The following is a 57,671-nucleotide window of genomic DNA, read 5'->3' on the forward strand; positions in this document are numbered from 1 at the left end:
CAACACTGTCCTGTTGCAGAGAGATGCAGCCGCTTTTGAAAACTGTGAAACCTTCACGGTCATCGCGCAGGAAAAATCCGTCCTGTTACTGACGGATGTTCCTGCGATCTGACCGTCAGACCCCTTTCAGGATCTTCGCGTGGTGGTTCATGTGATCTTCGATAAAGGTCTGAATGAACCAGTAGGAATGATCATATCCGGCATGACGGCGCAGCGTCAGCTTCTGCCCTGCGCCCTTTGCCGCTTCTTCCAGATGCCAGGGCTGTAGTTCGCGCTCAAGGAACTGATCTCCGTCGCCCTGATCCACAAGGATCGTCGTCGGGTGCGTGTGACCGGCCTTGATGAGCAGAGTGGCGTCATGTTTCGCCCATACCGCCCTGTCCGGTCCGAGATAGGCGGTGAAAGCCTTCTCACCCCACGGCACAGCGGCAGGATGCACGATCGGCGCGAACGCCGAAACGGACTTCCATTTCTCCGGCGCACGGAGCGCATGGACCAGCGCGCCATGACCACCCATCGAGTGACCGCAGATGCTCTGTCGTGTCGCATCAACCGGGAACTGGCTCGCAACCAGCTTCGGCAGTTCCTCGCTGATGAACGTGCCCATGCGATAATGCGCGCGCCAGGGTGTCTGCGTGGCGTCCAGATAGAAACCGGCCCCTACACCCAGATCCCAGCTGTCCGTCTCACCCGGCACATTCGCGCCACGCGGAGACGTATCGCACGCCACCAGCGCGATACCGTGCTTTGCCGCGAAGCGAACGATGTTCGACTTGATCAGGAATGTATCCTGCGTGCAGGTCAGTCCCGCCAGCAGGTAAAGCACGGGAACCGGCTTTTCCTTGTTCGCGCCTTCAGGAATGAAGACGCCGAAGGTGGTCGGAAGCCCGAGGGCCTCCGACTGGACCGTGTAGAAGCCGAGTGCGCCCCCGCAGCAGACGTGTTTGGATGCTGTTGTCAGGGTCATGTCCTGCTCCTCAGTATTCGACGACAGTGCGGATGCTCTCGCCACGCGTCATCATGTCGAAGCCTTCGTTGATTTTCTCAAGCGGCAGCTTGTGCGTGATGAGATCATCGATATTGATGCGGTTTTCCATGTACCAGTCAACAATTTTCGGCACATCGGTCCGACCGCGCGCGCCACCGAACGCCGAACCGATCCAGCGACGACCCGTGACAAGCTGGAACGGACGGGTGCTGATCTCCTGCCCGGCACCGGCGACGCCGATGACCGTGGACACACCCCAGCCACGATGGGCGCACTCAAGAGCCTGACGCATGAGGGTCGTGTTGCCGACACACTCGAAGGTGTAATCAGCGCCGCCGCCCGTCAGCTCGATGATACGGCCAACGACGTCACCATCCGGCAGATCCTTCGGATTGACGAAGTGCGTCATGCCGAACTTGCGGGCCATTTCCTCACGGGCCGGGTTGATGTCCACGCCGATGATCTTCTCGGCGCCCACCAGCTTCGCGCCCTGAATCACGTTCAGGCCGATGCCACCGAGGCCGAACACGGCGACCGTGGAGTTAGGCTCAACCTTGGCGGTGAAGATGACCGCGCCAATACCCGTCGTCACGCCACAGCCGATGTAGCAGATCGTATCGAACGGCGCGTCTTCACGCACCTTCGCCAGTGCGATTTCCGGCAGAACCGTAAAGTTCGCGAAGGTCGAGCAGCCCATGTAATGATGGATCGGCTGGCCCTTGAAGGAGAAGCGCGAGGTGCCGTCCGGCATCAGGCCCTTGCCCTGCGTCGCGCGGATTGAGGTGCAGAGGTTGGTCTTCTGCGACAGGCAGGATTTACATTCACGACATTCCGGCGTGTAGAGCGGAATGACATGATCGCCCGGCTTCAGGTGCTTCACGCCTGCGCCGACTTCACGAACGATGCCAGCGCCTTCATGGCCGAGAATGGCGGGGAACAGGCCCTCCGGGTCAGCGCCGGAAAGGGTGAACTTGTCCGTGTGGCACAGGCCGGTCGCCTTGATCTCGACCAGCACTTCACCCTCGCGCGGGCCTTCGAGCTGGACCGTCTCGATCTCCAGTGGCTTGCCGGCTTCAAACGCTACCGCAGCTCTTACGTCCATTGCGCTATTCTCTTTCTTTCTCTGTTACTTCAATGATCAGGCTTCGGGGGCCTGACCGGCATTGGGCAGAACACCCAGAGCACGCAGATGCGCGACAATCGCACGCGCAGCCTCGTGCGGATCGGGATCGACCATAAGCTGGCCGCCTCCGCTGTCCTTCGATGCGCCCGAAATCAGTTTCGGCCGCCTGCGATAGGGACGAAGCGTGCCTGCCTCTTCCTCAGCAGAAACAGGGTGAACCGTAACGACCTCTTCGTCCACCCACGTTTCCCGCTGACGGGCAAACACAAAAGCGGGAACGCACCGAGCTGTCTCCGGAACGGTGACGACACAGGGAAGCGTCACCGAAACAGGTTTGACCGCTCCTCTGGCACGGAACTGCGCGAGGGCAAGCTGCCCCGGAGAAGTCTGTTCCATGGGCGCGCCAATATCCGTGGCGATGGGCCAGCCAAGAGCCTGCGCGAGTTGATACGGCAAAAGGCCCGTGTCACTGCCACCACGACCGCGTGCAGCGGCCAGCACGAGATCCGGCTCACCATCAGCAAACAGGGCATGGGTTTTCACCACCCCGGCCAGAGCCTGCACGGGATCGGCCCCTCCCCCTTTCAGGCAGAGGATATGGGTCAGGCCATAACCACCATATTCGGTCAGAACCGGGCTGGCCGGTCCGGCATGCAGGCCGATCATCTGTGTGACGCCAAGTTCGTGCGCAAGCCCGATGGCGCGGATTTCCCCCGGCACAGGCGCAGGACGCCCCGACACGGGATCAATCCCGGCGGACAGAAGAATAACCGCTTTCATGCGCCCTTCTCCCCATATTCGGCGGCGAGAACCTCACACAGCGCGAGCATGACGGTCTGCGCATCGGCAATGATGGCGAGACCGGCACGGGCCACCATCGCTGCGTGAAGGTCGGTGTTGACCGCCACGACGTGCTCCACACGCCCGAGCCCCTGAAGATGCTGCGGCGCTCCGGCAATGCCCAGCGCGACATAGCACTGCGCGTCGAGGATCGTGCCGGACGCCCCCACCTGCGTGGAGCGCGGCATGTCGCCATTGTCGCACACTACGCGGCTCGCGCCGGGTGTTGCGTGCAGGGCGCGTACGGTCGCGCGGAAACTGGCGAAATCCGTCACACCCCGTCCCGCCGACACCACAAACGGCGCATCCCCGAGATTCATGGTGGCCGGATCGGCTGAAATGACTGCGCCCACCGTCATGTTTGCAGACGCAGGGATCGGCTCTTCAACCGTTTCCTCCAGCGGCAGGATTTCGTGCGCGTCGCCTTCCCATGCTGGCACACGATCGGGCGCAAGCGTCATCAGAGCGGCGAGGCCACCGACCCACTCCTGACGCCCTGCGCCACAGGGGCGAATGACCTGTTTCGGCCCCAGCACCTCGATGCCCGGCAGCAGGCCAAGGCCGGTGCGGGCCGCAAGACGCCGCGCCATGTCCGCGCCTTCCTCACTTTCCGGCAGGAGGACGTGACGTGGCGACAGCGCATCCATCACGGCGACAAGTTCCGCCACCCGCGTATCAGGATCGGAACCACCGGAAAGCGGCACAAAACGATCCGACCCTGCCACACCAAGCGATGCCTCATCGACAGTCTCACCGACGACCACGACCGCACCACCTCCGGCATCCGCCAGCTTGCGGGCCGCGCCCAGCACCTGACGATCCGACCGGTCGAGCCGACCATCAGGCAGATCAGGCACAACGATGATAAAAAACTCTGGCTGCTCGACACGGACTTTCTTCGCGACAGGCGTAGTTGAAGCGACACTTCCCGCCATCTGACCGACAAGCCCGGACCGCACCAGACGCGCCCGACCATCCCGCCCCGTCGTCAGAAGCCGCTGCCGTTCCGCGCGTGGATCACGCCGCAGACGACCGGACGGCGACGTCATCGGCCCATCCGGCGTGGCGCTCATGTCGTAACGCAGCCGTCCGTTTCCCGGCACAAGACGGGCCGCCCGTTCGGCGCGAGGGTCCCGACGGAGACGGAGCGCGCTCATGCGGGCACCACCGCTTCCAGCACGAGTTCGGCGATGTCCTTCACTTCGGGGCGCGGCTCCGGCACGCCTTCCAGCATGGCGGTGCAGCCGGGGCATCCGACCGCGACAATCGCAGCACCGACTTCGGAAGCCTGCCCCATGCGGATGTCGGGAATACGCAGCTCGGCATCGACATCGCTGACCGGATTGCCACCACCACCGCCACAGCACATGGACTGCTTGCCGTGGCGCTCCATCTCGACGGTCGTCTTGCAGGCCGCCGCCAGCAGGCGACGGGGCGCATCGAATTCGCCGTTGTAGCGGCCCAGATAGCAGGGGTCATGATAGGCGACGGACGGCAGATCACGCGCATCGAGTTTCAGACGCCCGGCACTTACCAGTTCGTCGAGGAACGTCGTGTGATGCACCACCTCCCACTTACCGCCGAGTGCGGGATATTCATTTTTCAGCACGTTCAGCGCATGCGGATCGGCGGTGACAATCCGCTGGAAACGGCGGCTGTTCAGTGTGCCGATCACTTCCGTGGCCAGCCCCTGAAAGGTCGCCTCATCACCCAGACGACGCGCCAGATCGCCGCAATCCGGTTCGGCTTCGCCCAGAATGGCGAACTTCACACCCGCCAGACGCAGCAGTTTCACGAGCGCGCGCAGCGTGCGGGCGTAACGCAGTTCGTACGCGCCATCACCCAGCCACAGCAGCACGTCCGTCTCATCCTCTTCGGTGAGGACCGGAACATTCTCGCCCGCCAGCCCATCCGCACGAGCGGACAGCGGACGCCCTCCGGACTCACCTGTGTCACGCAGGCGGCGCAGCGCATCGGCGGCGCCGGGGCGCACTTCACCCAGCATCAGCGTCTGACCACGCCGGAGATCGACGATGGCGTCCACATGTTCGATCATCATCGGGCATTGCTCGACGCATGAACGACAGGTGGTGCAGGCCCACAGCGTATCGGGATGGATCATCGCGTCCGCACCGATGATCGCGCTGGTCATGCTCCCCTTGCCCGCCGTCGGCGGTGCGTGCGGCGCGGGCGAGCCGGTATAGGCGCTGACGTCCTCACTACGGGCGGACAGGGCCAGCCCTTGAATGAGCGCCTTCGGGTTCAGTCTCTGCCCGGCGGCGAAGGCGGGGCAATGCTGTTCACACCGCCCGCACTCAATGCACGCATCAAAAGATGCAAGGATATTCCACGCGAAATCACCGGGAACAAGCGTGCCGAGCGTGGGAGCCGCGAGATCAAGCGGGCGCAGATCGGTGCTGCGACCGCCGCCGAACCGTTCCGGTCGGGAATGGGCCGCCAGCCATGTCACACCGGAGAACGCATGCCGCATCGGGCCGCGCGCCACCTGCACGACCAGTCCCGCGCCACCGCCCACCATCATGGCGAGCGGCACCCACGCAACGCCCGATTTTTCCGGGATGGCGACATGCACCAGCGCCACAAGAGCGCCACCGAGATTCCACGCCAGCAGAGCGTCAGGCAGCCACAGGAACCGACCACCAGAGAGCCAGGACGGCTTCCTCGGATTGCGGCGTTTCCAGACAAGATACGTGCCGCCAATAGCCGTGACGAAGAACACGCCGACACCGCCCCAGTAAAGGCGGCTTTCACGCAGCGCGGGAATTACACCGGCCGCGAGAGCCACCGACCCGGCCAGCGTTCCGCCCGCAACCAGCGCATGCATCGGGGCTGCGCCCTTGCGACGCTCCACCGCATGGTGGACATCCACCAGATAGCGCTGCGGAACCGTAGCCAGACCCCTGATCATGTCCTTCGGGCTGGCTTTTCCTTTACGCCAGCGCCGGACCATCGGCACAGCGGAGGCCGCAAGCGCGCCAGCCATACCCCAGACCAGTCCGGATGCGAGGAGACCTGTCCTCCCGCCCACGCTCAGAAATCCTTGCAGAGACGGAGCGCGTCGTAGAGCGCCGCATGAATGTTGCGTCCGGCCACGGCGTCCCCAATGCGGAACAGCGCGTATTCCCCGCTTTTCAGTCCTTCGACAGCGGGCTGCGTCCGCCCCTGCAGAAGCGTCGGAAGATCGGTCTGCCCGTGATTGGTGGAGCCTTCCTTCAGTTCCATGTAGAGCGCGTCACGCGGAAGAGTGCCGCATTCGACAATGACATGATCGACAAGGCGCTCTTCTTCCGTGTCCGTCATGGTGTTGCGCAGCACGGCGACCAGACGGTTGCCTTCCCGTGAGACCTCGCGCAACTCCATGTTGGGCGACATGACCACGCCCAGTTTGTACATCTCCCGCAGATGGATCGGCTGGTTGGTCGTGCCGACCTCCTGCGCGATCAGACGGTCATGTGTCGCCATCTCCACGAGGCAACCGTGCGTCGCCATGACTTCCGCAACGGACGCGGCATTGTGCTGACCCATTTCGTCAAACAGCAGAACACTGCCTGAAGGATTAACGGTACCGGACAGCACATCCGCCGTGGTGTGAATAAGATCAGCGCCTTCAAATTCACCGCGCCATGCGCTGCCGCCGGTGGCGACAATGACGATATCCGGCTTTTCCAGACGCACCATTTCGGCGGTCGCCTCCGTGCCTGTGCGCACATCGACGCCCAGCTTGCGCACCTGCCCGTCCAGCCAGCGCACGATCCCGGTCAGCGCCTCGCGCCATGTCGCCTTCGCGGCAAGATTGACCTGTCCGCCGGTCTCATTCTCGCGCTCGAACAGCACGACACTATGGCCACGCAACGCGCAGACGCGGGCGGCTTCCAGTCCGGCCACGCCCCCACCGATGATGGCGACCCTGTGCTTCGCGCCCGTCGTCGGCTGAACGTCGTGCGGCATGGTCGCTTCACGACCAGTCGCGGCGTTTTGCAGACAGAGCGCATCGCCGCCGACATAGATCCGGTCGATGCAGTATCCCGCTCCGACGCACTGGCGAATATCGTCGGCACGTCCTGCTGCCAGCTTGTTCACGATATGCGGGTCCGCAATATGGGCGCGGGTCATGGCGACCATATCGATATGACCTTCCGCAATGGCGCGCGCGGCGGTCGCCACGTCCATGATGCGCTGGGCATGAAACACCGGCACATCGGCTTCACGCTTGATGGCGCTGGCGAGATGCAGGAATGGCGCAACAGGAAAGGACATGTTCGGCAGGCTGACGGCGTGCGACATCTCGTCACGCGCCTGACCACCGATGACGTTGACGAAATCCACCAGCCCACGCGCTGCGTAATCGGTGGCGATCGTCAGGCAATCCTGCTGGGACAGGCCATTCTGCAACATCTCGTTGCCCGACATCCGCATGCCGACGACAAAGTCCTCGCCCACCGCCTCGCGGATGGCTGTCAGGACCTCGATGCCGAACCGCATGCGGTTTTCAAGCGAGCCGCCATACTCGTCGACGCGGTCATTCGCGGAAGGGCTCCAGAACTGGTCGAGCAGATGACCATGAGCGCCGGAGATCTCCAGCCCGTCCAGACCGCCTTTCCTGCAACGCAATGCGGCGTCGGCAAAAGCCCTGACCACACGACGGATATCCTCGATTTCCATTTCTTTCGGCATGGAGCGGGAGGCCGGTTCACGGCGCGGGGATGGTCCGATGACCGGCAGCCACGCATCGGTATCCCAGCGTGTGCGCCGCCCCATATGGGTGATCTGGATCATCAGTTTCGCGCCGTGCCCGTGCACACGGTCCGAGAACTGCTGAAAGAACGGAATCACGCTGTCATCAACAACGGAAACCTGATTCCACGGCGTCGCCGGGCTGTCATGATCGACCGAGGAAGAGCCGCCGAACATGGTCAGGCCGATGCCGCCCTTCGCCTTCTCGGCGTGATAGAGCTGATACCGTTCCTGCGGCTTGCCGTCCTTGCCATAGCCCGGCGCATGGCTCGTGCTCATGACCCGGTTGCGGATCACCATGTTTCTGATCCGCAGAGGCTTGAACAGGGCTTCGATATTGGAGCTCATGCGGACATATCCATGGTTGAAGTCTGTCTGGGGGAGCCTTCTTTCCGCCGTCGTTCATCACGTGGCGGGCAACCGAAGCGGCTGCGATAGGCTGAACTGAAATGCGAACTGGACACAAAGCCGCAGGCTGTTCCGATATCGGTGACCGACATCGTCGTCTGACGGAGCAGACGACGGGCGCGCTCCAGACGCACTCCGACGAGATAGGCCGCTGGCGTGACGCCTGCGTGACGGCGAAAGATCCGCTCCAGCTGCCGCACGGAAAGATGCGCGGCCCCGGCGATCTCTTCGATCCGCAGCGGCCGGTCACTCTCCCGCTCGATCAGGCTCAGCGCCCGGGCCATCGCTTCCGGTGTTCCCGGAGGAACGGGCACAGGCTGGCGCTCATCGCCCGACCGGTCGCGTTCCAGAAGAAACTGCGTGGAGATTTCATTGACCCGCGACATCCCGTAACGGGAGGCGATGATCTTCAGCATCATGTCGAGCGGCGCGAGACCGCCCGTGCAGGTCAGTCGATTGCGATCAATGACGAAGAAGTCGTCCGTGATGTCGATTTCGGGAAATTCCTCGCGGATCGAAGGGAGATTTTCCCAATGTATGGCGCAGCGATAACCCCGAAGCAGACCCGCTTCCGCAAGCGCGAAGGTGCCAGTGCACAACGCCCCGAGCACGATACCCTGACGGGCCTGCTGCCGCAGCCATGTCAGCAATGCGGCCCCTGTCGCTGCACGGATATCAACGCCACCACAGACAAAGACAACGTCAAAGCGAGGCGATGTTTTGACGGAATGCGTCGGCGCAAGCGATAGACCGTTGCTGGACAAAACGGGTTCCCCATCCAGCGACAGCACGGACCAGGCATAGACTTCCTCGCCTGCCAGCCTGTTGGCCATCCGCAGCGCCTCGATGGCGTTACTCACGGCGATCATCGAATAGCCTGACAGAGTCAGAAAACCGAAACGCTGGAAGCTGCTGAGATCAGGCGAAACAGACATCGTCAGCGTTCGATCACCACGTCGCTGGTGGGCTTGGAACAGCAGATCAGGATCATGCCCATATCGACTTCGCGCTGGCGGATGCCTCCTTCGTGCTTCATCTCAACCGTGCCGGACACAAGTTTGCACTTGCAGGTTCCACACAGGCCTTTTCCGCAGGACGCAGGAACACGCATGCCCTCGGCGCGGGCGGCGGAGAGAATGTTCGTATCCGCGCCACATTCGATCTCACGACGACTTTTGGTGAAGTTGACCTTATATGTCGTCTCACCGGGTTCCGGCGCGGCGAAAGCCTCTTCAAGTTCGCCCTGCATGAGCGTGGCGAAATCGAAACTTTCCTCATGATGACGGGTCATGTCGAAACCACTGTCGGCAAGCAGCGTGCGGACTGCGGCCATATAAGGCTCCGGACCGCAGACATAGACCTCGCGTTCCAGAAAATCAGGAGCGACCAGCGGCAACATTGAGGCAACGAGGCGTCCACGCAGTCCCGACCAGCGACCGGAGGGCGTATCGCTCTCACAGATCGTGGAAGCGCGGAATCCGGGCCAGCGCTGCTCCATCAGCGCCAGTTCCCGCGCGAAAATCAGATCATCCGGGCTGCGGGCGCTGTGAAGAAAGACCACATCCGCCTCTCCACCGAGATCCATCAGCGTGCGGGACATGGACATCATCGGTGTGATTCCGCTTCCTCCCGATAGAAACAGAAACTTTTTCGATAGACTGTCAGCGCAGGTAAACTCTCCTGCCGGACCGGTAACCTTCACTTCCATCCCCGGCCGTAGCGTGTCGTGCAGCCAGTTCGAGACCGGCCCTTTCGTCACACGCTTCACGGTGATCGACACGCGATCCGGTCGGGTCGGCGCGGAGGACAGTGTATAGCTCCGGTTTATTTCTTCTCCCGATGGGCCGCATGGAAGGGAAAACGTCATGAACTGACCGGGCTGGTAGGAAAAACGGCGCACCTGTGGAGCGGAAAACACGAATGTCTTCACATCATGCGTTTCGTCGATGACCTGACGGCAGACAAGCACCTCGTCCCGCTCCGGGTCCCACAGAGGAGCGGAAGCAAGACCGTCCAGTTCCGCAAACACGCCGTCTGTCGTCATGCCAGAGCCGCCTTCATACGACCGATGTACCAGGCAGAAAATTTCTCAACCAGACCTTCCGTGTAAGGAGAGTATGGCCCGGCCTCAAAGGCAGGATCGGTCGCCCCCTGCTGGGAAATTTCGACGAGATCCGCATCCTGCTGGTTCGTCGCCTGCCAGACTTCCGTCAGACGTTGCAGATCATAATCAACGCCTTCGACCGCATCCCTGTGCACGAGCCATTTCGTGCGCACCAGCGTCGTGCCTGCATCCAGCGGGAATACGGCGAAAGTGACAATATGGTCGCCCATGAAATGGTGCCATGAATTGGGCTGGGTCCAGAAAGACAGGCCACCGATCGCCTTGTCCTTCAGATCTCCCAGCGGGATGCGGCAGGCTGCCCTGGTGTCCATCGTCTGGCTTTCACCAGAGCGATCGATCGGCAGCCGTTCGGTCCGGAAACCCGTGACCATGTCATCAAGATGCTCGACTTCACGGGACGGCAGCCCCTCACCTTCCCAGCGCGCATGGCATGTGGTGGCCAGTTCCGCATAACGCTGTGCGTCACGCTGACTTTCTTCATCCAGCGTTCCGGGCGCATAGCCGAAACCATAGGCAAAAAGCGGAATGGTCAGTTCAGGATGGTTCGGGCCGCAGTGATAGCACTCGCGGTTGTTTTCCAGCGTGAGCTTCCAGTTTCCTTTCTCGATGAGATCGGACTCGAACGCCACCCGTGTGTTTTTCAGATCGTGCGGCGCAAGATACGGCTCCATGACACGGGCCATGTCCTCGATATCTTCCGGCGGGTTTTCAGCAAGACAGATAAAGATCAGCCCGGCAACGGAACGCACCGCCACTTTTTTCAGGCCACGACATTTGAGGTCAAAATCTTCCCCCATATGTTCGGCAAATTTCAACGCGCCATCAATTCCATAGGTCCATGAATGATAGGGACAGACGATGTTTCCGATCATCGTCTTGCCTTCAGGGATCATGCGGGCGCCCCGGTGACGACAGACGTTATGGAACGCCCGGATGGCGTCATCATCATCACGCGTGATGATGACGGATGATTTTCCGATATTGACGACCATCGCGTCACCGGGTTCGGCAACATCCGGCTCGACACCGACATAAATCCAGTGCTGACCGAAAATATGCTTCATGTCTTCATCGAAGATGCCCTCATCCGTGTAGAACGGCGCTTCAAGGGCGAAACCCGGCTTGCGTCGGGCAAGGAGGGTTTTGAGCGTTTCTTCAGTTTGACCGGACATGACGGCGTTTCCTTCCCGATCCGACTCTGGTTCGACAACACCCAGTATGCGACTTTCAGAAAACTTTAATTTCCGAATTACGACATATTTTTATACCGTAACGACTTTGATGCCCGACTGTCCAATCCAAAAAGAACCAGGAACTTTTCTTACAAAGACGTCTCCTGTTTTATTGTTCAATATCAATAGGATAATTAAAATATATCAGCACTCGGGAAAACGGACCGCCAGACCACCCAGAGAGGTCTCCTTGTAGCGGCTGCTCATGTCCTTGCCCGTCTCGTACATTGTCTTGATCACGTCATCGAGAGAGACGTGATGGGACCCATCTCCCCGCATGGCCAGTGAGGCAGCGTTGATCGCCTTGATCGCCCCAAAGGCGTTGCGTTCGATGCACGGGATCTGCACAAGACCGCCCACCGGATCGCACGTCATGCCGAGATGATGCTCCATCCCGATTTCCGCTGCGTTTTCGACCTGCTCCGCCCCTGCCCCCAATGCCGCTGACAGGCCAGCGGCCGCCATGGAACAGGCGACACCCACTTCGCCCTGACACCCCACCTCCGCTCCGGAAATGGACGCGTTCCGCTTGAACAGACCACCTATGGCGACAGCCGTCAGCAGAAAATCACGCTCTCCAGTCCGGGATGAGCCGGCGCTGTAATCACGATAATACCGGAGAACGGCAGGAACAACGCCCGCCGCGCCATTGGTCGGCGCGGTAACGATACGCCCACCTGCCGCGTTCTCTTCGTTCACCGCAATGGCGAACAGACTGACCCAGTCCATGATCTCGTGGGCCGTGCGGACATTGCGGAAGCGATCCGCCTCCAGCCGGTCACGGATGGCCGGAGCGCGTCGTTTCACGCCGAGCCGACCAGGCAGCACGCCTTCCGTTCTCATCCCGCGATCGACGCACGCCATCATCACGTCGATGATGCGATCCACATAGGCCAGCACCTCTTCCACCGGACGCAGGGCGCTCTCATTGGCCAGCACGATCTCGGGAATGCTGAGGCCACTCCTTCGGGCACAGGCAAGAAGCTGCGTACCGCTACGGAAATCGAATGGCACATTGACGTTCTGGGGAACGGCCTCCGCGTTCTTGTCTTCCGGCACGACAAAACCGCCGCCGATCGAGCAGTAACGACGGATCAGAATGGCCTTTCCGTTTCCGTCCGTGGCAAGGAACTGGAGCGTGTTCGGATGGACGGGAGGCACCGTCTCCTTCTCAAAGACAATGTCCTTGTCAGCATCAAACGTGAAAATGCACCCACGCGGTCCAAGCTCATGCGTCTCGCGCATACGCACAAGAACGGCCTCGGCCTCATCGGGATCAACCATGTCGGGATGCAGACCACCCAACCCGAGAATGACGGCGCGATCCGTGGCGTGACCCACTCCCGTCCATGCCAGAGAACCATAAAGCGTAACCCGGACATGCAGAGGATGAACCGCTTCTGCCGCGAGCGCAGCCAGTTCGGTGATAAATTCCGCAGCGGCCTTCATCGGACCGACCGTGTGAGAGGAGGAAGGACCAATGCCGATCTTGAAGATTTCAAAAACACTGATCATGGCGAACTTTCCGATATGCCTTTACGCAGCTCGCCCAGAGCTCACGTCGAAAGTGCCGTGTGGACCGTCCTTGCGAGGAACCACTTCGATAAACTGCGAAGCCGAAGCGCGTTCCCCCTTGAGGAGAAACGCGCTTCGAACCATTCATTCAGACAAAACAAATACCGTAATAATCTAATCTTTTCCGAACGATCCGGAAAAGCTCATAAGCGCAACCCATCACCAGGCCGCGTCGAGAGCCGCCGCATCCATCATGGATGACAGATAGGGCCCGAAGGAACGCCACACTTCCAGATGGAACGTGTTTTCATCCGTGCGCCAGACCATACCATCAGCCTTGCCGAACAGCGTGCGCGTGACCATCCCGACAGGAAAGGACCGCTCCCGCATGTCCAGTGGACTCAATGCCGCCAGCGTGTCACGCAGCTTTTCGCCTTCCAGTGTCCAGCCGATCTGACGCTCCGAAACCTCCACCAGACTGTTCGGCACGGTGCCGAGATAGGTGGTGACGGCTTCAGGCAGTCCAGCGTCACCCGTAATGATGAACAGTTCCTGCGGCGCGAGACGCAGCAGCGTGCAGTCACCCGCAGCCGCACTTTTCAGCATGGCTGGAGTCTCGGACAGACCGAAGGCTCTGGCTGCGCCTTCCAGTGTGTCTTTCCGTCCCTGAAGGGCGAAGCGACGCCCTCCCTTGAGCGGCGTGGCCGTGAAGCCTGCACGGGAAACAGCCAGTGAGTTGGAAACAGAGACGTCAGACATTGAGGCGGGCTCCTTCCGCGTCATAAAACACCGGACTGGTGACGGTGACCGGGATCACCTTGTCTTCCATCGGCACGTAGAGGGTCTGTCCCATCCGGGCACGCCCACCGGACACCATGGCGAGAGCGATGGACCGGCCCAGCGTGGCGCTGTGATAGGACGAGGTGACATGACCGATCTTGTTCATCGGGATGACCTCATTCGGGCTGGCGACAAGCTGCGCGCCCTCTTCCAGCACTTCCTGCGGCGCTTCCGTGTAGAGGCCGACAAGCTGGTAGCGGTCGGGGTCCTGCATCGCCGGAAGAGCCAGCGAGCGCTTGCCCACGAAGTCTTTCTTCAGCTTGCTGACCGCCCAGCCACAACCGGCGTCAGCTGGCGTCGCCGTGCCGTCGGTTTCCTGCCCGACGATGATGTAACCTTTCTCGGCGCGCAGAACGTGCATCGTCTCCGTGCCATAAGGCGTCATGTCGTAAGGCTTGCCCGCCTCCCAGATGCGCTCCCACACTTCCAGCGCACGGCTCGGCGGCACGTTCACCTCGAAGCCAAGCTCACCGGAGAAGCTGACGCGGAACAGACGCATCGGAATACCGCCGATGGTGCCTTCCACGACGCTCATGTGCGGCATGGTGGCGTGCGAGATGTCGAGACCGTCCACGAGCGGCGCGAGAACCTCGCGTGCCTTCGGCCCCTGCACCGCAATGACCGCCCACTCTTCCGAAGTGGAAGTCAGCCAGACATTGAGATCCTGCCATTCAGTCTGGAGATAGTCCTCCATCATGTTCAGAACGCCAGCCGCACCGCCCGTCGTGGTGGTGACGTGGAAGCGATCCTTGGCGATACGACCGACAACACCGTCATCATAAACAAAGCCGTTTTCACGACACATCAGACCGTAGCGGCACTTGCCGACACCGAGCTTGGTCCAGCCGTTGACATACATCCGGTTCATGAACTCGGCGGCGTCAGGTCCGACAACCTCGATCTTGCCCAGCGTGGTGGCGTCGAAGATGCCGACGCTCTTGCGGACAGCGAGGCACTCACGGGCCACGGCGGCATCCATGTCCTCGCCCGGCTGCGGGAAGTAGCGGGCGCGACGCCACAGACTGACATCCTCGAAGACCGCGCCCTTGCTGCGCGCCCAGGGGTCGATCGGCGTGCGACGATCCGGATCAAACAGGTCGCCACGCTCATGACCGCTGAAAGCGCCAAACGTCACCGGCGTGTAAGGCGCACGGAACGTGGTGAGACCGATCTGCTGTTTCGGGCGACCCAGCGCACTGGAAGCAATACCGAGCGCGTTCAGGTTCGAGGTCTTGCCCTGATCGGTCGCCATGCCGGTCGTCGTGTAGCGCTTGATATGCTCAATCGAACGGAAGCCTTCACGCACGGCAAGCTTCACGTCCTTGGCCGTCACGTCGTTCTGGTAATCGACGAACGCCATGGCCGTCAGACCCTTGCCACGACGGGGCAACGCACCGGTGAAACCACCGCGACCGATGGCGTCACTCGTCACTTCCCACAGAGGAAGATCGACCTCCCCCTCGAAACCTGCATCTTTCGCCGCTGCGACACCAGCCTTCAGGCCATCGGCCAGAACTTCGCCAAGGTCGTAGAGGCCACGGCAGGAACCGGTCGAACGCTCGGCCTGCGCGGACTCGCCCGGCAGATAGGTGTCGAGTTCGGCGTTATAGACCACCTTGCCCTTGGACTGGGAGAACAGGTGCAGGCTCGGCGTCCAGCCACCCGCCATGAGCAGCAGGTCACAACGATGGTTCTTGCCCTCGCCCACATCGCCACCCGGCAGAACCGGAGCGAGTTCGACGCTGTGAATACGCTGCGAACCATGAGCGCGCTGAACCGTGCTGTTGGTCAGCACCGTGATGCCCGCGGCCTTTGCCTTGCGGAACAGTTCAGAGTCCGGCTTGGGACGAATATCGACGATGGCAGCGATTTTCACGCCTGCTTCAAGCAGATCGAGCGCCACGCGATAGGCGCTATCGTCCGCCGTAGCGATGACAGCCCGACGCCCGCAGGCCACGCCATACCGGTTGAGGTAGGTCTGAGCCGCGCTGGCGAGCATGACGCCCGGACGGTCATTGCCTTCGAACACCAGCGGACGCTCAATCGCACCGGATGCGATAACCACCTGCTTCGCACGCACCTGCCACAGACGCTCACGCGGTGTGGCCGGGTTGGGTGCGCTCAGATGGTCAGTCAGGCGCTCATTGAGCGCGACCATGTTGTGCGGGCCGTAGTTGAACACCGTGGTGCGGGTGAACATCCGCACGTTGGGCAGTTTCTTCAGTTCGGCGACCGTGCGCTCGACCCACTCGGAAGCAGGCAGACCATCGATACGGGACGCGCGGTCAAACAGCAGGCTGCCACCAAATTCCGCCGTCTCGTCGGCAAGCATTACTTCCGCACCGGCTTTCGCAGCCGTCAGAGCCGCCGCCAGACCAGCGGGGCCACCACCGGCCACCAGCACGTCGCAGAACGTATACTGGAAGGCGTAGTGATCCGGATCAGGCGCGGTCGGAGCCACACCCAGACCGGCGGAACGACGGATGATCGGCTCATAGACCTTGGTCCAGAAATTCCGGGGCCACATAAAGGTCTTGTAGTAGAAGCCTGACGGAATCAGCGGCGAAGCGAGATTGTTCACCGCACCCATATCGAACTGCAAACAGGGGAAACGGTTCTGGCTCTGCGCCGTCAGACCGTCATAGACCTCGACCTGTGTGGCGACGAGGTTCGGCGTCTGTAACGCAGGCCCGGAACCGACGGCCACGACGGCGTTCGGCTCGTCGGAACCGGCGGAGATCGGGCCACGCGGACGGTGATATTTGAAGGACCGGCCCATCAGGTGGACGCCGTTCGCCAGCAGCGCCGAGGCGAGCGTATCGCCCTCGAACCCTTCAAAGCTGCGACCGTCAAATGTGAATCGCACAGGACGGCGCGTATTGACGCGACCGCGACCGGGAACGCGGCCAAGAGTGCGGCCAGAAGCACGGGACAAAAGACTCATCGTGCAGCCTCCGCAGCCTGTTCCGGAGTGACTTCCGGACGTGGCTGTCCGATTTCATAAGTGACAACGAAACGATCCGTCCGCGTGTCGCGGATGGCGTTGAAGAAGCGGTTGCAGCCGTGGGCATGACGCCACCGCTCGGCGATCAGCCCCTTCGGGTTGTCGCGCATGTAGAGAAACTGAGCCCATTCCTCGTCGGTCAGGCTCATGGGATCACGGGGACGGTCGATATGAGCCTCGCCCCCGTTTGAAAATTCGACTTCGGCTCGTTCCCCGCAATACGGGCAGCGGATCAGCAGCATGACGCACTCGCTCCTCGGAGCAGACCGGATGTGAAAACTCGTGCCGTTATCGGCGATGATTCCTGAAGCATAAGGTGGGACACCATCTCAGTGCGCCACCGCCGCTGCCGCCGCTTCGTCAATCATCACGCCGTCACGGAAACGCTCGATGGTGAAGGGCGCATTGATCGGATGCGGCTCGTTCTTCGCGATGGTCCATGCAAACAGGTTCGCCGCACCCGGCGTCGCCTTGAAGCCGCCCGTTCCCCAGCCGCAGTTGACGTAAAGCCCCGGCACCGAGGTCTTCGCCGTGATGGGTGAGCGGTCGGGAGTGTTATCCGTGATACCGCCCCACGAACGCATCATGCGGAGGCGACGGAACATCGGGAACAGCTCGCAGATCGCCGCCAGCGTTTCGGCCGGAATATGTAGCCCACCGCGCTGTGTGTAGGACACATAGGAGTCCGTGCCCGCGCCGATCACCATCTCGCCTTTGTCAGACTGGCTGATATAAGCGTGAATGGTGTTGGACATCACGATGGTCGGGAACGCAGGCTTCACCGGCTCGGAGACAAGCGCCTGAAGCGGATTGCTCTGCAATGGCAGACGGATGCCTGCCATTTCCAGAACGACCGAACTGTGACCCGCCGCCGAGACAGCAACCTTCTTCGCGTTAACCGTGCCCTTCGTGGTCTCGACGCCGGTGACAGCGCCATCCGGACCACGATTGATTCCGGTCACTTCGCAATTCTCGATGATGTCCACGCCCATGTCGCTGGCGGCGCGGGCAAAACCCCACGCCACGGCATCATGACGGGCCGTGCCAGCACGACGCTGAAGCGAGGCGCCCAGAACCGGGTAACGAATGTTGGACGAGATGTTCAGCGGCGGACAGAATTCCTTCGCCTCTTCCGCCGACAGCCACTCGTTGTCGATTCCGTTCAGGCGATTGGCATGAACGTGACGTTTGAACACCTGCACGTCATGCACGGTGTGCGCCACCATCAGACATCCGCGCTGACTGAACATGACGTTGTAGTTCAGTTCCTGCGAGAGATTTTCCCACAGTTTCAGCGAATGCTCGTAATAGGACGAACTTTCGTCGAACAGGTAGTTCGAGCGAATGATGGTGGTGTTACGGGCAGTGTTGCCACCCGCCAGCCAGCCGCGCTCGATCACGGCGATATTGCGCAGCCCGTGCTGTTTGGCGAGGTAATACGCCGCACCGAGACCGTGGCCGCCGCCACCGACAATGATAATATCATAAGCCTTCTTTGGCTGCTCGACGGAGCGCCATTGCGGCTTCCAGCCCAGATGGCCACCGAGAGCCTTTCTGGCCAGGGAAAGAGCAGAAAATCGTTCCATATCCGTCCCGCATCACAACAGGTTCATGAAGCGAGCATGCGCCCCGAAATCAGGGGTCGCTGGTCAGGATCAGACGGGAAACTTGAACAAAGACGACATGGTGAAAATTTTTATCGAATTCGAAATGAACAATCCTGATGGACCCGTCGTCTCAGGGACTCTGGATAGTGATCAAACGGATAAAATGATGATCCTGTTTACAGGAACACGCAGCGGGACTGGAAAAAACCTCAGATCCCGAAAGAAGCAGCGACGCTGCCCGATAACTCTGCACGGATAAGGGGCATTATCCAAAATACGGCAGAGGAGTCTCCCGCCTGCACGAAACCGGCAGGCGGGAAAGAAGCCTTATTTCGTCGTGACCAGCATGATCTCAACAAGCATCTTCGGGTCAGCCATGACAGCCTGCACGCAGGCGCGGGCCGGTGCACCGTTCTCCGGCAGCCATGCGCTCCAGACTTCGTTCAGCGCAGTGCGGTCATTGATATCCTTCAGCCAGATCTGGGCCTGCAGGATACGGGTCTTGTCCGTGCCGTGCTCTTCCAGAAGCGTATCGAGCTGCTCAAGGATGTCCTGGGTCTGGCCCTTGGCGTCTTTCGTAAGGTCACGGGCGACCATACCCTGTGTGAAAACAAAGCCGTGATACTCGACGGCCTTGGACAGAATCTGGTTCGGTTCTGTGCGAAGGATCTTGCTCATGATGCCATCTCTCTTTCTTCGTGGCAGGTTAACGGGCGCATTCTTAACAAATTTACGCGCCGTATCACAATCGGTCGCAGCACAGCGGCAACCGTCAGGGTGACCAAGGTGATCCGGAATCACTACCCAGCCTGAGTGTTCCTGCTTCCGGCCTGTCTGAAGCCCTCCCCTCTGGCAGCAACGTGACCTCCTTCACGAGTTGACAACGGAACCTGCCTGAAAGACCGCTGAACCAATGAATCGCACAGCGCTTTTCAATCTTCATGGAAGACCTATAGTGAGCGCTCTGACAGAAACATGAAATCCGCAAGAGAATGTCATTGACCCCTGATGCCCCGCCCGAACTCTCCGCCGTCTATCGTGGCGAGAAAATGCCCTGTTTCGGGCTGCTGGCGTCCGGCATCGAGAGCGGCTGGCTTCCTCAGGTAAAACCATCTCACGGCGATACTCTGCCGGAGGGCATCCCACACCGCATCGCCCAGTACTGGCATTCTCCCACCCTGCCGGAAGAGGTGCAACGCGCTGTCGAGACCATGAAGGCGCATAATCCGCGCTTCGCACATCATCTGGTCTGCGATGAGTCCGCCAGAGCCTTCATCCAGCAGCATTACGGAGAGGAAAAGGCGCGCCTGTTCGATGCCTGCTTCCACGCTACGATGCGTTCTGATTTCTGGCGTCTGTGCGACCTTTACGAATATGGCGGACTGTACGTCGATGTGGATACCACGGCGCATGCCCCTCTGGCGCGCATCGCCGCCGGAGCGGATTTCAGCTGCATGCTGACCTACGCCATCGGTCAGCCCTGGTGCATCAATAACGGCTTCATCATCGCGACACCCCGGAATCCGGTAATACACGCCATTCTGACCCTGATGTTCGACAACGTCTCACGCTTTGTCCGCACGGGCCAGTTTGAAAATGTCTGGGTCGAGACGGGACCGGGCGTCACGACAATGGCGACCATGCGCTGGCTGGCGAAGCAATCCGTCGATCATGGTGTTTCACCCGCCGCAAGCGGGCTGATATTCCGGCCCTATACTGCCGTCACTGACGCATTCAATGATGCGGATATGGCTTACAAGGCGCTCCCTGAAGGAAACTGGCGGGGCGCCACCCCCACTGGCCAGAAACAGTAACGCCTTCCAATACTCCCGCGCCTGTCAGCTGACGCTCGAAAAAAGTCAGCACCGCCTCCATGTTCACATTCTGAAACCGGTCTTATGCCAGACAAGAAAATCTCCCGATCAGAACTCTCCAGTCCGGGACGCCGCGCCGCCCTGTCTTCACTCGTCACGCTCGGTGCGACAGGCTGCCTTGCCGGGGTTGCCGCTCATGCAGCAGAGACGACCGGAACGCCCTCCACACCCACGACGCCTCTTCCTCCGCAGGCTCCGGATCACACGCATGACGCCGAGCCCAACGCTTCGCATCCCTCTCCGGCCGATCAACCAGGAAACGCGCTGATGCATCCCGCAACGGAAACCCCTGCGGACACACTGTACCGTCCCTCCGTCCATTTCAGCCCCACCACAGGCTTCATGAACGATCCGAACGGCCTGGTGTTCGATGGCACGCGCTATCATCTCTACTACCAGTATGATCCGTTCGCGCCGTATGCGGGACACGTTCACTGGGGACATGCAACCAGCACGGATCTTCTCCACTGGCAGGATCAGCCGATCGCCATTCCCGAGACCAGGGCGGGAGAAGCCTATACGGGCTGCGCTGTCGTCGATGAGAAGAACACGTCCGGTCTCTTCGCGTCCGGCGAAAGCGGGATCGTAGCGCTTTATACCCGCGCCAGTCCCACCGAGCAGGCCCAGTATCTCGCGGTCAGCAAGGATCAGGGACAGACTTTCACGGAATACGAGCACAATCCGATTCTGGATCTCGGCAGCAATTCCTTCCGTGATCCGCAGGTCATCTTCCACAAACCTACACGACAGTGGGTCATGGTGGTGGCGAAATCCCGTCTGCACCAGATTGCATTCTACGCTTCCACAGACCTGATCCACTGGGTGCATCTCAGCGATTTCGGCCCGTCGGGACTGTTCGGCGTCGATTACGAATGCCCCAATCTGCTGGAAGTGCCGGTCGAAGGCGGCGGGACGTGCTGGGTGCTGTTCGTCTCCGTCAATCCGGGCGCGCCGCTGGGAGGCAGCACCACGCAGTATTTCATCGGCAGTTTCGACGGCTCGCGCTTCACGCCGGACGATACCGTGATCGGCCTGACGGACTTCGCCAAGGACGCCTACGCGCTGCAGGTCTACAGCAACATGCCGAAGGACGAGGCTGTCTCGATCGCATGGTTCGGCAACTGGCAATACTGTCAGGAACTGCCGACACGGACATGGCGCGGGTGCATGACCCTGCCACGCACCATGACGCTGAAACGGGATTTCGCCGGCTGGCTGCGTCTGGCCCAGCAACCTCGTGGCGTGGAGACCCTGTGGGACAGGTCGCTTTCCTTTCAGCCACGCCGACTTGCTGCCGGAACCAGTGTGCAGACCGCCATTCCCATCGGCTCAGCCCTTGACCTGAGTCTGAGCGCGACTGTGGATGAACGGCCTGCGGGACTGCCTCCGGGCGACAAGGGCCGCACCGGACGCTTCGTCATCACATTCGGCAATGAACAGGGCGAAGCCCTGACGATCGGGTTCGACGCCTTTTCCGGCCAGCTCTGGCTGGATCGCGGCAATCTGCGCGGCTTCTCCCAGCCTTTCTTCACTGGGGAATTTTCGACAGTCCTCAACCCTGACGACCGGCATTTCTCCATTCGCGTCATTCTCGATGCAAGCACGCTCGAAATCTTCGCCAATGGCGGCCTTTCTGTAGGAACGGCCCTGATCTACCCATCCGCGCCTCTCAGCTTTCTGCGTCTTGAAACATCAGGAGCGGGCGCGATGGTGGACAGCATCAGCCTGCACTCCCTCCGCAGGAGCATGGAACGGGAAACATCGATCTGAGCACGTGAATGCCGGGTTGGAGCCGCTTTCAACGGGGCTCCGCTCGGCATAGGCCCCTGGCCCGATCTTCTTCAAAACCGCGTCGTCCGGCCACCTGATTCCCTTCGGGCGCAAACTGTTTTAGGATGCGCCGCATGAACAGCTTTTGCGAATGGCTCCTGAAATGAGTCGTGTTTCCATCGAACTGGTTCCCCGCGACGCGGACATTCTCGGACGCGAGGTGCAGGATCTGCGCACGTGCCTGCCATTCGTCGATACGATCAACATTCCCGATATCCAGCGGTTTTCCCTTCGGAGCTGGGACGCCGCCGCCATGGCGCAGAGCAGCTTCCGCTCGGTCATTCCGCACATCCGGGCCATCGATATCGATCCGAAAGGACCACTGCCCGGCCTGGACACACCGGGCCTGACGGAAATCCTGATCATCAAGGGCGATCCACCGGCGGACCTGAGTCACCGCGTGTTTCCGAACACATCGGACGCCATCATCCGGCGTTACGTGCGTGAAGCGCCGCATCTGAAAGTCTACGCCGCGTTTGATCCCTATCGCCGCGCTCCTTACCGTGAACTGGAAGAACTGGCCCGCAAGCGGGACGCCGGAGCCTGCGGTTTCTTCACCCAGCCTCTCTTTGACATGCGGATGCTCGATCTCTGCCGGGAATGGCTGCAGGACGAGACTGTCTTCTGGGGATTTTCTCCCGTCATCGGGCCGAAATCACGTTCCTATTGGGAGACGACAAATCATATTGTCTTCCCGCACGATTTCGCGCCCACCCTTGACGCCAATATCGCGTTTGCAAGGCAGGCCATCCGGGAAGTGCGGGCAGGCGGCGGCTCGGTGTATCTGATGCCTTTGCGAGTCAAACTCGCCAGCTATCTCTCACCCCTTGCTGACGTATTGATGCCACAATCGGCTCCCTGAGGCGCAGTCTTCTGCGCCAATCGCCTTGTTTTGTTACATTTTTAATACAATAAAACACCAAACTCCTGCCCAATTTGCTGGCCATAAGAGCCAAGGCCCGCTATTAGGAGGTTGTTAGTCAGTATCCTTTATGCAGGCCAGAGGGTCAGTTCTGTTTCGTGTGTCGCAGCACAGACTCGGGGCTGGCCCTTTTCTGATTGCGCTTCTCACCTGATACTGTCCTCAATATGACAGTTTGCATCAGGTCAGATTGAGGCGCTCGTTCCCTTACACATTCTGATTTTTCTCACGGCTACACGCCTTTGGACACGTCAGTACCGTGCTGCCTTCCTGTGCGCTGACCCGTTTTGGAGGATGGTGCATTCACGCGGAATGACCGCCGCTTTCCTCTCTCGCAAACGAAGCCGGGAGCAGCAAAGCCAGTCCGGCAATCACGCAAGCAAAAAACCTTCGCGTCAGTCATTTTCCCATCGTCAATTGCGTCAGTCTCTTCTTCGCCATCTCCATCGCCAGATGCAGCGCATCCAGCAGATGATCCTCTCCAATCAGATCAATCAGACGATGACGGACCATGTCACTCCGCATGTCATTGCTCACGCGTCCGAAAAACAGTTCAACCTTCCGCGCCTGCAAACGAACCACCAGATCGCGCATCATGGCGGCCGCAGAATAATCGATATCCGTAATGGCGCCCGCATCGACCACAATACAGAACACCGGATGCGGCGCGCTTTGGACGAGTTCCATCACATCGTCGGCGAACCGTGTGCAGTTGGCGTAGAAGAGATCGGCCGCAAACCGGTAGATGATCAGTCCCGGCTCGGTTTCCTCCCCCGCGTGGCAGCGTGTGGCCTCGAAAACACCGGCGCGGACCGGCTGGAGCACGCTGGTATGCGGCTCGTAACTGTGTCGCACATGACGCAGCAGCGATAGCACGATCGCCAGAAAGATCCCCTGCTCCACCCCGACCGCCACCACTGTCACCGCCGTGATGAGCGCAAGGTGGAACTCACCGGGACTTTCCCGCCGGATGGCGTGCAGGCCGGAGATGTTGATCATGTCCACACCAATGACGAACACGATGCTCGCCAGCACGCATTGCGGCAGATACTGCAAAGGGCCAGTCGCGCAGAACAGGATCAGGCCGGTGACCAGCGCGACGACCACCTGCGCGCGCTGACTTCTCGCCCCGAACTGCACGGCGAGCGTGGTCTGCGTCGGACTGCCATTGACCACGAACGTGCCGCTGAGCGCCGCCGCCATGTTGGCCCCCGAAAGCCCGAGAATGTCGGCGTTTTCATCAACGGTTTCACCATATTGCACGGCAAAGGCCCGTGACGTCGCCGCACTCTGGGCGATGATCACGAACATGCAGGAAAGAGCCGTCGGCACGATCACCGACAGTTCATTCAGACCGAAATGGGGCAACCCGAAGCGCGGAAGGCCTCCACTGACTGGGCCCAGCGTGGCGATCCCCATATGCGGGAAGCCAAACCACGCACTCGCCAGAATGCTTCCCACTACGGCCACCAGCGCGCCGGGAATACGCGGCGTCAGATGACGTGTCGCCACAATGCAGCCGGCCACCAGCAGCGAGAGAGCAATGGTCGGCAGGCTGGCGTCATGGACATGGGTCACATCGCCCCACAACTGAAGCAGCGAATTTTCACCTTTCTGGGAAATGCCGACCATGTCGTGCAGCATGGAAATGGCGACCTGACACCCGACACCGGTCAGAAAGCCCACAAGCACCGTGCGCGAGAGAAAGTCCGCGAGAAATCCCAGCCGGAACAGCCGGGCAATCAGCAGCAGTCCGGCGGTGAACAGCGCCACGACCGGCACCAGCGCAATATAGGCCGCACTTCCGGTCGGGGCGACGGACTTGAGGCCACCGGCCAGAATCGCCGCTGTCGCTGAATCCGCCGCCACGACGAGATGGCGTGACGAGCCGAGCGCGGCGAACACGAGCGGCGGCAGGAGAGCCGTATACAGTCCCATGACGGCTGGCACACCGGCGATCCGCGCGTAGCCCATCACCTGAGGCACGCTCAGCGCCGCCTCAGACAGCCCGGCGATGCAATCCCCCCACCATGCGGTTTTTTTCTTCGCGCTGACCATCTTACTTTGTTTTCCATCCTCCCCCCTGCTTCGAACCATCATCGACCTGCCCACGAGAAATGGGAACCCATACGAGCCCATGCCCGGCATGAATCGTCAGGAATGACCTTTCGCCATGCGCTCCAGTGTTGCGTTCCGACGCGTGAAAAGGCATCCACGCGGGATGATTTCCGGTTTCCGCTGGCGTTCGATAAACATGAGCGGGAAAAGGCCCGTCCGGAGATCGTGCATCCTTCCGGGCGTTTCGGCAGCATCAGGACGACAGAGACCTTATTACGATGACCCAGCTACTGCTCCATGACAGCCAGCGGCGAGCGACAGTTCCGTTCGAGCCGCTCGATCCGGAGCATGTGAAGGTCTATTACTGCGGTCCTACGGTCTATGACCTGCCGCATGTCGGCAACCTGCGGGCCATGCTCACGGCCGACATCCTCACCCGTCTGCTGCGCAGGCTCTATCCGCGTGTGACGTTCGTGCGCAACATCACCGACGTGGACGACAAAATCACCGCACGGGCCGCGCAGAACAACGAAGACATCGCCTCCCTGACCGCCCGCACGACCGCCGAGTTTCATACAGACCTCGCGGCGATGAACATGCTGCCGCCGGACATCGAACCGCGGGCCACGCACAATATCGAACAGATGGTGGCGATGATCGCCCGTCTGATCGAACTCGGTCACGCCTATGAAGCCGAAGGCCACGTGCTGTTCGCCGTCGCCTCCTTCCCGTCCTACGGCGCGCTGTCCGGTCGTGATCCGGAAGATCTGGTCGCAGGCGCCCGCGTCGAGGTCGCGCCCTACAAGCGCGATCCGGGAGATTTCGTGCTGTGGAAGCCTTCCACGCCGACCCAGCCAGGCTGGCCTTCGCCTTGGGGACGCGGCCGACCCGGCTGGCATATCGAATGCTCGGCCATGTCGCATCGTTATCTCGGCGACAGTTTCGATATTCACGGCGGCGGCAGCGACCTGCTCTTTCCGCACCATGAAAACGAACGCGCCCAGAGCCTGTGCTGCTTCCCCGGCAGCAAGTTCGCCGACTACTGGGTGCATAACGCCATGCTGCTGGTCGATGGCGAGAAAATGTCCAAGTCACTGGGCAACTTCCTGACCATCCGCGACGTGCTGGCGAAAGGTCCGGTCGAAGCCCTGCGTCTGCTGCTCATGAGCGCACAGTATCGCTCGGTCCTGAACTTTACATGGGCGGGACTGGACGAGGCCAAGCGCACGCTGGATCGTTTCTATCGGGCGCTTGAAGGCGCATGGCCGCTGGATGTGGAAGACCGTGACATTCCTGAGCCCTTCCTTGCCGCGCTGTGCGACGACCTGAATACGCCGAAAGCCATCGCCGAACTGCACGCCATGGCGACCGCAGCACTCGCTGGAGACCGGGACGCCGCTGCTGACCTGCTGGTATCGGGGCGCATGATCGGCCTGTTCATGCAGGAGCCTGCTGCATGGTTCCGGGGCGAAGCTGGTGATGGTCCATCCGAAGCCGAGATCGACACGCTGATCGCCGAACGTCTGGCGGCCCGCAAGGCGAAGGATTTCGCCCGCGCCGACGCCATCCGCAAGGAACTGACCGACAAGGGCGTGGTGCTTGAAGACGGTCCCGGCGGGACCACATGGAGGCGCGCATGACCGGGCGTGACGGCGGCGCCGATATCGGACCGATCGGCAATAGTCCGGTCGTCATTCTCGTTCGCCCGCAGATGGCGGAGAATATCGGCACGACCGCACGCGCCATGGCCAATGGTGGCCTGTTCCATATGCGGATTGTCGCCCCACGTGATGGGTGGCCGCAGGAACGGGCATGGCGCGCGGCCTCCGGCGCGGACCGTATTCTTGAAGCGGCGGAAGTCTTCGAAACGGTTGATGACGCCATCGCCGACCTGCATCACGTCTATGCGACCTGCCCTCGCCCCCGCCATATCGTCAAGCCGCTGCTGACGGCTCGTGGCGGCGCTATCGAATTACGGGAAGCGACCAATCGCGGCCTGAAAGTCGGGCTGATGTTCGGCCCGGAACGCGCCGGACTGGACAACGAGGACATGGCGCGGGCTGACGCGCTGATCCGCTATCCGCTCAATCCGGCGTTCATGTCGCTGAATCTGGCGCAGGCCGTGATGATCATGGCCTATGAGTGGTGGCTGACAGAGGACAGCACGCCCCCCCGCGAACTGATGACCAACGAAACGCATGTCGCCACCAAAGGCGAGCTTGAGAACTTCATGAGTCATCTGTTCCGGGAGCTCGATGACTGCGGCTTCCTCCGCAACGAGCAGAAACGCCCGGGAATGGTCCGCAATCTGCGGCACTTCTTCACGCGCGGCGAAGTGACCGAGCAGGAATTGAGAACGCTGCACGGCGTGGTTACGGAACTGGTCAACCGACGCCGGGTCCGCTGAGAAAACGGCGGGAATGTTCAATATACTGAACATATCCCGTCGCTCCGGGAACCAGAATCTCTTAGAAAACCCCTAAAGAATACTACGAATCCGGATAAAATCCGTTTTTTGGACAACACCAAAAAAATCCAGCATTGTGGACAGAAGCGATCCGGGACAATGACTGGAACAGAAAGGTGTTGATTCATGACATCCCAGAAATCCTCGCTCCGTGGCATGGCGCTGCTCAATGATGGCGACGTCAATCACGGCACAGGCTTTACCGTCGAGGAACGGAAGACTCTTGGTCTTGAGGGGCTGATCCCGCCTCACGTTGAAACGCTCGACAGGCAGATGGAGCGATCGCTCCACCATATCGAACTCAAGCCGGACGATCTTGAGCGCTATATCTATCTGAACTCGCTGGTGGACCGGAACGAGACCCTTTTCTACAAGGTTCTGCGGTCCGACCCGGCCCGTTTCGTGCCGATCATCTATGCCCCTACCCTCGCCCGGGCCTGCAAGCTGTTCAGCCATATCTACCGGCGTCCTCGGGGTATGTACATCACCCTCGACATGAAAGGCCGCATTGCGGAAGTGCTCCGCAACTGGCCGGAAAGCGATGTCCGAACGATCTGCGTGACGACGGGCGGCCGTATTCTCGGACTTGGCGACATCGGCGTGAACGGTATGGGCATCCCCATCGGCAAGCTGCAACTCTATACCGTCTGCGGCTCAGTCCCGCCGCGCTCCCTGCTTCCCATCCAGCTTGATATCGGCACGACCAATGCAGCCCTGAGAGCGGACCCACTCTATCTGGGCGCACGCCGCGAGCCGCCCCCGATTGAAGAACTCGACGAATTTGTCGAGGAGTTTGTGCAGGCTGTGCAGGAAGTTTTCCCGGGCTGCTGCCTGCATTTCGAGGACTGGAAAGGCACGGATGCGCTGCGTTACCTTGCCAGATATCGTGACAGGGTCCTGTGCTACAACGATGATATTCAGGGCACGGCTGCGGTCACGCTCGCCGGTCTGGTGACTGCTCTTCGCGTCAAGAAGGAAAAACTCTCCGAACAGCGCTATCTGTTTCTCGGAGCAGGGTCATCCGGTCTGGGCACGGCCGATATGCTGGTTTCCGCCATGAAGCTGGAAGGACTGACCGACGAGCAGGCCTGCGAACGCATCACCCTGATGGATGTGGAGGGTCTTCTGGAAACATCCCGCACAGACCTCCTCCCCGAGCAGAAGCGCTTTGCGAAAGATGCTGCTCCGACAAAGGATCTTCTCGCCACAATCAAAAATACCCGGCCAACGGTTCTGATCGGCGTTTCAACCTGCGGTGGCGCCTTCAATCAGGCCGTCATCAAGGAGATGGCGACACTGAATGAACGGCCCATCATATTTTCCCTGTCACTGCCGGAAATAAACGCGGAATGCACGGCGGAGGAAGCATACACCTGGTCGGAAGGACGAGCGCTTTTCGCCGGCGGCATCCAGTTTCCCAACGTCGAAATCGACGGCAAGGTTTTCTATCCGGGACAGGCGAATAATTTCTATATTTTCCCCGGCCTCGGTCTTGCTGTGTATGCGACACATCCTGAGATCATCACTGATGAACTGATTATTGAAGCCGCCAAAGCTCTGACCGATCAGGTCGATGAAATCGCACTGGAACGCGGCAGGTTATTCCCTCCACAGACAGACATCATCGACGTTTCCATGACATCTGCTGTCCGTCTTGCAGAGTTCATTTTCGACAGGGGCATGGCGCGGGTAGACAGGCCGAACGACATAAGAGCATGGATCGAGAAACAGGCTTACGATCCGCATTACTGAAAGTATTGATGAAGTCCGAGCATTGCTCCTTTCAGAAGACGATGCTCTACGAAGCTTTTTTGAAAAAGCTTTACCCAACACTTCTGGGATATTCATGTCTTGCAACAAGAAAATCCCCACACCGGAAAATCTGGCGTGGGGATTTTTACAGAACAGTTCCGGAAACAGTTTTTCTGAATCAGACATTATCCAGAGTAAGAAAGGCAAAAGCACTGGGCGTGCCAGTCGGCGTAAAGTTCCAGGTGAAATCCAGATTACCGGTATCAGGATTCACGCGCCATGAGGTGATGGAATCACTACGCTGATTGGCGACGAACAGGAACTTGCCGGATGGATCGAACGCAAAGGAACGACCATAATTGGCGCGTTCCCATACTTCGTCAAAAAGCTCGATGGACCCATCATCTTTCACCCGGAAGCAGGCGATGGAATCACCCAGACGGTTGGTGACATACAGAAACTTGCCAGTAGGATGCAGACCTATTTCAGCTGCAAGCGTGCTGCCACGGAATTTCGCCGTCACGGTCGACGCCGTCTGACGCACGGACATCGCCCCTGTTTCCTGATCATAATCAGCGACGATGACACGGGAATCCTGCTCGCCCAGAATATAGATGACCTTGCCATTGGGGCTGAAGCAGAAATGACGCGGCGCCGAGCCGGGTTCCATTGTCAGCCAGGGCGTTGCTGCCGGTGTCAGAACGCCCTTCTCCGGATCCAGTTTCCAGACATAGACACGGTCCAGCCCCGCATCGCAGCCAATGATGAAACGACCCGCCACGTCAGCCTGAATCATGTGCATGTGAGATGCAGAATGGTCACTGACCGCATAGTTGCCCGGAGGGTTGTCTTTCGCCCGCTCCGGCATTTTGGGGCCGGTATTGCGCACAAGATCGGACAGTTCGCCGAGGCTTCCATCGGACTCGATCCGGATAACGGCAGCGCTGCCTCCGGTATAATTGGCGACCAGCAGATAACGACCGGATGGATGCACGCTCAGAAAGGCAGGGTCAGCTCCACCCGTCGCGACAGTATTCAGCTTTGTGATGACGCCAGTCCGCTGATCAATCGAATAGGCCGTTGCTGATCCGCTCTTCTGCCCTTCGAAATCACTGATCTCATTGACGACATAGAGGAACCGGTGATCCGTAGACAGAGCGAGGAAGGAAGGATTGTCTGCGGGAGTAATCTGGCCAAGCTGGGTCAGAACACCGGTTTCCGCGTTCATTTCGAACAGTGTAATACCCTTGGCATTCGCATCGGCCGGACCAGATCTGGTGTAGCCGCCAACATAACACAGTGTGCGCGGGTTGCCTCTGTTCTTGCGCGCCGCCGCTTCTGGAGAGGCTTTCGGCAAGGCGGCTTTCGGAATCGGCTCAGGCGGTGGCGTCTTTGGCGTTTCTCCGAGAGCGACCTTTACAAGACCGGTCAGTCCGCTCCCCAAAACGGACAATCCGAACAGACGACGTCCAAGACCTGTTTTGCTATTCATGATCGTTCCACGTTTTTATACCAAAATCCGAACGCACTGCGCTTCGAACGAGTGTACACCTGTTTATGTTACTATTGTGACAACTTCCAGATGCTCTTTCCGTGGGCTCAGAGTCTGCCCAATCTGACCCTTTAGACCTCTTGAATAAGACAGCATCCACCGTCAGCGAACACCATATTCCGCCTGTTGCGGAAGAAGCTTCCATTCGGAAGACCGCCTTATTTCAGCGTATGCGTCAGAATCCGGGATAAGGGGGTGTGCGACAGAACGACAATGACCAGCCCGCCGATAATGGCGACGCGTCCACCGATGAACGCCATAACGTCACGCAAGTCATGCTGTGTCGCCATTTCCATGAACGGATCTGGCTCGAAATGATCACTATCGATCTTCGCCTGCGCCAGTATGGCGCGACGGGAGGCCTCTTCAACCGGAAGTGCCGCCTTGAGAAACAACTCGCTTCTGTAAAGATCAAGCGCATCAATGCGATAACGCCCCGGAGACAGTGAAATCGGACCGCAGCGTGCGATATCAAGCAGTCTTAGTCGAAGCGGCGTAATCCCAAGATAACGGGCCGCCTCTTCACGGTTCAGCAAGGATTTGCCGGGAAACGTGTAGACTGTTGGGCCCTGTTCGGACTGCCCGGCTGGTGATGAGGCGTCGACCATCTAGCAAGCCTCTGCGAAACCGGAGGCTTCTGTCAACGTCGTATCCGGAGGGACAGCCATGTCACGGCATGGATCACACTGCCGGACGACGGCAGCGAATTGGTATTGTCGTAAAATCGAAAAATGATAATTCAGACATGACTCACCGGAATAAAGGACGCGCTCAAGCGCTTCTCACCCAGTGAATCATGAAAAATGCATCATGCCCGGAATGGCGACGAACTGGCGGTCATCGGCATCACCGCCTCTTCCGGATCTGATGGATCAGGCTGTCGTGGTGACAGTCACTTTTGTATTGGCAGCGATTGAACTCAGATTACCGAGGCCTTTATCGACAGCGGATAGCACGCCGGAAGCATCCTTGAAGATGGTGTTTGCGATGCTGGCAAGGCCGGCATTACCGGAAAGCGCCGTCTGCACTTTCGCACCTGCGTTGGAAACGTCAGTCTCAGCATGCTGGACGGCATTCTGCGCGTCTGCAAAAATGTTGGAGAGGCCGTTCAACAGAAAGCCTCTGCCACCAGAAACACTATTCAGTTCATCAGCGGAAAGATTACGCATATCGGTTTTCCTTTAGGCAATAAATGACCGCCATCCACATTTATCACAGTCAGGAAAACAGGCAACCGCAACCTCGGAATTACCAATCAACAGCCTTGCACACCTGAATTATTCTCACAACAGGCTGAAATAAGCATAAAATTTATATATTTATACCAACCCGTTTCTTTATTTTTCTGGAGAATGACAGGAAGGCTCCACGCTCACCGTGGTTCAGACAACCAAACCACAGAACCGCGTAGAAAATCAGCAGAGACAGAAACATCTCTCCCGCGGCCATAGCAGACGAAACGCCGACCATAGCTGCAATCAGCAACGCTGCACCGGAAACTGTCGCGGGCAGAACGCGCAGGATTGCAGGCTTCAGAGGCGCGTAGAACCGGACACTCACCAGAGAGCGTACACCGTAATCAGCACAGATCCTGACAGCCCATGCACAGGCTGCTCCCGGCACACCGAAATAAATCAATGAAAGATAGAGGACAGGCAGATAAAAAATGATTTCGCCGATGGAAAAACGGGCGTTCACATCCGGTCGGCCGATCGCATCCAGCAGTCCCGACGCAATGGAATCGACGCCACTCAGAAAGACTCCGACGCACAGGAATTTCATGATCATCGCGCTGTGATCAGCGAACGAAGCATCGATCCACAGCGACAGAAAGGTATGGCTGAACAGGGCCGTAATCAGGCACGGCGGAAACAGCAGAGCACTGACCGCCAGCACACTCGTGCAATAAATTTCCGATGCGCGCTCCGGCTCACGCCGCCATGAAGAGGCCAGAGCGGGAAAGGATGAGGCGCTGACGGACGAACTCAGCATGTTGAAGCGCGTCACGACATCGGCGGGAGTGGTATAAAAACTGGTCGCAGCAGCCGAGACGACACTGGCGATCATAAAACGGTCGACATAATTCAGGATCGGAAAGGCAAGATTGGAAACCGTCATCCATCCGCCGATCCGCAGCAGTGGTTTCAGCAGATAACCGCGAAAACGGGCATGCTTTAATGCCGGAACCAGATGCAGCAGGGATCGTGCATAGGCGAATGTGAGCCACAGCCTGCAGGCGAAGATCGCCAGCATGACGCCGATAAGGCTGTTCCAAACATACAGAACAATTACAGGGGCAACGTAATAGGCGACTGAAACCGGGATGGTAATCAGATTGACGGTTCGGAATGAATTGTAGCCAGTAAAGACGCCCCAGAATGCGGCATTGATCATCAGCAGAGGGCCGGTGGCGCAGAATATCCACAACGACCAGAGCACTTCGGAATGCAATTCCGGTGCAATCTTTAACCCGTGATCGACCCACAGCCCCACCAGTCCGGCGGCGACGAGACCACCCAGACCACCCATGAGTCCCATCATGGCGCTACCAGTGAAGATCAGGTCCGCCGTCTCGGGCGTGGTCTTCCCTTCAGGACGATCGGCAATCGCACGGGTGAGCGCACGGCCCAGTCCCAGGTCGAAAATTCCGAGAGTGCTGATCAGGCTTAAGGCGATGGTGAAAATACCCCAGCGCGACAGACCAAGCAGATGGATCAGTCGAGGGGTCACAAGAATGGCGACAAAAACCGGCGCAATACGGCCGATAATGTTCCAGCCGGTGCTGGTCAGGATATGGCGTGAACGGGGAGATGAACCCGTCTCATCAGAGGAAGACATCGACGGTCGCCGCCCTGCAACTTATCCGCCCCACTCAGAGCCGGACCTCTATCAACTCCCCTAAGTGGAGCTGACTGCCATTTTCCGGATACCGGCGCGGCCTTGTCCAGCCAACTCGGAATAAGCCGGAAAAACTCAGCCGACAGGATCGCCTGCTTGCCGGCTCATGACATGCGCCAGCCCCGCCTTTCCTGATCTCATCTCAAGGAAAGACCGCAAAAGGCAGGACAGGCTATCAGTCAGTCTGACTTACGGCAGGATTTCCGTCTCGGCGAAGAAGAAGCGGATTTCGTTCGCTGCGTTCTCGGCGCTGTCGGAGCCGTGCACGGAGTTGGCTTCGATGCTCTCGGCGAACTGTGCGCGGATGGTCTGCGGCTCGGCCTTCTTCGGGTCGGTCGCGCCCATGACTTCGCGGTTCTTGGCAACTGCGTTCTCGCCTTCGAGAACCTGCAGAACGACCGGACCTGAGATCATGAAGGACACCAGCTCACCGTAGAACGGACGCTCTTTGTGCACGGCGTAGAATGCGCCTGCCTGAGCTTCGCTCAGCTGAACGCGCTTCTGGCCAACGATGCGCAGACCGTTGTCTTCGAACACGGCGTTGATCTTGCCGGTCAGGTTGCGACGGGTTGCATCAGGCTTGATGATGGAAAGGGTGCGTTCTACGGCCATGTGTGGCTCCCGATAGTCTGTGTGTCCCGCCCGGAGACGGAACCGGCTTCGCGGACCATCCCGCGGATGAATGCCCTCTAGAGCATTCTCGGCGTCTCGGGTAGGGCTTTGCTGCATTGGATGCTATGGCGAGACAAACTTTTAACGCGTTGCCAACCTGCCCATCCTGAATATGAGAGTCCCGTGAGCCTGCTTGTCATCCATGATCTGACACTCCGCATTGCCGGTCGCACCCTGCTGGATCAGGCGAATCTGTCCATCGAACCGGGACGCAAGGTGGGCCTGATCGGCCGTAACGGTGCAGGAAAATCCACTCTCCTTGCCGCCATCGCTGGCGATATCCAGCCTGATGGCGGCTCGATCCGCCTGTCTTCCCGCGCCCGCATGGGACGGGTGAAACAGGAAGCCCCTTCCGGCCCGGCCTCGCTCGTGGAAACGGTTCTGGCAGGTGACACGGAACGCGCGTCGTTGCTTGCCGAAGCGGAAACCACGACCGACCCGCAACGCATCGCCGAAGTGCACGAACGGCTGATCGCCATCAACGCCGACAGCGCCCCTGCCCGCGCCGCCAGCATCCTCTCCGGCCTCGGCTTCAATGCGGAAGCGCAGGCCCGCCCGGTTTCCGACTTCTCCGGCGGCTGGCGGATGCGCGTGTCACTTGCGACCGCGCTGTTCCTTGAACCCGATCTGCTGCTGCTTGACGAGCCGACGAACCATCTCGATCTCGAAGCGACTCTCTGGCTCGAAGGCTGGCTCACACGCTTTGGTGGCGCAGCGCTGATCGTCAGTCATGACCGTGGCCTGCTCGACGCCTGCGTCGACGCCATCGCCCACCTCGATCGTGGCAAGCTGTCGCTGACACCGGGCGGCTATGAGGAGTTTGTCCGCATCCGCACCGAACAGGCGCTCCAGCAGGCTCGCGCCGCTGAAAAGGTGGCTGCCCGACGGGCGCACATGCAGTCCTTCGTCGACCGTTTCCGCGCCAAGGCGACCAAAGCGAAGCAGGCTCAGGCCCGTATCAAGGCGCTCGAAAAGCTGCCCGTGATCGACAGCGTGGTGGAAGACACGCCGACACGCTTCGAATTCCCGGAACCGGAGCCCCTGCCCCCACCGATGCTGACCATGGACCGTGTGACCATTGGTTATGACGGCAAGGCGATCCTTTCCAACCTGTCGCTCCGGCTGGACATGGAAGACCGCATCGCCCTGCTTGGCGCGAACGGCAACGGTAAATCGACATTCGCCAAGCTGGTCGCCGGACGGCTTGAGCCGATGTCCGGCACCGTAAACCACAGCCCTCGTCTGAAGGTCGGTTATTTCGCCCAGCATCAGGCGGAAGAACTGGTCATGAGTGACACGCCCATCGATCACATGGCGCGCGCCTTACCGAAGGCGCTGCCAACTGAAGTACGCTCGCAGCTCGCCCGTTTCGGACTTGATGCCGGCAAAGCCGAAACAAAGGTGTCCGAGCTTTCCGGTGGCGAAAAGGCCCGACTGCTCCTCGCGCTCGCCACCCGTGACGCACCGCAGCTGCTGATCCTTGACGAACCGACCAACCATCTTGATCTCGACGCCAAGGATGCTCTCGTGCGGGCTCTATCCGAATTTGAAGGCGCGGTCCTGCTGATCAGTCATGACCCGCATCTGGTGGAAATGGTCGCTGACCGTCTCTGGCTGGTCGGAGACGGAAAGGTCACGCCGTTTGAAGGCGATATGGCTGAATATCGCACATGGTTGCTGGAGCAGTCCCGCGCTGCTGCACGGAGTGCATCTGGCCGGGAGGCAGACACATCGTCGGGCAAGAAGGAAGAACGTCGAGAACGTGCCGAGGCACGCAAAGCGCTCGCGCCCTTACGCAAGAAGGTAAAAGAGGCTGAAGCCAAGGTCGCAAAGCTGGCGGCTGAACGGGCGAAAGTCGAAGCGCGACTGGCTGATCCCGCGCTGTATGAAGCGTCTGCCGGCGATGACGTCACCAAGCTGACCATGAAACTGGCGACGATCAAGAAAGACGAGGAAAAAGCGGAAGAGGAATGGTTCACTGTTCAGGGTGAACTGGAAGAGGCTTCTGCAGAGGAGTGAGGCTCCTCTCTCGGCCACTTTCCGCCCTGAACCGCCTGTTTTATAAGTCGGCTTCTAAAACAGTTCGACTTCAGAAGAGGCCTGCTGTGTTGGCAGGCTTTCACCACCCAGAATGCTGGAAACAGCATCAAGTTTCACAGGCTCGATAATCGCGGCCAAATTACTTGGCTGACCGGCCGCCATGACATGATTGTCAAGTGACAGCCGCCTCAAAAGATCCGCCAGTTCAGCCGCCAACTGCGTCGCCAGATCAAGATTTTGCAGTTCAGAACACTCGTCAGACCCACGCTGAGTCAATCTGTCCTGCAATGCGATCAGAAGACATTCAATGTGTTCGGAAACCTTCCCAGCACGAAAGAGAAAATCTGAAATATTCAAAGACGTTTCATTCATTCAGAAAAATTCCACTTCCTGTGCAGCCGAATCACGGCGACGCAATAGATCCTTTCGCGCGGTCTCCATCTCACGATTGGCGATATTATCATCACGAATCATAAGCTGCTGGGCCCGACCTGTCACAGGCCAGAAACGTATTCTACGCCCCCTATCGCCTCCCAGGCTGGAGCCGACACAGGAAATACCCTCACTATTCAGAAAATCAGTCGCAAATGTAGCATTGCGCGTGCCAATATCGCCCAGGTTAGCGCGAATATTGGCGCCCCCGAACAATTTACAGCATAAACGACTTTTCATGGCCCCCTGCTTCACAAGACCATTGATCAGACATTCCATGGCGTAAAAACCATATGACAACCTACTGGTTGCTGAAATCTCACTCCCATCCGGCAAAAGAAAGTGATTCATTCCACCAATTCTTGCCACACTATCAAACATACACGCAGAGATACATGAACCCACAAGTGTCGTCATGATCACGTTGGGATCGCAGGATATGAACATCTCACCCTGCGTCACCAAAATCGTGTCGGCATCAAGCATGGAAAAAAATTTCTGTGGTCATACAATAGTACCGAAAACGGCTTCCATTGCCGCTTTCAATTTACCAACTGTATAGGGTTTCGCCAGAAAGTTGTTAACGCCCGCTTTTACGGCTTCCTGAACGAGTTCTTTGCTGGCTTCACCAGTCAAAATGATAAAAGCAGTTTTTGCGGTTCGTGGATTGGCTCTGACAGCTTTCAATAATTCCAGACCATTCATTTCAGGCATATTAAAATCTGAAATGATAAGATTTACGGAATTTTGAGAAAGATGCTCCAAGGCATCTTTGCCATTTTTTCTTTCAGAAACGTTAATTATACCAAGTTGGGCCAGACTATTGCGCAGGATAGCGCGAATGGATGTCTGATCATCGACAATCATCACATGAATTGAAGCAGAATCAGGCATCAGACAAAACCTCCGTTTTCAGACTTGCAATATGAAATCAGCATCTCCGCCATGGAACTCAGGGGAACCATGCGTTCAACAGCCCCGACCTCCACCGCGGCTTTCGGCATTCCATAGACAACACAGGATGCAGCGCTCTGCCCCAGAGTATAGGCACCAGCACTCCTCATTTCCAACAGACCCTCTGCACCATCACGTCCCATGCCGGTCAGAATAACTCCCACCGAGGACGCGCCGGAACACTGGGCAACAGACCTAAAAAGTTCATCAACAGACGGACGATGTCCTGAAACAGGATCGCCTTCATCCAGACTCGTAAAGAGCCGTCCCCCCATTTTTTTCAGGTGCAGATGCCGGGTTCCTCCGGGTGCAATATAAGCATGCCCATTTTCCAGAGGAACACCATCTTCTGCTTCCTGTAGCGTAATATCACACATCTGATTCAAACGTGTAGCCAGACTTGCCGTAAAAAGCGGGGGCATGTGTTGCGTTATCATGACAGGCGGAAAAGTCGATGGTAAACGTGGCAGAATAGCTCCCAACGCTTCAACGCCTCCTGTTGAGGCGCCAATAGCAATCACTTCAGGCGACACAACCCTCCTCTGTGATGTTTTGTTATTCAGAATACTGTTTTTTGAAGACGTTCGTCCTGATATTGACCCAGCAGCAGCTTTTACCAACGGTACGAGGCCAGCATAAGCATCTATACCCGCAAAAGATGCTGGTTTTGGGAAACAGTCAAATGCTCCAAGCTGCAGTGCTTCTATGGATGTTTCCGCTCCACGAGCAGTAAGACTTGAAACCATAACAACAGGAATAGGGCGCATTCTCATAATCTTTTCGAGAAATTGCAGCCCATTCATATTAGGCATTTCAATATCAAGGGTAATCACATCCGGCTGATCCTTAATAATGAGATCCCTCGCCTCCAGTGGGTCAGCCGCCATTCCTGTAATTTCAATGTCCGGATCCCGACGTAAGGCTGCAGCAATGAAAGCACGACCCGTTTTGGAATCATCTACAATAATGACACGTACTTTTTTAGTCATATATCTTTCCTGTACGTTGTAGGACATCTGCACGCGGTTATATCCGGCACAGTTTCGGTTGGTATTTTTTCCGAATGTCCAATGTATAAATAACCGCCCGGAAGAAGCGCATCAGAAAGTCGACGCCACAAGATATTCTGCGTAGCACGATCAAAATAAATAGCGACGTTACGACAAAAAATAGAGATAAACTGGCACTGCATGGGCCATGGATCCAAAAGATTCAAATTTTTAAAACTGATAAGATCCTTTACATCGTCAGAAAAATGAATCTCATTTCCTCTTTTCCTTGCCCATTTGTTTAAAAAATTTTCTGGAATAGACTCAGTCTCTGCTGTGGAATAAATACCACGCCGACAAACATCAATCATTTCATAATTAATATCAGTAGCTAATATCTTGATATTGTAATTATTTGCCTTCGAAAAACAGTCAAGAACACTCATGGCAATGGAAAAAGGCTCCTGTCCTGACGAGCAGGCAGAAGACCAGATTCTTATTTTCTCGCCTTGTTGAGCACGTTTTATTATTTCGGGCATCACAATCTGTGAGAAATGCTCGAAATGATGCTTTTCACGAAAAAAATTAGTGACATTTGTAGTCAAAGCATCAATCATACATAACTGTTCTTCAACTCCAGAAGGGGAATTGACGAACGAAATGTATGACCGGAAATCAGGAAAAGAACATAACCGCACCCTTCGCGACAATCTGGAATAGACGAGCGGCATCTTGGAAGAACTTAAAGAGATACCACTCTTTTCCTTAAGAATATTTCTTATATGATTAAAATCAGATTCCTCATAAGGAATATCCCCACCCGAGAGATTCTGCTCTGAGAGAGTGATCATAAAGCGTTTTCCAGAGCCTGTTCTGCTACAACAGACAATTGCAGAAGCCCAATCATACGCCCATCAAAAGCAATCAGACCGCTAACGAGTGGATCGATTTCATCAGTACTGGCGACGGGAACATCCTGAATCATTTCAGGAGTGATATCCAGAATATCAGAGACTTTTGACACCAGAAGTCCAGCTGTCTTGCCCTCAACATCGACAACCATGACCACATTACGACTGGAGGCGTCATTATTCGATACATGTAAAAGTTCACACATATCTATAACAGGCACAATGATTCCACGAAGATTGATGACACCTTTGATACAGCGTGGCGTTCCGGGAAGTGGAGTTGCTTCTGTCCAGCCTCTGATTTCTCTTACACGCAGGATATCAACGCAGTATTCCTGCTCACCCACGTTGAATGAAATGACTTTTCCCGAATCAACAGGCAATGTGTTATTTTCTTGCATCAGACCTTACCCGCACATTCAAGAGAAGATTCGTTTTCATTTTCAGATGTCCACATATTCAGCATTCTGCCTTCGGCAGATGCGGCGATTTCTGGAACATCCAGTATTAAAGCGACACGACCACTACCAAGTATTGTTGCCGCAGAGACATATCTGACTGAACGATAATTTTTTTCTATGCTTTTTATGACTACCTGCATCTGACCTTCAATGCGGTTAACCGCAAGAGCTGTCATCTTTCCTGCATCATCTTCTACAATCAGAATCACAGGTTGATTTGAATTTCCTTGTCTATTTTCCATTCCAAGAGACTTCGCAACATCTACAATTGGAATAAAAATACCTCGCACGCAAATTACAGTAGAATTATTTCCAGATACAAATATATTCTCTTTACTTATTTGCATTGTCTCAACAATACAGGAGACCGGCAGGATCAGAAGCTGACCCGCAACCGTAACCAGCATACCATCCATCACAGCCAGCGTCAGCGGAAGACTGAGGGAAAATGATGAACCTTTTCCAGCCTCAGAAGTAATGGATATTCGTCCACCCAGATCCTGAATGGCCTGTTTGACCACATCCATTCCTACCCCACGGCCAGAAAGATCCGTAACGGTTGTCGCCGTTGAAAACCCGGGAGCGAAAATAAGATTATCGATGTCAGAATCACTCAACTGGGCATCAGCAGAAATAATTCCCTTTTCCACCGCAATATCACGCACACGAACACGATTAATGCCCGCCCCATCATCGCTAAGCGTGATCACGATACGTCCGGATTTATGTGCAGCAGATAATCGAATTGTTCCTGTCGCAGATTTACCCTGCTCCAGTCGCACCTGTTCTTTTTCCACACCATGATCAACAGCATTTCGCAACATGTGCGTCAGAGGATCAGTCAGCTTTTCAATCAGCGTCCTGTCGACTTCCGTGTCTTCACCCTCCATCTCAAGATGGACTTTTTTACCCGCAAGATGCGCAGCCTCACGCACAACCCTTTGCATACGCTGAAAGACCGCACGCATCGGTTGAGCACGGACTGCCATGATTGCATCCTGCAAATCACGAGTCAGCTGCTCCGTACTGCTCATCGCATTTGAGAGATCATTACTACTCGCATCAGCATGAGGGTGTTTCTTTTCCGAAGAAGAAAAAACTTCACGCAATGCCGCCTGTCCGATTACCAACTCTCCTACCAGATCCATCAGTCGGTCAATACGGTTGACATCGACCCGAATGCTTTGCGCATTACTGCTGGAAGAAGCAGGACGACCTCCTTGGGCAGTTTTTTTACCATCTGAAATAACAGGTGTTTTTTCTTCTATTTTCGGTTTTTTTTCAGTTTTTTTTTCTTTTTCCTCATCCTCTTTTATCTGGGGAGGCGTATCAAGATCAAATATTTCAAATCCATCTGTAGAATCATCCTGCCCATCTACACTGGTTTGATCTGAAACCGGGTCGCTGAACATATCAGCAGATACAGGGACTGGAACAAACCCTTCCGGGAGCCCCCAATCCTCCTCATCTTCCGTTTCTTCAGAATTGTCCACTTCCGGTTTCTGAAGAAGTTTTTCAAGCGACTGAATACTTTCCTGCTGTCGCTGTTCGTCTACAGGCTCTCCCCCCTGCTCAAATGCTGTCAGATCACTGAGAATATCCGTTGCACGGAGAAAGATGTTAAGTACTTCCTGCGTAGGTTCAATCTTATTGGAACGCAGAAGATCCAGCGCTGTTTCAAATACATGCGCAAACCTCACAAGTTCAGTCATACCAAAAGAGCCGGCGCCCCCTTTGATCGAATGAACAGCACGGAACGCACTATTAACCGTTTCCTGATCAGCCTCGCCGGATTCAAGAACCGCTAGAGCCCGTTCAAGCTCAACAAGCTGTTCCGAGCATTCTTCGAAAAATATGGGTTTGATGGCATCAAGCTCATCCATGGCTCGCCTCCGCTTACTCAGGCCGTAACGCGCTCAATGGCCTTCAGGAGAATTGCAGGAGCGAACGGCTTCACGATCCATCCTGTCGCACCGGCTTTTTTTGCCCGTTCTTTTTTGGCTGGGTCAGTCTCGGTTGTCAGCACAAGAATAGGCGTTTTTTCCATAACTTCCTGAGAACGAACACCAGAAATAAAACCGTATCCATCCAGATTGGGCATATTAATATCAGAAATAATGGCAGCCGGGGGCGCTGGAAGACGATTCAATGTCTCCAGTCCATCTTTTCCATCGACAGCCTCGACCACCAGGTAGCCCGCTCCTTCAAGAGTTCGATGTAGCATGTCGCGCATTGTCCGGGAGTCATCGACAATCATGATGGTAGCAGGCATTAGACGATCCTTATTATTGTCAGAGCGAATTCGAAAGATCAGAAATCTTCCCAGCCATCATCAGAAACTGTATGACGGGCAGCCGCTGCTGTATTCGGCGCAGGCAGAGAAATGGGCGCTGCCTCCGTCTTTATCTGTAAAGATCGCGTATTCCGTGCGGTCTCGCCCATATTTTTTACAAATTTCTTACTCAGACTGAACTCTGATACAGCTTTCGCCAGATCCTGCACTTCATGAGTGAGGCTGTGACTTGCTGCCGTTGTCTCTTCGACCATCGCAGCATTCTGCTGGGTCGCCTGATCCATTTCTCCCAGTGAACCATTAATACGACTGAGATTTTCCGCCTGTTCCTGTGCAGATGAAGAAATAGAATCAATAATTTCTGAAACGATCTCAACATTTTCTGAAATTTTTGAAAGCGCCACCCCCGTCTGACTGACAAGCGTCACACCTGTCGAAACCTGACGACTGGAAAGTGCGATCAGTTCCTTGATATTCTTGGCCGAAACGGCAGAGCGCTGCGCCAGAGAGCGCACTTCTGTCGCCACTACAGCGAACCCACGCCCTGCCTCACCCGCACGGGCCGCCTCAACCCCGGCATTCAATGCAAGCAGATTAGTCTGGAAAGCGATCTCATCCATCACACCAAGAATATCTGCAACTTTGGTGGAAGATTCCTCAATCTCATGCATGGCTTTGACCGCAGATTGCACAACCGACGCAGATTCTGAAGCCTGTTCACGGGCTCCAGCTGTCGCTTTACGGGCATTCAACGCATCCCGAGCGGTTTTCTGGACACGCTGCGTCAACGTATTCACTGCATTGGCAATTTCACCGAGGCTGCCAGCCTGATGTTCGGTACGCCGCGCCAGATCATCAGAAGCCAGAGCTATTTCTGAACAGCTATCCGCAATTGTGGATGCACTGGATGCCGCCCTTCCGATCGTGCTTGAAAATCTCTCGGCGACCGCATTGAAATCTTTCCGGAACATTTCATATTCTGGAAGAAACGTTTCTGTATACCGAAAACTCAGATCTCCTGACGACAGGCGCTTCATGCCCTTCATCAGTTCACCCATAAGATTTTCGGTCTGCTGCTGCATCTCGTTGCTTTTTGCGGCAAGCTCTTTCTGCCTGGCAGCTGCCGCCTGAGACTGCTCAAGCGCCTCCTGATGGCGACGGACATTCTCCAGTGCCTGATCACGGAAGCATGTCAGCCCCTTTGCTAGGCGACCTATGCAGTCCTTTCTGTGCTGATAGGGAATAGTGGCGTCAAGATCGCCTGATACAATTTTTTCTGTTGAAATAATGATTTTTTCAATGGGCATCGCTATCGTGCGCACAAGGACATACGTCACCAGCATCAAAAGCAGAATCTGAGCCGTGCTTCCGGCTACCAGAAACGAATCTGCCTTGGTAATTGCGCCAGCTTGCAGCCAGAACAGGCCCACCCCCAGTTCCATTATGGACAGAACAATCGGAACGGACATGACAAAGTAAATTTTCTTACGTGCTGGCGCGACGTACAGCAGCCAATGCAGCGACATTTTCAGGCACCCTTGAAGTGAACGTCCCCGCGCGGGATTTCGTTTTCCTCCCGATTTTGCCTTAATGCGCTGAACAAAAAGTTACTGATTTCTTAGTCTTATAATCCACCCAATCCGTAATTTTGATATGCAGGATGACTTCACAAAACGCTAATCATGCCTTGATTGCTTTGTGATGACGTCACATCACTTTAAGCAGACTGAGCTGTCATACCCGTTGCAGCAGGAACTGATGCGTCAGACTTTCAGCCTGTCCAGAAGACCATACCACTGCCCATACGCCAGCACTCCCAGACCGGAAAAACGATGGAGGGCAATTGGCTTGAGAGGCGTAACGGGAAAACCGATCTCCAGAGCAGAAGCGCCCTGCACTCTCTGTGCCAGCATGCGCCCCATTACGGTCGCCATGGCAACACCACGACCGTTATATCCCAGGGCCACATGCACGCCTTCGGCTGGCTGATGCAGATGAGGGAAATGATCGGCTGTCATGCCCACCCTTCCAACCCAGACGTGATCAAGACGTGGTTTGCCGATTTGCGGGAAAAGCTCATGCATGGCCTTCACAAGCGTTGCAGCATCTTTGTAAGTGGCCTCATCATGAGCAGGACCACGCGTTCCCATGACCAGTCGCCCGTGCGCATCGACCTGACTGTACCGCAGGATACGACGCGTTTCCGACAGCCCCTGCCCGTCCGGCAGAATGGTTTTCCTTATTTCTGGCGACAGCGGCTCTGTTGAAACCTGGATGGAGTAGGCCGGGACAACAGTTTCCCGCAAACGAGGCCACAGGCCATCCGTATAACCATTCGTCGCCAGCACAACCTGTTTGGCCATCAGGTTGCCCTGTCCCGTACCGAGCCGCCACTGACCTGCCGAGCGCATCATGGTTTTCACTGCGCTGTTAACAAAGATGTCCGCCCCGAGAGAAGCGGCTGCTTTCGCCAATCCGAAGGCGTACATCAATGGCTGAATTTTGCCGCCACGAGGGTCGAGCCAGCCACCGTTATAACCCTGCGCTCCCGTCAGATCGGCGATACGCTTCGCATCCAGAATCTCGGTCACTGTGCCCCGTGCCGCCCACTGCGCTGCCTTGATCCGCAATTTCGCCAGCGCTTTTTCACAGTGTGCCGCCTGAATCCAGCCATTATGCACGGCATTGCAGGCAATATTATAACGCCCAATCAAATCGAAAACGGTATTGGCAGCGCCACCTGTACTTCTGATCATGGCATTGCCTAGATCTGTTCCAAAATGTGCAATGAGGTCATCCGGGTCATATTTCAGTCCCGCAATAACCTGCCCGCCGTTGCGGCCGGAAGCGCCCCAGCCAATGCCGTGACTTTCCAGAACCGCGCAACTCAGGCCTTTTTCCGCAAGATGAAGCGCCGTGGAAAGTCCCGTATATCCCCCCCCGACAATCGCCACATCATAATGACGGTCATAACCTGTCAGTTGCCCAAAAGTCGGAGCCTGTCCGGCGGTGTCATACCAGAGTGACGGTGGATAGGAATTCTGGACATCATGCAGCATATCAGATCCGTCTTGCATCCAGAGAGCATGTGCTCTCACCGGTTACCCTGATATTACATGATTTTTTATTCCATGCACGGAATGGAAAACACAACCCAGGAATTCACAAACGGAGCATAGTTCTCACAACACTCAGGGATTTGCCTGCGCGGGAAACAGTTTCCAAGCCTGTTGTATGATCTTTTTCTGATAGGCTTCATTCAGCATGGGCGTATGCGAATGATAATTTCCCACCGCCTTCATCAGATCTCCGTGGGTTTCATTCAGATATGTCCGCATGATCATGGCGGAAGCCGCGATATTGAAGCATCCGTCCGACACCAGCCGCGCCGCCACCTGAACGGCCGGCATGCGGGTCAGCTCCGTGATCGGCTGTATCCACCGGGTATTGATCTGCATGAGCCCCATATCCGAGGAGCCATCCTTGTTACGGCTGACCACACCGTTCGCGCCTCGTTCCACTTCCCATATGGCAGGCAGGACACGGGGGGGAATGTCATAACGGATTGCTGCGGCAACCATACACGCAAGCAGGGGAGCGGGCATGAAGACCTTTCCTGAAATAGGCTACAGCGAACGCTCACAGCCTAAATTTTATTTTTGTTTAATATACGGACCTGTTCCGAAGATGGCGAGTGCGTATATTAACGCCTCATGATCGAACAGCGAAAGCTCTGGCACAAAAATGTCACATGTTGAAAACCATACCGACCGGGACGATGCCGGCTTTACACTTCTGGAAATTCTGGTGGTACTGGCGATACTCGGCCTTCTTGTCGGACTTGTAGCCCCTGCAGCCCTCCGCCAACTTGGAGGAGCCAGACTGTCTGTCGCTCAGCAATCCATCGCCCGCATCGGCACGGTGCTCGACATGTACAAACTGGATGCCGGCAGCTATCCTTCAACGGAAGATGGTCTGGATGCTCTGATCCATCGCCCGTCCGGTGCAGAAAACTGGAATGGCCCTTACCTGAAAGGTGGAACCGTTCCCCTCGATCCGTGGAAACACCCTTACACCTACCGCGCCCCTTCGGACCGCGAAGGCAAGGATTACGATCTGTGTTCGCAGGGACCGAAAGAAGGTGATCACAGTGGAGAAATCTGTAATCCCTAAAGTGCGCGTTATCAGGTCTTGAAACATCCATGGGGTTTTCCCTGTTTTCAGGAAAAACCCCATGAAGGGAACGCAAAATTCTCCGCCTGAGCCATGAGCACATCAGGCGGGAATGCACTTTAACCAGCCATGCTGACCGCAGCCTGAGAGACCGGCTTCATTCCCAAAGCCTGACCGAGACAGTGGTCCACATTCTCTGCGGTAAACTGCTCCCGGATCAGGCGCAGCTCCGCCCGTCCGAGTTCATCACAGGTCTCCGGCTCATCATGGAGCCGAAGAATCTGTTCCGCGATCCCTTCCACGCTGTTCTGCACCAGTCCCGTCAACCGACCCGGCAATACCAGACCTTCTGCGGAGACTGCGCTCATCACGCAAGGGACGCCCGCTGCAAAAGCCGACAGAACCACACCATCGACACCCGCGCCGAAATTCAGAGGCACAGCACCGGCGCGAGCCTGTGAGAAGAGATTTTTCGACGGATCAGTGATTGCGCCGAGGATTTCAACACCACCACAATCCGGTCCAGCAGGCATTGCGAGTGTGCCAACCACTTTTCCCTGACCCGGACCGGCAAGCAGGCACCGGATGTCCGGACGACGCGCCCACACCAGTGGCATAACCTCACGCACAAGCAGGATGGCCGCATCCAGACTGTCCGCCCGGTCATAGTAACCAAAGAAAGCAACGCCCGACCGGGTAGAGGAAGTCTGCGCCACGGCTTCCGGCTGCACTTCCCATGGAACGACATGAACGTTCAGTGCCGGCACGAGATGTTGCAGACGGTTGGCTTCGGCCTGTGAGTGCACAATGACCTGATCACAAAGAAGCGCTGTGGTCATCTCATACGTGCGCATTCTTCCGATCGCACGCTGCAAGTCCACACGCGCTTCCGTCTCAGCCTGACGTTCGATCCGGAGATACTGAAGCTCCCGCATGCCATAGACCACAGTAGCGCGTCCCATGTAGCGACGAGCCAGACCGGCATAGGAAGAAGCAGCGCTCAGTCCCCGCAGATAAACCAGATCAAAGCAGCCAGCCTGACGACGCAACACTTCTTCCGGCGAGGCGTAAAGCGGAGCCCGGGCAACAGAAATACTTTCCGCTTCCAGAAGTCTTTCTGTTTCCGGCACCGCTGCCTGGTCCACTGTCGAGACCGTAACATCGTAGCCTAGCCGTGCGAGTGAACGGATATGGGACAGAAGCGGAGCGGCATCGGGATCATGGCCGACATGCGGCATCTTCTCGCAGATCACCAGCGCACGCTTCATTACCGGCATGTCAGCCGCCGCACGTCCAGCCAGCCGTCGCTCATGGTGAAGAGCCGTCCGCTCCTCCCGTTGCCCGTCCAGATCAGCTTCCTTCTGTCGAAGGTGAGCAGCCTGCTCAAGAATGAACGACAACGCCTGCCGACGCTCGACCGAAGAGGACAGATCTTTTACGGCGCGTCCGATGACATTGCGCAGTGCGCCGTCAAACTGCTCCGGTACAGCAAGCTGTACTGGCGAACCGGCCACATGAACATCCGTACCGCTGTAAAAAACAGCGATTGTGTGCGATGTCTTCCAGTCAAGCGGCTCCTTCAGAGCCATTCTGAAGCCGGACCAGCCATTCCCCATTCCTGCCGGCACAAGGTCCGCCCGGTAATTGACAGCAGGCACGGTGTCGACACGTTTACCGTCAATGCAGATATCGACTCTGGCCTTTTCCCACGGGCGCTTTTCATTCCAGATCCAGCCGCCGACACAATCATGGGAAGCGTGATCGAGCCCCCCGCGATAGTCAGAAGGATCGAAAGATGCAGCGTGTCCCGCATCCGCCTGTCCGGTGAACGTCTCCTCTTCCGGCGTTTCCGGCAGAATCCCCGGGAACAGACGACAGCCGTCTTCTGCCCGTCTTATGACCACCTCACGCGACGCCAGTTTCTTCGGATAGGCCATCCCAAAGTAATGACGCATCTCCGGACCATGTTCGGTCGGGACATTCTGTCCTGCCTCAGTCATCAGACGCGCAACCACCTTATCATCAAGCACCAGCTCAACGGGGAACGGCTTCTCATCAGCGGTTCCGGCAAACCATCCGGCGATACTCTGGACGTTCGCATACACGACCTGACCTGACAGATGTGGCGCCTTCAGAGTCTTCGCCCGGGAGTTGATGCACTGCCAGATTGCAACCAGCACTTCCCCTGTTTCAACGCGCGGCGCATAGTGAACCGCTTCCTCGGACACGGCATCTGGATAACGCGAGTAGTATTCAGCGGCATTGTGGAACATGCCGCGCCCGCCGTCTTCAACGTAGCTTTCTGAAGGCGCGCCTTCCGCCATCAGAAGATCATGCGTGTCCAGCTCAACATTGAAATAGTCAATCTGCTCGTTCACATCGCACTGAATGACCGTCTCGCCGTTGATGAGAGCACTGGCCGCCACAAGAACACCATCCAGATACATGGCGTGCAGAGGAGAGACTTTCAGATCTCGACGCGGCACATTGTCAGCAAGGGCACCGGCTTTGATAAGGATCGGCATCAGGCCACGATTGTTTCTGACAAACTCGGCAGCGTAGCTACGATGACCAATCCAGCGGATTTTTTTCAGAGTGCCGGATGCAGTGCGCACCATGTCGCCGATTTTCAGCTGCTCGACGGGAACTTCTCCATCTTTCGTGGCGATCAGCGTGCCGGGGCAGTAGCAGGCGGCATAATTCACGACAGTACCGCTTGCGCCCTGCACCAGACTGAATTCGTCTGGTGTAATGGTTCCTGCAGTCCCGGCGAAGGAAAAGGACTGCGTGACAGCATTACCGTCCCCATCATAGCCGGAAACAGTCAGAGTATCGCCTGTGACTGTATAGGTCGTCTGCTGGTCACCAGAGGACGAGTACTCAATGGCATCAAGCTGAATGTCAGCACCACTATACAGCGTCAGACCGGTAACGGTGATACCGGTGTTTTTCAGATCCAGCGTGCCACCACTGAGAACGGTCACATCAGAAACCGTTGTGGCGGAGCCGGTCATGCTGGTCGCTGCCAGTGAACCTCCACTGGAAATCGTGGCGCCCGACAGAAAGCCGCCGCCGTCGACCTGCAACGAACCACCACTGCTGACAGTCGTGCTGGTCGCTGAACCACCCTGCTGAATATCCTGAATACCGCCGTCTGTCAGGATGGTGTCGGTTGCCAAGCCGCTCGACATAACCGTCTGGTTGCCATACTGGGTGACAATAGTGTGAGAGGCATAGCCGCCCGCGTAAATGTTCTGGCCACCGCCATAGGCAAGATCATCCGCACTGTCGCCGATGACCGTGGTCGAAATGGCGGAACCACCCTGAAGGACATCCTGCGTGCCCAACTTCAGCGTCGCGCCTACTCCACTACCTCCAGCCTCGACCATCTGATCGGCATTCGCCTGCACAGTCGCACCGGAATCCACCCCGTAGAGGGTTTCCGCAACACCCGAAGCGAGTGTCAGTCCGCTTGCAACGGCACCGCTGGACACCAGCAGATTGCCTGAATTGACCAGCACATTTTCGACCAGACCGCCCGCATAAACCGTCAGCGTACCTCCGGAGGAAATTGTTCCTCCACTGACGACGCCCTGAGCCCCGACCGCATCGGACTTATCGGCCTGTTTACCAACGAAGAGCAACCCACCGCTCATGACCGTGACAGCGGACACCACCCCCCCTGAGGAGACATTGAGCCGTGCTCCGCTTTCAATGGTAGCACTCTCAGTTGACGTGGTTAAATTCTCATAGGCTCCGGTGACGTCCATGGTGCTCATCTTTTTCCCCAGTCACAGCGCAACCTTTTGATTGCACTCAAAAAGAAATTCTCTGGGGTCCAATTATTGGTTCGAATAGCTAATTTTTTGGATACATCCCTTTCCAAACCTTTAAAATATGAACCGGGAACATAAAAAAACCGCCCTGTCTGAAAGGGCGGTTTCTTATTAAATCCAAGCTGTAGAAAGACTTATTCGCCCTTCAGACGCTTCGTACAAACACTGTAATAACCGCCACCTTTCTGAATCCAGTTCAGACCACCATTGCCGCCGGAGGCTTTGTTCGCATGATACTGATCCAGACAGGTCTTCATCCGGGCCTTGCCTGCGGACAGGGAAGAGTATTTTGAAGAGACCTTGCTGGGGAACACGGCATTTCCTGAATAGGTCGACGCCTTGGAAGCTGGTTTGGCCTTGCTTTCACTCTTGGTCTCAGTCGCCGCTTCAGAAGCCGGAGTCGCAGCGGGAGCAGCAGCGGCCTCGCCTTCAGTCTTCTCCTCTGGCTCGGCCTCGGCACCAGCACATTGCGCCGCCTTGAAGTCCTTGTAGCTCTGACCGGCCAGAGTGCCGCCTTCCTTGGCGGCCTTGAATTTCGCGTGGCACTCCTTGGCCGTAATGGCAGCATGCGCCTCACCCGGCAGCGCTACAGACCACGCCGCACCCGCCGCCAGAAGAGCAAGCGAAGCAGTTACCGTACGAACGGAACGATTGAAGCCCATCGGCTATCCTTACATCACAAAATTGACGGTGATACCGCACCCATGCGGCACAGCATCTCCCCCCACAAGAAACCAGAACGCCCTATCATACAAGCGTGCTGAACCTGAACGAAAAAGGGGCGGATCAACCGACCCGCCCCTTTCCCAAAAACATCTGATCTCTCAGGGATCAGTTGATACGCTCACCATGGAGCGCAACGTCCAGACCTTCCTGCTCAGCCTCCGTGGAGACCCGCAGACCCACAACAAGATCCACGACTTTCAGCAGGATGAACGTCATGATGCCACACCAGACAATCGTCACGCCGACAGCCTCAGCCTGCACCAGAAGCTGGTGCAGCGAGCCGGACGTGCCTGCCGGATCGGAATCGGTCGCGGACAGAGGACCGTAAGCGAAGACACCCGTCAGCAGGGCGCCAACGATACCGCCAACACCATGCACACCGAAAGCGTCGAGACTGTCGTCATACCCCATCATGTGCTTGAGGGATGTCGCACCCCAGTAGCAGACGACGCCGGTGATCAGACCGATGGCCAGAGCACCACCCGGCAGCACAAAACCGGCAGCCGGCGTAATGGCCACAAGACCGCCGACAGCGCCGGAAATGATGCCGAGAACCGTCGGCTTACCCGTGCGGAACCACTCGGCGACCATCCAGGACACACCGGCGGCAGCCGCCGCGATCTGTGTGGTGGCCATCGCCATGCCCGCACGGCCATTCGCGCCGACAGCAGAGCCCGCGTTGAAGCCGAACCAGCCGACCCACAGCAGGGACGCGCCGATAACGGCATAGGTCAGATTGAACGGCGCGAGGTCTTCCGTGCCATAGCCACGACGCTTGCCGAGGACCAGCGCACAGACCAGACCGGCCACACCCGCGTTGATATGGACGACCGTACCACCGGCGAAGTCCAGCGTGCCCATGCCGGCAAGCCAGCCAAGCGGGCTCCAGACCCAGTGAGCGACGGGAGCGTAAACGATCAGCGACCACAGGATGCTGAACAGGCACACCGCCGAGAATTTCATGCGCTCAGCATAGGCGCCCGCGATAAGAGCAGGCGTGATGATCGCGAAGGTCATCTGGAACATCATGAAGATGCTCTCAGGGATCGTCATGGTCGAAGCGGAATCAGTGCCCGCACCGATCGTGAAGGGAACGTCCGCACCTTTGCTGATATGCTCGCCCAGCGTCGCAAGGAACGCTTTGGACAGGCCGCCGACATAGGGCGTGCCGTTCGAGAAGGCGAGCGAGTAACCCGCCACCATCCAGACAATGGTGATGATACAGCAGATGGCGAAGCTCTGCATGAGCGTCGCCAGCACGTTCTTCTTGCGAACCATTCCGGCATAGAACAGACCCAGACCCGGGATGGTCATCATCAGCACGAGCGCCGTACTGACCAGCATCCAGGCCGTGTCACCCGTGTCAATGCTCGGCGCTGGCGCGGCAGCCTCCTGGGCAAAAGCCGGCATGGCGGAGAAAAGCCCTGCCGCACCCACAGAAACAGCAGCCAGAACCCCGGAGAAGCGGGATTTCAGCGGCCTTGCCACCTCACCCTGCCGATACGGGGCATGCCCCGCGAACGAGGAAAACTGTATATTCATAAACGCTCGCTGCCCCCTGCCTCATTCACGCTTGATCGTTATGGTGTGGTCGCCTGACAGAGTCCGTGGGGACACCCTGCCTGCGGCACACACATCAAGACGCTCATCTCATTATGAGATGACACTGATCTTGCCTATACGTAGCTTATTCGTAACGAATTACTCAAGCCCGTCAATCGGGAAAGAATGCGCCTCGAAGCAGGAAAAAACCGTCAATCTCCGCTCACACGCGTCCGCGTGCGCATGGTGACAAATTCCTCGGCAGACGTTGGATGAATACCGATCGTCCGGTCGAAATCAGCCTTCCGCAGTCCCGCCGTCACGGCAATGGCCAGACCCTGCATCAGTTCAGCCGCATCTTCGCCCAGCATGTGCGCGCCCACGACTTTCTGGGTTCCCTGATCCACGACAAGCTTCATCAGCGTGCGCCGCTCGCGACCGCTGAGCGTGTGGCGCATCGGACGGAACTTCGAGATATAGACATCCACCGCCCCCTTTTCCGCCGCTTCGGTCTCGGACAGACCAACACTGGCGAGCGGCGGCGTAAAGAAGACGGCTTTCGGCGTGGTCTCGAACGACCACTCACGGGTACGATCCGCAAACAGCCTGTCGGCGAGAATATGCCCTTCCGCAATGGCGACCGGCGTCAGGTTGAGATGATTCGTCACGTCGCCAATCGCGAACACACCCGGTTCCGCTGTTTCAAAGTGACGATCAACCTCGATACGCCCTTCCTCCGTGCAGCGGACACGGGTGTTCTCCAACCCGAGTTTCTGACTCTTCGGGTGGCGTCCTGTGGCCATCAGCACACAATCGACGGTCAGTTCCGTGCCGTTATCCAATGTGACGACCAGCGCCCCGCCTTCCTTGCGGATACGCTGCGGACTGGCCTGTGTGTGCTGGGTCACGCCGCGCTGAGTGATGGACTCGTGCAGCGCTTCGCGAAGGTCCTCATCGAACCCACGCAGAGGGAGCGCCTGTCGATAGACAAGATCGACCTGAGCCCCCAGCCCGGCGAAGATTCCTGCGAACTCGACGCCGATATAACCGCTGCCGATAATGCAGACACGCTTTGGCATCTCTTTCAGGCTGAACACTTCGTCAGAGGTGATGGCCAGATCGGAACCGACGATCTCAGGTTTTGAAGGGGTCGATCCTGTCGCAATGACGATCTGCTTCGCCGTGATCCGCTCCGGCTTCGCCTCCGGGGCCAGTTCCGACGGCGTGATGAGGATGGTGTGCGCATCCTCGAAGGTCGCAAAACCTGTCAGCAGTTTTACGCCGGCCTTTTCCAGCATCGAGACATAGATGCCGTTGAGGCGTGAGATTTCCTTGTCCTTGGCGGTGATCAGCCTGCCCCAGTCGAATGCGCCTTCCTGCGTATTCCAGCCAAATCCGTGGCTGTCCTCCACATAGTCGCCGTATTCACTGGCCTGCACCATCAGTTTCTTCGGCACGCAGCCCAGATTGACACAGGTGCCGCCCCAGTGACGGCTTTCGACCACCGCAACTCTGGCTCCATGCCCGGCGGCGATGCGTGCGCAGCGAACGCCGCCCGATCCCGCGCCGATGACCAGCAGGTCAACGTCGTACGATGTATTCTCGGGCATTCGGTCCACTCCATTCGATTTCATCAAACTGTTGGACCCGAAAATGCCTTGAGTGGGTACAGGAAACAACCACCCCGGATGTAACCGTCCCCGATGACGGTCAGAGCATGTCCACAAACGCCTGTGCGGCGCTGCTCAGAGGGCGCTCGCGATGGCGCAGCATATGGAAAGCGCGCTTCTCGAGCATGCAGTCCAGCACTTCGACCAGTCCGGCCCGCACGCGCGACGCGGCGGCAAGGTCGGAAACAGCCGAGATCAGCCCGCCGCTTGCGACACCTTCCAGCACGGCTTCGTTGGAAGGCAGGACCAGCCGGATATCCAGATCGGCCAGATCAATCTGAAAAATCGTCTTCAGGCAGCGGGCAAGATGATCACGCGTGCCTGACCCATCTTCCCGCAGCACCCACTGCGCCTGAAGGAGAGCTTCCCGATCCACGGGACGTCCCGCCAGAGGATGACCGGGGGCGGCGTAAAGACGAAAATCATCGCCACCCACAGGATGCTTGTGCAAAGAAAAGGCTCTGTCGATCCTGCCTTCCACAAAACCGAGATCCGCCTCACCGTCCATGACGGAAGCGGCGGTCTGCGCCGTATTGCTGACGCGAAGATCAAGCCTGACTGTGGGGTAACGTGCCGCAAACCGGGTCAGAAACCCCGGCAGCCAGTAAGTCGCCACCGTCTGACTGGCGGCGATACGGAGGTCACCCCGCACCAACCCTGACAGGTCGTCCAGCACCTGAATGGCGTCCGCCGCCTTCGCCAGCACACTCCGGGCGGCAGGCAGAAACGCCCTCCCCGCCTCATTCAGTTCAAGGCCTCGACCGATGCGGTGGAACAGGCGCGTCGCGTGTCGCTCCTCCAGAGCCGCGATGGCGGCGCTGACGGCAGGTTGCGACAGATGAAGCCTTTCAGCCGCAGCCCGCATGTTCAGCAATTCCGCGACCGTCACAAAGATACGAAGCTGTTCGAGCGTCATTCAATAGATTTCCTTTATTGAAACGACTATATCAATCCATTGGATTTGTCATTCATGCAGAGCGATGCTCACGGCATGACACGGACACCTCCCATTTTTCGCGCTCTGCCCGGCCTCCTGCTCAGTATGGCCGTGGCCGGAAGCGCCATGCTGCTCGAACAGGCTGAACGGTCTCTTGTCGGCACCGCCTGGATCGAAAGCCTCGTGCTGGCCATTCTGGCAGGAACCATCCTGCGCACTCTGTGGCAGCCTCCCGCAACCTTTGAGAGCGGTATCCATTTCTCCGCCCACACTTTGCTGGAAGCAGCCGTCGCCCTGATGGGCGCTGCGGTCAGCTTTGAGATGGTCATGAAAGCTGGTCCCATGCTTGTTCTGGGTATTGTGGGAACAGTCGGCATTGCGATTGGAGCGGGCGTTCTGCTGGGTCGCGCCTTCGGCCTGCCTGCAAAAATGGCGGTTCTGATCGCCTGCGGAAACGCCATCTGCGGCAACTCCGCCATTGCTGCGGTTGCCGTCGCCATCGACGCGGACAACGACGAAGCCGCTACCGCTGTGGCGTTCACCGCCGTGCTGGGCATCGTGGTGATTCTGTGTCTCCCTCTGGCCGCCCATACGCTCCATCTGACACAGACAGAAGGCGGCGTGCTGGCAGGACTGACGGTCTACGCCGTGCCGCAGGTGCTGGCAGCAGCCGGGCCGATGGGGGCGACGGCTATTCAGATCGGCACACTGGTCAAACTGATCCGCGTGCTGATGCTTGGTCCGGTGGTGGCGGTCTGTTCGCTGATTTACGCTCGGCAGACCCCTTTCAGAAATGACACAAAACCGGGTTTCAGTCTGAACAGGTTCCTGCCGCCCTTCATTGTGGTCTTCATGGGACTGATGGCGGCCCGCTCGCTTGGTCTGGTGCCGCACGTCCTGCTTGCACCGCTCCACACGATGAGCAGCCTGTTCACGCTCGTCGCCATGGCGGCGCTGGGATTGGGCGTTGATCTGCGGAACGTGCTGGCGGCAGGACCGCGTGTGGTGACGGTTGTTACTCTGTCGCTTGCCGTTCTGGGGATGGTGGCGTTGCTGGTCGCGAGGGCCTGTTGATCAGGAGCGACAGAGAAATGCCGGGTTGAATGTCGATGATCCGACGTCCGGCGTGCCTCCTTCAGTCAGAAGGCAGCGGTGCGGATCTTCCTGTCCACTCCAGACAAATCCCGCTGGTGTTTTGAAAAAGTGTTTGACAAAAAAAGAAATTTCCAAAGCGGTTGGGATAACCCAATCCCTTCACTATCGACACCTCACCAGCGAGGAAACGCTTTAATGAAGCACTCGAAAGCCACCGCGTGAAAGCGAATACTGTTGGCGTCAACATTGATCATGGATGCCCCCGTGCTGGTGCAGACAGTCTTTCCGGGAACTGACGAGGCACAAACGCATGACTGCACATTTTAAAGCTGACCGGCCACAGAAATATTATGGACCTACCGATACAGAATTAACTTGCATGCTGACACCTCCCTGTTCTGTATTGATTGATACAGAACAGGGAGGAAGACGACATGACGGATTTTTCAGGCAAGAAGGCTTTTGTCATCGGCGGCAGCCGGGGAATTGGCGCAGCAATCGTCAGACGCTTGGCCAGCGAAGGCGCATCCGTGCGCTTCACATGGGCCGGTTCACGCACAAAAGCCGAAGACCTTGCCCGCCAGACCGGGGCGGAAGCCATTCAGGCGGATGCAACAGACCGTTCCGCAATTCTTGCCGCCACGCGCGAGGCCGGTCCCATCGATATCTTTGTTTTCAACGCCGGAATCTGCATTGCCGGAGATCCTCTGACGCTCGACCCTGATGACATTGATCGCATGATCGATATCAACATTCGCGCCGCCTATCACGCTTCGGTCGAAGCCGCCCGCTCCATGCCCGATGGTGGCCGGATCATCCTGATCGGCTCCACGAACGCCAACCGGGTGCCTTTCACGGGACTGGCGGCCTACAGCATGACGAAATCCGCACTACAAAGCATGGCGCGCGGTCTGGCGCGGGACTTTGGGCACCGTCACATCACGGTCAATGTCATCCAGCCAGGACCGACCGACACGGATATGAATCCGGCCAATGGTCCTCTGGCCGATCTCATGCACAGCATCATGGCCATCAAGGAGCACGGTTCCGCAGAGGATGTTGCCGCCTACGTCTCGTTTCTGGCCAGTCCTGCGGCGCGCGGCATTACCGGAGCCATGCAGACCATTGACGGTGGCTTCAGTGCGTAATG

49 protein-coding genes (1 of these 49 cut by a window edge) are annotated in these 57,671 nt (G+C 57.6%); 12 read left to right on the forward strand and 37 right to left on the reverse strand.

Features of this window, described 5'->3' with window-relative positions; translation table 11 throughout:
- Nucleotides 1-112 carry the 3' end of a pirin family protein gene (locus GVI59_RS08870; RefSeq protein WP_173573919.1) on the forward strand. 635 nt of this gene lie to the left of the window's left edge, so the window shows 112 of its 747 coding nt (coding positions 636-747); the start codon falls outside the window, past its left edge; it ends in the stop codon at nucleotides 110-112.
- A 3-nt stretch (nucleotides 113-115) separates the two neighbouring features.
- On the opposite strand, the gene fghA is transcribed toward GVI59_RS08870, so the two are convergent.
- The 15 genes from fghA to GVI59_RS08945 form a co-directional block, all read right to left on the reverse strand.
- Nucleotides 116-967 (reverse strand): S-formylglutathione hydrolase, encoded by an 852-nt coding sequence (gene fghA / locus GVI59_RS08875; RefSeq protein ID WP_173573920.1) that lies wholly within the window; start codon nucleotides 965-967, stop codon nucleotides 116-118.
- A 10-nt stretch (nucleotides 968-977) separates the two neighbouring features.
- Complete coding sequence (locus tag GVI59_RS08880; protein ID WP_173573921.1) at nucleotides 978-2,090, reverse strand: S-(hydroxymethyl)glutathione dehydrogenase/class III alcohol dehydrogenase; 1,113 nt, start codon at nucleotides 2,088-2,090, stop codon at nucleotides 978-980.
- A gap of 36 nt (nucleotides 2,091-2,126) precedes the next feature.
- A complete protein-coding gene (locus GVI59_RS08885) occupies nucleotides 2,127-2,891 on the reverse strand; it encodes an electron transfer flavoprotein subunit beta (RefSeq protein ID WP_173573922.1) in 765 nt (254 codons plus the stop codon).
- Nucleotides 2,888-4,108: an electron transfer flavoprotein subunit alpha/FixB family protein gene (locus GVI59_RS08890; protein ID WP_173573923.1), complete on the reverse strand. Its 1,221-nt coding sequence runs from the start codon at nucleotides 4,106-4,108 to the stop codon at nucleotides 2,888-2,890. Before GVI59_RS08890 ends, GVI59_RS08885 begins: the two co-directional genes overlap by 4 nt.
- Complete coding sequence (locus GVI59_RS08895; RefSeq protein ID WP_173573924.1) at nucleotides 4,105-6,000, reverse strand: DUF3483 domain-containing protein; 1,896 nt, start codon at nucleotides 5,998-6,000, stop codon at nucleotides 4,105-4,107. The genes GVI59_RS08890 and GVI59_RS08895 overlap by 4 nt, the downstream gene beginning before the upstream one ends.
- Nucleotides 6,001-6,002: 2 nt before the next feature.
- Entirely contained in the window at nucleotides 6,003-8,054 is a 2,052-nt protein-coding gene (locus GVI59_RS08900; RefSeq protein ID WP_173573925.1) for an FAD-dependent oxidoreductase, read from the reverse strand.
- Nucleotides 8,051-9,049 (reverse strand): GlxA family transcriptional regulator, encoded by a 999-nt coding sequence (locus GVI59_RS08905; protein ID WP_173573926.1) that lies wholly within the window; start codon nucleotides 9,047-9,049, stop codon nucleotides 8,051-8,053. Before GVI59_RS08905 ends, GVI59_RS08900 begins: the two co-directional genes overlap by 4 nt.
- 2 nt (nucleotides 9,050-9,051) lie before the next feature.
- Nucleotides 9,052-10,158: a hybrid-cluster NAD(P)-dependent oxidoreductase gene (locus GVI59_RS08910; RefSeq protein ID WP_173573927.1), complete on the reverse strand. Its 1,107-nt coding sequence runs from the start codon at nucleotides 10,156-10,158 to the stop codon at nucleotides 9,052-9,054.
- A complete protein-coding gene (locus GVI59_RS08915; protein WP_173573928.1) occupies nucleotides 10,155-11,411 on the reverse strand; it encodes an aromatic ring-hydroxylating oxygenase subunit alpha in 1,257 nt (418 codons plus the stop codon). Before GVI59_RS08915 ends, GVI59_RS08910 begins: the two co-directional genes overlap by 4 nt.
- A gap of 204 nt (nucleotides 11,412-11,615) precedes the next feature.
- On the reverse strand, nucleotides 11,616-12,986 hold the full coding sequence (locus GVI59_RS08920) for an L-serine ammonia-lyase (RefSeq protein WP_173573929.1): 1,371 nt from the start codon (nucleotides 12,984-12,986) through the stop codon (nucleotides 11,616-11,618).
- 219 nt (nucleotides 12,987-13,205) lie between these two features.
- Nucleotides 13,206-13,745 (reverse strand): sarcosine oxidase subunit gamma, encoded by a 540-nt coding sequence (locus GVI59_RS08925; RefSeq protein ID WP_173573930.1) that lies wholly within the window; start codon nucleotides 13,743-13,745, stop codon nucleotides 13,206-13,208.
- Nucleotides 13,738-16,770, reverse strand: coding sequence for a sarcosine oxidase subunit alpha (locus GVI59_RS08930; RefSeq protein ID WP_173573931.1), 3,033 nt, complete (start codon nucleotides 16,768-16,770; stop codon nucleotides 13,738-13,740). The genes GVI59_RS08925 and GVI59_RS08930 overlap by 8 nt, the downstream gene beginning before the upstream one ends.
- Nucleotides 16,767-17,072 carry a sarcosine oxidase subunit delta gene (locus tag GVI59_RS08935; protein ID WP_173573932.1) on the reverse strand — a complete coding sequence of 102 codons (306 nt, stop codon included), beginning with the start codon at nucleotides 17,070-17,072 and terminating at the stop codon, nucleotides 16,767-16,769. Before GVI59_RS08935 ends, GVI59_RS08930 begins: the two co-directional genes overlap by 4 nt.
- Nucleotides 17,073-17,159: 87 nt before the next feature.
- Entirely contained in the window at nucleotides 17,160-18,416 is a 1,257-nt protein-coding gene (locus GVI59_RS08940) for a sarcosine oxidase subunit beta family protein (protein WP_173573933.1), read from the reverse strand.
- A gap of 348 nt (nucleotides 18,417-18,764) precedes the next feature.
- Nucleotides 18,765-19,115, reverse strand: coding sequence for a RidA family protein (locus GVI59_RS08945; RefSeq protein ID WP_173573934.1), 351 nt, complete (start codon nucleotides 19,113-19,115; stop codon nucleotides 18,765-18,767).
- Between the two features lie 320 nt (nucleotides 19,116-19,435).
- Here GVI59_RS08945 and GVI59_RS08950 point away from each other — a divergent pair, with 320 nt between their 5' ends.
- The 3 genes from GVI59_RS08950 (at nucleotide 19,436) to GVI59_RS08960 (ending at nucleotide 23,003) form a co-directional block, all read left to right on the forward strand.
- Nucleotides 19,436-20,251, forward strand: coding sequence for a glycosyltransferase family 32 protein (locus GVI59_RS08950; RefSeq protein WP_173573935.1), 816 nt, complete (start codon nucleotides 19,436-19,438; stop codon nucleotides 20,249-20,251).
- Nucleotides 20,252-20,335: 84 nt separating this feature from the next.
- Nucleotides 20,336-22,081 carry a glycoside hydrolase family 32 protein gene (locus tag GVI59_RS08955; RefSeq protein WP_173573936.1) on the forward strand — a complete coding sequence of 582 codons (1,746 nt, stop codon included), beginning with the start codon at nucleotides 20,336-20,338 and terminating at the stop codon, nucleotides 22,079-22,081.
- A gap of 163 nt (nucleotides 22,082-22,244) precedes the next feature.
- Nucleotides 22,245-23,003, forward strand: a complete 759-nt coding sequence (locus GVI59_RS08960) for a methylenetetrahydrofolate reductase (RefSeq protein WP_173573937.1) — start codon at nucleotides 22,245-22,247, stop codon at nucleotides 23,001-23,003.
- Nucleotides 23,004-23,462: 459 nt separating this feature from the next.
- On the opposite strand, the gene GVI59_RS08965 is transcribed toward GVI59_RS08960, so the two are convergent.
- Complete coding sequence (locus tag GVI59_RS08965) at nucleotides 23,463-25,121, reverse strand: SulP family inorganic anion transporter (RefSeq protein WP_173573938.1); 1,659 nt, start codon at nucleotides 25,119-25,121, stop codon at nucleotides 23,463-23,465.
- A gap of 102 nt (nucleotides 25,122-25,223) precedes the next feature.
- Between GVI59_RS08965 and GVI59_RS08970 the strand changes: the two genes are divergently transcribed.
- The 4 genes from GVI59_RS08970 (at nucleotide 25,224) to GVI59_RS08985 (ending at nucleotide 29,340) form a co-directional block, all read left to right on the forward strand.
- Nucleotides 25,224-25,403: a hypothetical protein gene (locus GVI59_RS08970; RefSeq protein WP_173573939.1), complete on the forward strand. Its 180-nt coding sequence runs from the start codon at nucleotides 25,224-25,226 to the stop codon at nucleotides 25,401-25,403.
- Nucleotides 25,400-26,761 (forward strand): cysteine--tRNA ligase, encoded by a 1,362-nt coding sequence (gene cysS, locus GVI59_RS08975; RefSeq protein WP_173573940.1) that lies wholly within the window; start codon nucleotides 25,400-25,402, stop codon nucleotides 26,759-26,761. Before GVI59_RS08970 ends, cysS begins: the two co-directional genes overlap by 4 nt.
- Nucleotides 26,758-27,528 carry an RNA methyltransferase gene (locus tag GVI59_RS08980; protein WP_173573941.1) on the forward strand — a complete coding sequence of 257 codons (771 nt, stop codon included), beginning with the start codon at nucleotides 26,758-26,760 and terminating at the stop codon, nucleotides 27,526-27,528. The genes cysS and GVI59_RS08980 overlap by 4 nt, the downstream gene beginning before the upstream one ends.
- A 186-nt stretch (nucleotides 27,529-27,714) precedes the next feature.
- Nucleotides 27,715-29,340 (forward strand): NAD-dependent malic enzyme, encoded by a 1,626-nt coding sequence (locus GVI59_RS08985; RefSeq protein WP_173573942.1) that lies wholly within the window; start codon nucleotides 27,715-27,717, stop codon nucleotides 29,338-29,340.
- Between the two features lie 178 nt (nucleotides 29,341-29,518).
- Here GVI59_RS08985 and GVI59_RS08990 read toward each other — a convergent pair whose 3' ends face one another.
- From GVI59_RS08990 to ndk, 5 genes are all read right to left on the reverse strand, one after another.
- On the reverse strand, nucleotides 29,519-30,832 hold the full coding sequence (locus tag GVI59_RS08990; RefSeq protein WP_173573943.1) for a lactonase family protein: 1,314 nt from the start codon (nucleotides 30,830-30,832) through the stop codon (nucleotides 29,519-29,521).
- Nucleotides 30,833-31,050: 218 nt separating this feature from the next.
- Nucleotides 31,051-31,500, reverse strand: coding sequence for a hypothetical protein (locus GVI59_RS08995; protein WP_173573944.1), 450 nt, complete (start codon nucleotides 31,498-31,500; stop codon nucleotides 31,051-31,053).
- 264 nt (nucleotides 31,501-31,764) lie between these two features.
- On the reverse strand, nucleotides 31,765-32,061 hold the full coding sequence (locus tag GVI59_RS09000; protein ID WP_173573945.1) for a hypothetical protein: 297 nt from the start codon (nucleotides 32,059-32,061) through the stop codon (nucleotides 31,765-31,767).
- Between the two features lie 142 nt (nucleotides 32,062-32,203).
- On the reverse strand, nucleotides 32,204-33,730 hold the full coding sequence (locus GVI59_RS09005) for an oligosaccharide flippase family protein (protein ID WP_173573946.1): 1,527 nt from the start codon (nucleotides 33,728-33,730) through the stop codon (nucleotides 32,204-32,206).
- A gap of 249 nt (nucleotides 33,731-33,979) precedes the next feature.
- Nucleotides 33,980-34,402, reverse strand: coding sequence for a nucleoside-diphosphate kinase (ndk, locus tag GVI59_RS09010; RefSeq protein ID WP_077812167.1), 423 nt, complete (start codon nucleotides 34,400-34,402; stop codon nucleotides 33,980-33,982).
- A gap of 183 nt (nucleotides 34,403-34,585) precedes the next feature.
- Here ndk and GVI59_RS09015 point away from each other — a divergent pair, with 183 nt between their 5' ends.
- On the forward strand, nucleotides 34,586-36,481 hold the full coding sequence (locus tag GVI59_RS09015) for an ATP-binding cassette domain-containing protein (protein WP_173573947.1): 1,896 nt from the start codon (nucleotides 34,586-34,588) through the stop codon (nucleotides 36,479-36,481).
- A gap of 54 nt (nucleotides 36,482-36,535) precedes the next feature.
- Here GVI59_RS09015 and GVI59_RS09020 read toward each other — a convergent pair whose 3' ends face one another.
- The 11 genes from GVI59_RS09020 to GVI59_RS09070 all read right to left on the reverse strand — a co-directional run bounded on the left by GVI59_RS09020 (nucleotide 36,536) and on the right by GVI59_RS09070 (nucleotide 46,147).
- A complete protein-coding gene (locus GVI59_RS09020; protein WP_242013032.1) occupies nucleotides 36,536-36,778 on the reverse strand; it encodes a hypothetical protein in 243 nt (80 codons plus the stop codon).
- 96 nt (nucleotides 36,779-36,874) lie between these two features.
- Nucleotides 36,875-37,420: a chemotaxis protein CheD gene (locus GVI59_RS09025; protein ID WP_173573949.1), complete on the reverse strand. Its 546-nt coding sequence runs from the start codon at nucleotides 37,418-37,420 to the stop codon at nucleotides 36,875-36,877.
- Nucleotides 37,421-37,438: 18 nt separating this feature from the next.
- Nucleotides 37,439-37,828: a response regulator gene (locus GVI59_RS09030; protein ID WP_173573950.1), complete on the reverse strand. Its 390-nt coding sequence runs from the start codon at nucleotides 37,826-37,828 to the stop codon at nucleotides 37,439-37,441.
- Nucleotides 37,828-38,877 (reverse strand): protein-glutamate methylesterase/protein-glutamine glutaminase, encoded by a 1,050-nt coding sequence (locus GVI59_RS09035; protein WP_173573951.1) that lies wholly within the window; start codon nucleotides 38,875-38,877, stop codon nucleotides 37,828-37,830. Before GVI59_RS09035 ends, GVI59_RS09030 begins: the two co-directional genes overlap by 1 nt.
- A complete protein-coding gene (locus tag GVI59_RS09040; RefSeq protein WP_173573952.1) occupies nucleotides 38,874-39,728 on the reverse strand; it encodes a CheR family methyltransferase in 855 nt (284 codons plus the stop codon). The genes GVI59_RS09035 and GVI59_RS09040 overlap by 4 nt, the downstream gene beginning before the upstream one ends.
- Nucleotides 39,725-40,189 (reverse strand): chemotaxis protein CheW, encoded by a 465-nt coding sequence (locus GVI59_RS09045; protein WP_173573953.1) that lies wholly within the window; start codon nucleotides 40,187-40,189, stop codon nucleotides 39,725-39,727. Before GVI59_RS09045 ends, GVI59_RS09040 begins: the two co-directional genes overlap by 4 nt.
- A complete protein-coding gene (locus GVI59_RS09050; RefSeq protein ID WP_173573954.1) occupies nucleotides 40,189-42,132 on the reverse strand; it encodes a chemotaxis protein CheA in 1,944 nt (647 codons plus the stop codon). The genes GVI59_RS09045 and GVI59_RS09050 overlap by 1 nt, the downstream gene beginning before the upstream one ends.
- 17 nt (nucleotides 42,133-42,149) lie before the next feature.
- Nucleotides 42,150-42,521: a response regulator gene (locus GVI59_RS09055; RefSeq protein WP_173573955.1), complete on the reverse strand. Its 372-nt coding sequence runs from the start codon at nucleotides 42,519-42,521 to the stop codon at nucleotides 42,150-42,152.
- Between the two features lie 38 nt (nucleotides 42,522-42,559).
- Nucleotides 42,560-44,068, reverse strand: coding sequence for a methyl-accepting chemotaxis protein (locus GVI59_RS09060; protein ID WP_173573956.1), 1,509 nt, complete (start codon nucleotides 44,066-44,068; stop codon nucleotides 42,560-42,562).
- Nucleotides 44,069-44,305: 237 nt separating this feature from the next.
- Entirely contained in the window at nucleotides 44,306-45,601 is a 1,296-nt protein-coding gene (locus GVI59_RS09065; RefSeq protein WP_173573957.1) for an NAD(P)/FAD-dependent oxidoreductase, read from the reverse strand.
- A gap of 132 nt (nucleotides 45,602-45,733) precedes the next feature.
- The gene (locus GVI59_RS09070) at nucleotides 45,734-46,147 is read right to left on the reverse strand and encodes a lytic transglycosylase domain-containing protein (RefSeq protein WP_173573958.1); all 414 of its coding nucleotides are present in this window, start codon (nucleotides 46,145-46,147) and stop codon (nucleotides 45,734-45,736) included.
- 139 nt (nucleotides 46,148-46,286) lie between these two features.
- Between GVI59_RS09070 and gspG the strand changes: the two genes are divergently transcribed.
- Nucleotides 46,287-46,715, forward strand: coding sequence for a type II secretion system major pseudopilin GspG (gene gspG, locus GVI59_RS09075; protein ID WP_173573959.1), 429 nt, complete (start codon nucleotides 46,287-46,289; stop codon nucleotides 46,713-46,715).
- A gap of 119 nt (nucleotides 46,716-46,834) precedes the next feature.
- Here gspG and GVI59_RS09080 read toward each other — a convergent pair whose 3' ends face one another.
- The 5 genes from GVI59_RS09080 to GVI59_RS09100 form a co-directional block, all read right to left on the reverse strand.
- Entirely contained in the window at nucleotides 46,835-50,494 is a 3,660-nt protein-coding gene (locus GVI59_RS09080; protein WP_242013033.1) for a Hint domain-containing protein, read from the reverse strand.
- A gap of 191 nt (nucleotides 50,495-50,685) precedes the next feature.
- Complete coding sequence (locus GVI59_RS09085; RefSeq protein ID WP_173573960.1) at nucleotides 50,686-51,213, reverse strand: hypothetical protein; 528 nt, start codon at nucleotides 51,211-51,213, stop codon at nucleotides 50,686-50,688.
- A 169-nt stretch (nucleotides 51,214-51,382) separates the two neighbouring features.
- A complete protein-coding gene (locus GVI59_RS09090) occupies nucleotides 51,383-52,687 on the reverse strand; it encodes an ammonium transporter (RefSeq protein ID WP_269150970.1) in 1,305 nt (434 codons plus the stop codon).
- A gap of 344 nt (nucleotides 52,688-53,031) precedes the next feature.
- Nucleotides 53,032-54,429, reverse strand: coding sequence for a glutathione-disulfide reductase (gene gorA / locus GVI59_RS09095; RefSeq protein WP_173573962.1), 1,398 nt, complete (start codon nucleotides 54,427-54,429; stop codon nucleotides 53,032-53,034).
- A gap of 100 nt (nucleotides 54,430-54,529) precedes the next feature.
- Entirely contained in the window at nucleotides 54,530-55,405 is an 876-nt protein-coding gene (locus tag GVI59_RS09100) for a LysR substrate-binding domain-containing protein (protein ID WP_173573963.1), read from the reverse strand.
- A gap of 54 nt (nucleotides 55,406-55,459) precedes the next feature.
- On the opposite strand from GVI59_RS09100, the gene GVI59_RS09105 reads away from it, so the two are divergent.
- Together GVI59_RS09105 and bdcA are read left to right on the forward strand one after the other, a co-directional pair.
- Nucleotides 55,460-56,500 carry a YeiH family protein gene (locus GVI59_RS09105; protein ID WP_173573964.1) on the forward strand — a complete coding sequence of 347 codons (1,041 nt, stop codon included), beginning with the start codon at nucleotides 55,460-55,462 and terminating at the stop codon, nucleotides 56,498-56,500.
- Between the two features lie 455 nt (nucleotides 56,501-56,955).
- Nucleotides 56,956-57,669, forward strand: coding sequence for an SDR family oxidoreductase (bdcA, locus tag GVI59_RS09110; RefSeq protein ID WP_173573965.1), 714 nt, complete (start codon nucleotides 56,956-56,958; stop codon nucleotides 57,667-57,669).
- Nucleotides 57,670-57,671: the final 2 nt, after the last annotated feature.

Origin of the sequence: Acetobacter sicerae, assembly GCF_011516765.1 — a bacterium.
Taxonomy (GTDB): domain Bacteria; phylum Pseudomonadota; class Alphaproteobacteria; order Acetobacterales; family Acetobacteraceae; genus Acetobacter; species Acetobacter sicerae.

Coding starts and splice junctions, on each gene's coding strand:
- fghA (WP_173573920.1), bottom strand. CDS start 967: ATGACCCTGACAACAGCATCCAAACACGTCTGCTGCGGGGGCGCACTC.
- GVI59_RS08880 (WP_173573921.1), bottom strand. CDS start 2,090: ATGGACGTAAGAGCTGCGGTAGCGTTTGAAGCCGGCAAGCCACTGGAG.
- GVI59_RS08885 (WP_173573922.1), bottom strand. CDS start 2,891: ATGAAAGCGGTTATTCTTCTGTCCGCCGGGATTGATCCCGTGTCGGGG.
- GVI59_RS08890 (WP_173573923.1), bottom strand. CDS start 4,108: ATGAGCGCGCTCCGTCTCCGTCGGGACCCTCGCGCCGAACGGGCGGCC.
- GVI59_RS08900 (WP_173573925.1), bottom strand. CDS start 8,054: ATGAGCTCCAATATCGAAGCCCTGTTCAAGCCTCTGCGGATCAGAAAC.
- GVI59_RS08905 (WP_173573926.1), bottom strand. CDS start 9,049: ATGTCTGTTTCGCCTGATCTCAGCAGCTTCCAGCGTTTCGGTTTTCTG.
- GVI59_RS08910 (WP_173573927.1), bottom strand. CDS start 10,158: ATGACGACAGACGGCGTGTTTGCGGAACTGGACGGTCTTGCTTCCGCT.
- GVI59_RS08915 (WP_173573928.1), bottom strand. CDS start 11,411: ATGTCCGGTCAAACTGAAGAAACGCTCAAAACCCTCCTTGCCCGACGC.
- GVI59_RS08920 (WP_173573929.1), bottom strand. CDS start 12,986: ATGATCAGTGTTTTTGAAATCTTCAAGATCGGCATTGGTCCTTCCTCC.
- GVI59_RS08925 (WP_173573930.1), bottom strand. CDS start 13,745: ATGTCTGACGTCTCTGTTTCCAACTCACTGGCTGTTTCCCGTGCAGGC.
- GVI59_RS08930 (WP_173573931.1), bottom strand. CDS start 16,770: ATGAGTCTTTTGTCCCGTGCTTCTGGCCGCACTCTTGGCCGCGTTCCC.
- GVI59_RS08935 (WP_173573932.1), bottom strand. CDS start 17,072: ATGCTGCTGATCCGCTGCCCGTATTGCGGGGAACGAGCCGAAGTCGAA.
- GVI59_RS08940 (WP_173573933.1), bottom strand. CDS start 18,416: ATGGAACGATTTTCTGCTCTTTCCCTGGCCAGAAAGGCTCTCGGTGGC.
- GVI59_RS08945 (WP_173573934.1), bottom strand. CDS start 19,115: ATGAGCAAGATCCTTCGCACAGAACCGAACCAGATTCTGTCCAAGGCC.
- GVI59_RS08955 (WP_173573936.1), top strand. CDS start 20,336: ATGCCAGACAAGAAAATCTCCCGATCAGAACTCTCCAGTCCGGGACGC.
- GVI59_RS08960 (WP_173573937.1), top strand. CDS start 22,245: ATGAGTCGTGTTTCCATCGAACTGGTTCCCCGCGACGCGGACATTCTC.
- GVI59_RS08965 (WP_173573938.1), bottom strand. CDS start 25,121: ATGGTCAGCGCGAAGAAAAAAACCGCATGGTGGGGGGATTGCATCGCC.
- GVI59_RS08970 (WP_173573939.1), top strand. CDS start 25,224: ATGACCTTTCGCCATGCGCTCCAGTGTTGCGTTCCGACGCGTGAAAAG.
- cysS (WP_173573940.1), top strand. CDS start 25,400: ATGACCCAGCTACTGCTCCATGACAGCCAGCGGCGAGCGACAGTTCCG.
- GVI59_RS08980 (WP_173573941.1), top strand. CDS start 26,758: ATGACCGGGCGTGACGGCGGCGCCGATATCGGACCGATCGGCAATAGT.
- GVI59_RS08985 (WP_173573942.1), top strand. CDS start 27,715: ATGACATCCCAGAAATCCTCGCTCCGTGGCATGGCGCTGCTCAATGAT.
- GVI59_RS08990 (WP_173573943.1), bottom strand. CDS start 30,832: ATGAATAGCAAAACAGGTCTTGGACGTCGTCTGTTCGGATTGTCCGTT.
- GVI59_RS08995 (WP_173573944.1), bottom strand. CDS start 31,500: ATGGTCGACGCCTCATCACCAGCCGGGCAGTCCGAACAGGGCCCAACA.
- GVI59_RS09000 (WP_173573945.1), bottom strand. CDS start 32,061: ATGCGTAATCTTTCCGCTGATGAACTGAATAGTGTTTCTGGTGGCAGA.
- GVI59_RS09005 (WP_173573946.1), bottom strand. CDS start 33,730: ATGTCTTCCTCTGATGAGACGGGTTCATCTCCCCGTTCACGCCATATC.
- ndk (WP_077812167.1), bottom strand. CDS start 34,402: ATGGCCGTAGAACGCACCCTTTCCATCATCAAGCCTGATGCAACCCGT.
- GVI59_RS09025 (WP_173573949.1), bottom strand. CDS start 37,420: ATGCTTGATGCCGACACGATTTTGGTGACGCAGGGTGAGATGTTCATA.
- GVI59_RS09030 (WP_173573950.1), bottom strand. CDS start 37,828: ATGCCTGATTCTGCTTCAATTCATGTGATGATTGTCGATGATCAGACA.
- GVI59_RS09035 (WP_173573951.1), bottom strand. CDS start 38,877: ATGACTAAAAAAGTACGTGTCATTATTGTAGATGATTCCAAAACGGGT.
- GVI59_RS09040 (WP_173573952.1), bottom strand. CDS start 39,728: ATGATCACTCTCTCAGAGCAGAATCTCTCGGGTGGGGATATTCCTTAT.
- GVI59_RS09045 (WP_173573953.1), bottom strand. CDS start 40,189: ATGCAAGAAAATAACACATTGCCTGTTGATTCGGGAAAAGTCATTTCA.
- GVI59_RS09050 (WP_173573954.1), bottom strand. CDS start 42,132: ATGGATGAGCTTGATGCCATCAAACCCATATTTTTCGAAGAATGCTCG.
- GVI59_RS09055 (WP_173573955.1), bottom strand. CDS start 42,521: ATGCCTGCTACCATCATGATTGTCGATGACTCCCGGACAATGCGCGAC.
- GVI59_RS09060 (WP_173573956.1), bottom strand. CDS start 44,068: ATGTCGCTGCATTGGCTGCTGTACGTCGCGCCAGCACGTAAGAAAATT.
- GVI59_RS09065 (WP_173573957.1), bottom strand. CDS start 45,601: ATGCTGCATGATGTCCAGAATTCCTATCCACCGTCACTCTGGTATGAC.
- GVI59_RS09070 (WP_173573958.1), bottom strand. CDS start 46,147: ATGCCCGCTCCCCTGCTTGCGTGTATGGTTGCCGCAGCAATCCGTTAT.
- gspG (WP_173573959.1), top strand. CDS start 46,287: ATGTCACATGTTGAAAACCATACCGACCGGGACGATGCCGGCTTTACA.
- GVI59_RS09080 (WP_242013033.1), bottom strand. CDS start 50,494: ATGAGCACCATGGACGTCACCGGAGCCTATGAGAATTTAACCACGTCA.
- GVI59_RS09085 (WP_173573960.1), bottom strand. CDS start 51,213: ATGGGCTTCAATCGTTCCGTTCGTACGGTAACTGCTTCGCTTGCTCTT.
- GVI59_RS09090 (WP_269150970.1), bottom strand. CDS start 52,687: ATGCCGGCTTTTGCCCAGGAGGCTGCCGCGCCAGCGCCGAGCATTGAC.
- gorA (WP_173573962.1), bottom strand. CDS start 54,429: ATGCCCGAGAATACATCGTACGACGTTGACCTGCTGGTCATCGGCGCG.
- GVI59_RS09100 (WP_173573963.1), bottom strand. CDS start 55,405: ATGACGCTCGAACAGCTTCGTATCTTTGTGACGGTCGCGGAATTGCTG.
- GVI59_RS09105 (WP_173573964.1), top strand. CDS start 55,460: ATGCAGAGCGATGCTCACGGCATGACACGGACACCTCCCATTTTTCGC.
- bdcA (WP_173573965.1), top strand. CDS start 56,956: ATGACGGATTTTTCAGGCAAGAAGGCTTTTGTCATCGGCGGCAGCCGG.